The sequence below is a fragment of the Candidatus Dormiibacterota bacterium genome, from assembly GCA_035544955.1.
Lineage (GTDB): Bacteria > Chloroflexota > Dormibacteria > CF-121 > CF-121 > CF-13.
The window spans coordinates 56421-111879 of record DASZZN010000037.1; the positions used below are offsets into that span (position 1 = coordinate 56421).

Annotated in this window: 62 protein-coding genes and 4 pseudogenes (2 of these 66 only partly in view); 33 read left to right on the plus strand and 33 right to left on the minus strand. The window is 65.7% G+C overall.

Features of this window, described 5'->3' with window-relative positions; all coding sequences use genetic code 11:
• A protein-coding gene (locus VHK65_13905) for a hypothetical protein (GenBank protein ID HVS07241.1) crosses the window boundary here: on the minus strand, positions 1 to 81 show its 5' portion. Its footprint begins 102 nt before the window's first position; the window shows 81 of its 183 coding nt (coding positions 1-81); the start codon lies at positions 79 to 81; its stop codon lies off the left edge, out of view.
• Between the two features lie 14 nt (positions 82 to 95).
• On the opposite strand from VHK65_13905, the pseudogene VHK65_13910 reads away from it, so the two are divergent.
• Both VHK65_13910 and VHK65_13915 read left to right on the plus strand, forming a co-directional pair.
• A pseudogene (locus VHK65_13910) lies at positions 96 to 302 on the plus strand (single-stranded DNA-binding protein).
• 5 nt (positions 303 to 307) lie between these two features.
• On the plus strand, positions 308 to 445 hold the full coding sequence (locus tag VHK65_13915; GenBank protein HVS07242.1) for a hypothetical protein: 138 nt from the start codon (positions 308 to 310) through the stop codon (positions 443 to 445).
• Positions 446 to 569: 124 nt separating this feature from the next.
• Here VHK65_13915 and VHK65_13920 read toward each other — a convergent pair whose 3' ends face one another.
• Together VHK65_13920 and VHK65_13925 are read right to left on the minus strand one after the other, a co-directional pair.
• Positions 570 to 893: a hypothetical protein gene (locus VHK65_13920; protein ID HVS07243.1), complete on the minus strand. Its 324-nt coding sequence runs from the start codon at positions 891 to 893 to the stop codon at positions 570 to 572.
• A gap of 44 nt (positions 894 to 937) precedes the next feature.
• Positions 938 to 1120: a hypothetical protein gene (locus tag VHK65_13925; protein HVS07244.1), complete on the minus strand. Its 183-nt coding sequence runs from the start codon at positions 1118 to 1120 to the stop codon at positions 938 to 940.
• Between the two features lie 107 nt (positions 1121 to 1227).
• Here VHK65_13925 and VHK65_13930 point away from each other — a divergent pair, with 107 nt between their 5' ends.
• Positions 1228 to 1416 (plus strand): hypothetical protein, encoded by a 189-nt coding sequence (locus VHK65_13930; GenBank protein ID HVS07245.1) that lies wholly within the window; start codon positions 1228 to 1230, stop codon positions 1414 to 1416.
• A 157-nt stretch (positions 1417 to 1573) separates the two neighbouring features.
• Here the strand turns inward: VHK65_13930 and VHK65_13935 are convergent, their stop codons facing one another.
• Positions 1574 to 1942, minus strand: coding sequence for a hypothetical protein (locus VHK65_13935; GenBank protein ID HVS07246.1), 369 nt, complete (start codon positions 1940 to 1942; stop codon positions 1574 to 1576).
• Between the two features lie 965 nt (positions 1943 to 2907).
• Here VHK65_13935 and VHK65_13940 point away from each other — a divergent pair.
• Positions 2908 to 3684 (plus strand): hypothetical protein, encoded by a 777-nt coding sequence (locus VHK65_13940; GenBank protein HVS07247.1) that lies wholly within the window; start codon positions 2908 to 2910, stop codon positions 3682 to 3684.
• Between the two features lie 356 nt (positions 3685 to 4040).
• Here the strand turns inward: VHK65_13940 and VHK65_13945 are convergent, their stop codons facing one another.
• Positions 4041 to 4592, minus strand: coding sequence for a hypothetical protein (locus VHK65_13945; protein HVS07248.1), 552 nt, complete (start codon positions 4590 to 4592; stop codon positions 4041 to 4043).
• Between the two features lie 159 nt (positions 4593 to 4751).
• On the opposite strand from VHK65_13945, the gene VHK65_13950 reads away from it, so the two are divergent.
• Positions 4752 to 4958 (plus strand): hypothetical protein, encoded by a 207-nt coding sequence (locus tag VHK65_13950; GenBank protein HVS07249.1) that lies wholly within the window; start codon positions 4752 to 4754, stop codon positions 4956 to 4958.
• A 38-nt stretch (positions 4959 to 4996) separates the two neighbouring features.
• Here the strand turns inward: VHK65_13950 and VHK65_13955 are convergent, their stop codons facing one another.
• Together VHK65_13955 and VHK65_13960 are read right to left on the minus strand one after the other, a co-directional pair.
• A complete protein-coding gene (locus VHK65_13955; GenBank protein HVS07250.1) occupies positions 4997 to 5791 on the minus strand; it encodes an ABC transporter permease in 795 nt (264 codons plus the stop codon).
• A pseudogene (locus tag VHK65_13960) lies at positions 5788 to 6618 on the minus strand (ABC transporter ATP-binding protein). The gene VHK65_13955 and the pseudogene VHK65_13960 overlap by 4 nt, the downstream one beginning before the upstream one ends.
• Before the next feature lie 128 nt (positions 6619 to 6746).
• Here VHK65_13960 and VHK65_13965 point away from each other — a divergent pair.
• The 6 genes from VHK65_13965 to VHK65_13990 all read left to right on the plus strand — a co-directional run bounded on the left by VHK65_13965 (position 6747) and on the right by VHK65_13990 (position 11901).
• Positions 6747 to 7130: a VOC family protein gene (locus VHK65_13965; protein ID HVS07251.1), complete on the plus strand. Its 384-nt coding sequence runs from the start codon at positions 6747 to 6749 to the stop codon at positions 7128 to 7130.
• Positions 7131 to 7367: 237 nt separating this feature from the next.
• Positions 7368 to 9248 carry an alpha-galactosidase gene (locus VHK65_13970; protein HVS07252.1) on the plus strand — a complete coding sequence of 627 codons (1881 nt, stop codon included), beginning with the start codon at positions 7368 to 7370 and terminating at the stop codon, positions 9246 to 9248.
• 20 nt (positions 9249 to 9268) lie between these two features.
• Positions 9269 to 9865 (plus strand): hypothetical protein, encoded by a 597-nt coding sequence (locus VHK65_13975; GenBank protein HVS07253.1) that lies wholly within the window; start codon positions 9269 to 9271, stop codon positions 9863 to 9865.
• Entirely contained in the window at positions 9862 to 10728 is an 867-nt protein-coding gene (locus VHK65_13980) for a lysophospholipase (GenBank protein ID HVS07254.1), read from the plus strand. The genes VHK65_13975 and VHK65_13980 overlap by 4 nt, the downstream gene beginning before the upstream one ends.
• Positions 10728 to 11186: a D-aminoacyl-tRNA deacylase gene (dtd, locus tag VHK65_13985; GenBank protein ID HVS07255.1), complete on the plus strand. Its 459-nt coding sequence runs from the start codon at positions 10728 to 10730 to the stop codon at positions 11184 to 11186. The genes VHK65_13980 and dtd overlap by 1 nt, the downstream gene beginning before the upstream one ends.
• A gap of 172 nt (positions 11187 to 11358) precedes the next feature.
• Complete coding sequence (locus VHK65_13990) at positions 11359 to 11901, plus strand: hypothetical protein (GenBank protein ID HVS07256.1); 543 nt, start codon at positions 11359 to 11361, stop codon at positions 11899 to 11901.
• Positions 11902 to 12112: 211 nt separating this feature from the next.
• Here the strand turns inward: VHK65_13990 and VHK65_13995 are convergent, their stop codons facing one another.
• On the minus strand, positions 12113 to 12589 hold the full coding sequence (locus tag VHK65_13995; GenBank protein HVS07257.1) for a hypothetical protein: 477 nt from the start codon (positions 12587 to 12589) through the stop codon (positions 12113 to 12115).
• The gene (locus VHK65_14000; protein ID HVS07258.1) at positions 12586 to 12897 is read right to left on the minus strand and encodes a PadR family transcriptional regulator; all 312 of its coding nucleotides are present in this window, start codon (positions 12895 to 12897) and stop codon (positions 12586 to 12588) included. The genes VHK65_13995 and VHK65_14000 overlap by 4 nt, the downstream gene beginning before the upstream one ends.
• Before the next feature lie 133 nt (positions 12898 to 13030).
• On the opposite strand from VHK65_14000, the gene VHK65_14005 reads away from it, so the two are divergent.
• On the plus strand, positions 13031 to 14128 hold the full coding sequence (locus VHK65_14005) for a CapA family protein (protein ID HVS07259.1): 1098 nt from the start codon (positions 13031 to 13033) through the stop codon (positions 14126 to 14128).
• Here VHK65_14005 and VHK65_14010 read toward each other — a convergent pair.
• Positions 14097 to 15215, minus strand: coding sequence for a glycosyltransferase family 4 protein (locus VHK65_14010; protein ID HVS07260.1), 1119 nt, complete (start codon positions 15213 to 15215; stop codon positions 14097 to 14099). The two genes, VHK65_14005 and VHK65_14010, sit on opposite strands and share 32 nt — an antisense overlap.
• A 155-nt stretch (positions 15216 to 15370) precedes the next feature.
• On the opposite strand from VHK65_14010, the gene VHK65_14015 reads away from it, so the two are divergent.
• A complete protein-coding gene (locus VHK65_14015) occupies positions 15371 to 17263 on the plus strand; it encodes an ATP-binding protein (protein HVS07261.1) in 1893 nt (630 codons plus the stop codon).
• On the opposite strand, the gene VHK65_14020 is transcribed toward VHK65_14015, so the two are convergent.
• Together VHK65_14020 and dxs are read right to left on the minus strand one after the other, a co-directional pair.
• Complete coding sequence (locus tag VHK65_14020; protein HVS07262.1) at positions 17260 to 17685, minus strand: DinB family protein; 426 nt, start codon at positions 17683 to 17685, stop codon at positions 17260 to 17262. The two genes, VHK65_14015 and VHK65_14020, sit on opposite strands and share 4 nt — an antisense overlap.
• Before the next feature lie 119 nt (positions 17686 to 17804).
• Positions 17805 to 19724, minus strand: a complete 1920-nt coding sequence (gene dxs / locus VHK65_14025) for a 1-deoxy-D-xylulose-5-phosphate synthase (protein ID HVS07263.1) — start codon at positions 19722 to 19724, stop codon at positions 17805 to 17807.
• A 157-nt stretch (positions 19725 to 19881) separates the two neighbouring features.
• Between dxs and VHK65_14030 the strand changes: the two genes are divergently transcribed.
• Positions 19882 to 21456: a long-chain-fatty-acid--CoA ligase gene (locus tag VHK65_14030; GenBank protein HVS07264.1), complete on the plus strand. Its 1575-nt coding sequence runs from the start codon at positions 19882 to 19884 to the stop codon at positions 21454 to 21456.
• Positions 21457 to 21491: 35 nt separating this feature from the next.
• On the opposite strand, the gene VHK65_14035 is transcribed toward VHK65_14030, so the two are convergent.
• On the minus strand, positions 21492 to 23171 hold the full coding sequence (locus VHK65_14035) for a hypothetical protein (protein ID HVS07265.1): 1680 nt from the start codon (positions 23169 to 23171) through the stop codon (positions 21492 to 21494).
• A 97-nt stretch (positions 23172 to 23268) separates the two neighbouring features.
• Between VHK65_14035 and VHK65_14040 the strand changes: the two genes are divergently transcribed.
• The gene (locus tag VHK65_14040) at positions 23269 to 24234 is read left to right on the plus strand and encodes a hypothetical protein (GenBank protein HVS07266.1); all 966 of its coding nucleotides are present in this window, start codon (positions 23269 to 23271) and stop codon (positions 24232 to 24234) included.
• A 4-nt stretch (positions 24235 to 24238) separates the two neighbouring features.
• A complete protein-coding gene (locus VHK65_14045; protein HVS07267.1) occupies positions 24239 to 25063 on the plus strand; it encodes an SH3 domain-containing protein in 825 nt (274 codons plus the stop codon).
• 14 nt (positions 25064 to 25077) lie between these two features.
• On the opposite strand, the gene VHK65_14050 is transcribed toward VHK65_14045, so the two are convergent.
• The 3 genes and pseudogenes from VHK65_14050 to VHK65_14060 all read right to left on the minus strand — a co-directional run bounded on the left by VHK65_14050 (position 25078) and on the right by VHK65_14060 (position 26065).
• The gene (locus VHK65_14050) at positions 25078 to 25395 is read right to left on the minus strand and encodes a hypothetical protein (protein ID HVS07268.1); all 318 of its coding nucleotides are present in this window, start codon (positions 25393 to 25395) and stop codon (positions 25078 to 25080) included.
• A 27-nt stretch (positions 25396 to 25422) separates the two neighbouring features.
• On the minus strand, positions 25423 to 25671 hold the full coding sequence (locus VHK65_14055) for a hypothetical protein (GenBank protein HVS07269.1): 249 nt from the start codon (positions 25669 to 25671) through the stop codon (positions 25423 to 25425).
• A 40-nt stretch (positions 25672 to 25711) separates the two neighbouring features.
• Positions 25712 to 26065 (minus strand): annotated as a pseudogene (locus VHK65_14060) (DUF4389 domain-containing protein).
• A gap of 26 nt (positions 26066 to 26091) precedes the next feature.
• Between VHK65_14060 and VHK65_14065 the strand changes: the two are divergent.
• Together VHK65_14065 and VHK65_14070 are read left to right on the plus strand one after the other, a co-directional pair.
• Positions 26092 to 26265: pseudogene (locus VHK65_14065) on the plus strand (LuxR C-terminal-related transcriptional regulator).
• Positions 26266 to 26274: 9 nt separating this feature from the next.
• Positions 26275 to 26691, plus strand: a complete 417-nt coding sequence (locus VHK65_14070) for a GNAT family N-acetyltransferase (GenBank protein HVS07270.1) — start codon at positions 26275 to 26277, stop codon at positions 26689 to 26691.
• Between the two features lie 36 nt (positions 26692 to 26727).
• Here VHK65_14070 and VHK65_14075 read toward each other — a convergent pair whose 3' ends face one another.
• On the minus strand, positions 26728 to 26994 hold the full coding sequence (locus tag VHK65_14075; GenBank protein ID HVS07271.1) for a hypothetical protein: 267 nt from the start codon (positions 26992 to 26994) through the stop codon (positions 26728 to 26730).
• On the opposite strand from VHK65_14075, the gene VHK65_14080 reads away from it, so the two are divergent.
• On the plus strand, positions 26993 to 27115 hold the full coding sequence (locus VHK65_14080) for a hypothetical protein (protein ID HVS07272.1): 123 nt from the start codon (positions 26993 to 26995) through the stop codon (positions 27113 to 27115). The genes VHK65_14075 and VHK65_14080 overlap by 2 nt on opposite strands.
• Before the next feature lie 143 nt (positions 27116 to 27258).
• Here the strand turns inward: VHK65_14080 and VHK65_14085 are convergent, their stop codons facing one another.
• Together VHK65_14085 and VHK65_14090 are read right to left on the minus strand one after the other, a co-directional pair.
• The gene (locus VHK65_14085) at positions 27259 to 27927 is read right to left on the minus strand and encodes a Rieske (2Fe-2S) protein (protein HVS07273.1); all 669 of its coding nucleotides are present in this window, start codon (positions 27925 to 27927) and stop codon (positions 27259 to 27261) included.
• A complete protein-coding gene (locus VHK65_14090) occupies positions 27924 to 28487 on the minus strand; it encodes an RNA polymerase sigma factor (GenBank protein ID HVS07274.1) in 564 nt (187 codons plus the stop codon). Before VHK65_14090 ends, VHK65_14085 begins: the two co-directional genes overlap by 4 nt.
• Before the next feature lie 111 nt (positions 28488 to 28598).
• Here VHK65_14090 and trxB point away from each other — a divergent pair, with 111 nt between their 5' ends.
• The 5 genes from trxB (at position 28599) to VHK65_14115 (ending at position 33215) form a co-directional block, all read left to right on the plus strand.
• Positions 28599 to 29615, plus strand: coding sequence for a thioredoxin-disulfide reductase (gene trxB / locus VHK65_14095; GenBank protein HVS07275.1), 1017 nt, complete (start codon positions 28599 to 28601; stop codon positions 29613 to 29615).
• Between the two features lie 43 nt (positions 29616 to 29658).
• The gene (locus VHK65_14100; protein HVS07276.1) at positions 29659 to 31227 is read left to right on the plus strand and encodes a glycosyltransferase family 39 protein; all 1569 of its coding nucleotides are present in this window, start codon (positions 29659 to 29661) and stop codon (positions 31225 to 31227) included.
• Between the two features lie 55 nt (positions 31228 to 31282).
• Complete coding sequence (locus tag VHK65_14105) at positions 31283 to 31609, plus strand: hypothetical protein (GenBank protein HVS07277.1); 327 nt, start codon at positions 31283 to 31285, stop codon at positions 31607 to 31609.
• A 63-nt stretch (positions 31610 to 31672) separates the two neighbouring features.
• Complete coding sequence (locus VHK65_14110; GenBank protein HVS07278.1) at positions 31673 to 32836, plus strand: cysteine desulfurase family protein; 1164 nt, start codon at positions 31673 to 31675, stop codon at positions 32834 to 32836.
• 4 nt (positions 32837 to 32840) lie between these two features.
• On the plus strand, positions 32841 to 33215 hold the full coding sequence (locus tag VHK65_14115) for a DUF2203 domain-containing protein (protein ID HVS07279.1): 375 nt from the start codon (positions 32841 to 32843) through the stop codon (positions 33213 to 33215).
• Here the strand turns inward: VHK65_14115 and VHK65_14120 are convergent.
• Positions 33212 to 34294, minus strand: coding sequence for an RDD family protein (locus tag VHK65_14120; GenBank protein HVS07280.1), 1083 nt, complete (start codon positions 34292 to 34294; stop codon positions 33212 to 33214). The genes VHK65_14115 and VHK65_14120 overlap by 4 nt on opposite strands.
• Before the next feature lie 95 nt (positions 34295 to 34389).
• Here VHK65_14120 and VHK65_14125 point away from each other — a divergent pair, with 95 nt between their 5' ends.
• Positions 34390 to 35376: a stage II sporulation protein M gene (locus tag VHK65_14125; GenBank protein ID HVS07281.1), complete on the plus strand. Its 987-nt coding sequence runs from the start codon at positions 34390 to 34392 to the stop codon at positions 35374 to 35376.
• On the opposite strand, the gene VHK65_14130 is transcribed toward VHK65_14125, so the two are convergent.
• From VHK65_14130 to VHK65_14150, 5 genes are all read right to left on the minus strand, one after another.
• On the minus strand, positions 35354 to 36670 hold the full coding sequence (locus VHK65_14130; GenBank protein ID HVS07282.1) for a DUF58 domain-containing protein: 1317 nt from the start codon (positions 36668 to 36670) through the stop codon (positions 35354 to 35356). The two genes, VHK65_14125 and VHK65_14130, sit on opposite strands and share 23 nt — an antisense overlap.
• Before the next feature lie 7 nt (positions 36671 to 36677).
• Positions 36678 to 37625, minus strand: coding sequence for a MoxR family ATPase (locus VHK65_14135; protein HVS07283.1), 948 nt, complete (start codon positions 37623 to 37625; stop codon positions 36678 to 36680).
• Positions 37622 to 38761, minus strand: a complete 1140-nt coding sequence (locus VHK65_14140) for a DUF4350 domain-containing protein (protein ID HVS07284.1) — start codon at positions 38759 to 38761, stop codon at positions 37622 to 37624. Before VHK65_14140 ends, VHK65_14135 begins: the two co-directional genes overlap by 4 nt.
• Positions 38758 to 39780, minus strand: coding sequence for a hypothetical protein (locus tag VHK65_14145; GenBank protein ID HVS07285.1), 1023 nt, complete (start codon positions 39778 to 39780; stop codon positions 38758 to 38760). Before VHK65_14145 ends, VHK65_14140 begins: the two co-directional genes overlap by 4 nt.
• A gap of 813 nt (positions 39781 to 40593) precedes the next feature.
• Positions 40594 to 40812, minus strand: coding sequence for an FmdB family zinc ribbon protein (locus VHK65_14150; GenBank protein ID HVS07286.1), 219 nt, complete (start codon positions 40810 to 40812; stop codon positions 40594 to 40596).
• A gap of 17 nt (positions 40813 to 40829) precedes the next feature.
• On the opposite strand from VHK65_14150, the gene rsmG reads away from it, so the two are divergent.
• The 3 genes from rsmG to VHK65_14165 are packed head-to-tail and all read left to right on the plus strand — an operon-like array spanning position 40830 to position 43113.
• Entirely contained in the window at positions 40830 to 41459 is a 630-nt protein-coding gene (gene rsmG / locus VHK65_14155; protein HVS07287.1) for a 16S rRNA (guanine(527)-N(7))-methyltransferase RsmG, read from the plus strand.
• Between the two features lie 60 nt (positions 41460 to 41519).
• Positions 41520 to 42356 (plus strand): SH3 domain-containing protein, encoded by an 837-nt coding sequence (locus VHK65_14160; protein HVS07288.1) that lies wholly within the window; start codon positions 41520 to 41522, stop codon positions 42354 to 42356.
• A 4-nt stretch (positions 42357 to 42360) separates the two neighbouring features.
• Complete coding sequence (locus VHK65_14165; protein HVS07289.1) at positions 42361 to 43113, plus strand: class I SAM-dependent methyltransferase; 753 nt, start codon at positions 42361 to 42363, stop codon at positions 43111 to 43113.
• A 375-nt stretch (positions 43114 to 43488) separates the two neighbouring features.
• On the opposite strand, the gene VHK65_14170 is transcribed toward VHK65_14165, so the two are convergent.
• Genes VHK65_14170 through VHK65_14180 form a run of 3 tightly spaced genes read right to left on the minus strand, consistent with a single transcriptional unit; the run spans position 43489 to position 45894 of the window.
• Positions 43489 to 43935 (minus strand): VOC family protein, encoded by a 447-nt coding sequence (locus VHK65_14170; protein ID HVS07290.1) that lies wholly within the window; start codon positions 43933 to 43935, stop codon positions 43489 to 43491.
• Positions 43936 to 43978: 43 nt separating this feature from the next.
• Positions 43979 to 44401 (minus strand): AraC family transcriptional regulator, encoded by a 423-nt coding sequence (locus VHK65_14175; protein ID HVS07291.1) that lies wholly within the window; start codon positions 44399 to 44401, stop codon positions 43979 to 43981.
• Positions 44398 to 45894: a UDP-N-acetylmuramoyl-L-alanyl-D-glutamate--2,6-diaminopimelate ligase gene (locus VHK65_14180; protein ID HVS07292.1), complete on the minus strand. Its 1497-nt coding sequence runs from the start codon at positions 45892 to 45894 to the stop codon at positions 44398 to 44400. The genes VHK65_14175 and VHK65_14180 overlap by 4 nt, the downstream gene beginning before the upstream one ends.
• A 29-nt stretch (positions 45895 to 45923) precedes the next feature.
• Here VHK65_14180 and folP point away from each other — a divergent pair, with 29 nt between their 5' ends.
• The 3 genes from folP to VHK65_14195 are packed head-to-tail and all read left to right on the plus strand — an operon-like array spanning position 45924 to position 48318.
• On the plus strand, positions 45924 to 46757 hold the full coding sequence (folP, locus tag VHK65_14185) for a dihydropteroate synthase (GenBank protein ID HVS07293.1): 834 nt from the start codon (positions 45924 to 45926) through the stop codon (positions 46755 to 46757).
• Positions 46758 to 46762: 5 nt separating this feature from the next.
• Complete coding sequence (gene folK, locus VHK65_14190) at positions 46763 to 47185, plus strand: 2-amino-4-hydroxy-6-hydroxymethyldihydropteridine diphosphokinase (GenBank protein ID HVS07294.1); 423 nt, start codon at positions 46763 to 46765, stop codon at positions 47183 to 47185.
• Complete coding sequence (locus tag VHK65_14195) at positions 47182 to 48318, plus strand: glycosyltransferase family 4 protein (GenBank protein ID HVS07295.1); 1137 nt, start codon at positions 47182 to 47184, stop codon at positions 48316 to 48318. The genes folK and VHK65_14195 overlap by 4 nt, the downstream gene beginning before the upstream one ends.
• Positions 48319 to 48525: 207 nt before the next feature.
• On the opposite strand, the gene VHK65_14200 is transcribed toward VHK65_14195, so the two are convergent.
• From VHK65_14200 to VHK65_14220, 5 genes are read right to left on the minus strand one after another with little or no spacing between them, the layout of a single operon-like run.
• Positions 48526 to 48738 (minus strand): hypothetical protein, encoded by a 213-nt coding sequence (locus VHK65_14200; protein HVS07296.1) that lies wholly within the window; start codon positions 48736 to 48738, stop codon positions 48526 to 48528.
• 8 nt (positions 48739 to 48746) lie between these two features.
• Positions 48747 to 49457, minus strand: coding sequence for a response regulator transcription factor (locus VHK65_14205; GenBank protein ID HVS07297.1), 711 nt, complete (start codon positions 49455 to 49457; stop codon positions 48747 to 48749).
• Positions 49458 to 49460: 3 nt separating this feature from the next.
• The gene (locus VHK65_14210; GenBank protein HVS07298.1) at positions 49461 to 50573 is read right to left on the minus strand and encodes a PAS domain-containing sensor histidine kinase; all 1113 of its coding nucleotides are present in this window, start codon (positions 50571 to 50573) and stop codon (positions 49461 to 49463) included.
• Between the two features lies 1 nt (position 50574).
• On the minus strand, positions 50575 to 51606 hold the full coding sequence (locus VHK65_14215) for a peptidoglycan bridge formation glycyltransferase FemA/FemB family protein (protein HVS07299.1): 1032 nt from the start codon (positions 51604 to 51606) through the stop codon (positions 50575 to 50577).
• The gene (locus tag VHK65_14220) at positions 51599 to 52618 is read right to left on the minus strand and encodes a peptidoglycan bridge formation glycyltransferase FemA/FemB family protein (protein ID HVS07300.1); all 1020 of its coding nucleotides are present in this window, start codon (positions 52616 to 52618) and stop codon (positions 51599 to 51601) included. The genes VHK65_14215 and VHK65_14220 overlap by 8 nt, the downstream gene beginning before the upstream one ends.
• Positions 52619 to 52740: 122 nt before the next feature.
• On the opposite strand from VHK65_14220, the gene VHK65_14225 reads away from it, so the two are divergent.
• Both VHK65_14225 and VHK65_14230 read left to right on the plus strand, forming a co-directional pair.
• Positions 52741 to 54237, plus strand: coding sequence for a DUF4388 domain-containing protein (locus VHK65_14225; GenBank protein HVS07301.1), 1497 nt, complete (start codon positions 52741 to 52743; stop codon positions 54235 to 54237).
• A 54-nt stretch (positions 54238 to 54291) separates the two neighbouring features.
• A protein-coding gene (locus tag VHK65_14230; GenBank protein ID HVS07302.1) for an Ig-like domain-containing protein crosses the window boundary here: on the plus strand, positions 54292 to 55459 show its 5' portion. The gene runs 524 nt beyond the window's last position; only the first 1168 of its 1692 coding nucleotides appear in the window; the start codon lies at positions 54292 to 54294; the stop codon falls past the right edge of the window.

The window sequence follows — 55459 nt, forward strand, 5'->3', positions numbered from 1 at the left end:
ATCGCCAAGCTGCGACTTGCCACCACCACCCACGCAAAGGACGACGCCGGTGCGCGGGTCGAAGATGTCCAGTACCCTCATTTGTCGCATTCGGGAGACTGGCCGAGATCTGCCAGGAGTACCTGACGCGCGGCAAGTTGATTTACGCGGAAGGAAAGCTGCGAAGCCACGAGTGGGACGGCAAGGACGGCCTGCGCCGCTACACCACCGAAGTGATCGTCGATGTCATGCAGATGTTGAGTCCGAAAAGTGAGCCCGCCACGGAACCGGCGTCGCCGATCGCCGAGGCCGTGAGCGCCTAGGTCCAGTGATGCTTGGCGGCCCAACCCTGTACGACGACTACGACCCGGACGCCTTCGACGAGACCAGCGAGGAACTCGCCTACCGTCTGCCTGGCTCGTACATCTCTCCCGACATCGATCTCGACGATCCGATGATGCGCTGACCGCGCCGGCGGCGGCTAAGGGCGCCCGCCCCGGCGCCCTTAGCCCGCCGAACTCTTAACCTTTCTCCACGCCCTACTGCCTAGCGAACCCAACCAGCATCCGCTGAGGTCAGCTCATTCGAGCTCACTGGGGGTATGTCGATGTCACCATCCCGACAAAGCGGTTGTCGTCCGCATATCGCTCCAGCACGACCGTGGTTAGGTGGGCGTTGTCATATGCGCCCCCAAAACTGCAGTTCACGTACCCGATTTGGTCGCTGTCCAAATACAGCGGCTGCGTCCGAGCCGCCGCGGTGGGGTTGAAGAAGATGCGTTTGTTTAGCGAGGCGCCGTTCAATTGACTGACCCCCAAGCAATAGACAACTTGACGGAAGCCAGCAGCGAAGCTGATCTGCAGTCCGCCGTTGGACCCATCTCGTTCAAGGGTGACCAAGTCGGTCCTGGCCACAACGGTCCCAGCCTGTTGATTCGTGCTGACGACATGAAGGACCGTCAACCCCCCTGCCCCTCCTGCCGGTCCTTGTGGGCCTGCTGGTCCAGCGGGACCGGCTGGGCCGATTGCTCCCGCTGGGCCAGCGGGGCCGGCGGGCCCGGTTGCGCCATTTGATCCGGCAGGACCCGCAGGTCCGATTGCTCCGGCTGGGCCAGCGGGGCCGGCGGGCCCGGTTGCGCCATTTGATCCAGCGGGACCCGCAGGTCCGACCTGGTTCCAGTTGATCGCGGTCTCGTGATTGCGACAGCTCGCCGGGTCGTCAACAATCCGGACATTGCCGTTCGTATCGTTGAAGCAGGCATTGATCACCCCGTTCGCTGCTGGAATACTGGCAAGCGCGACCGAACCGGCCACGACGACCAACCCGGTGGTAACCGCCGCGACCGAAGAGAGTCGCCGAACGTTCTGGCGCAACAGGATCAACAGCTTATTCATCCCGGCCTCCTCAGAAATCGCGAATTTTGACGCGCAGAACTAATCCTCCAAGGTACCGCGTTCCTCCCTGTATTCCAAGGCAGGCTGTAATACCTCTCTGTTGGGGTGACTATGACGCTAAGTGAAGGGGCTTACAAGCCACCCCCTGCGGGAGCTTATCTCCCAACCGGGCCGCGCTACTTCTTACAACTGGCCTGGCTCTATTGCGGTCGGCCGGTAGCTAACCCGTATTGCGTGCACCGGGCGCATTTTGACCGCTTGCCATTGCCGAGCCGGTTGATCATCTCGTCGGCAGCGTTCTCGATTGCAGACTGCGGAATGCTGCTGGTGGACTCGACCACGTGCAGGCCCTCCTCAGCGCGTTGGCTGGCAGCGGCAAGGGCGGACTTCAGACGCTGAACATCGGCACCGGCGCCGGCCCGTGCATACAGGGAGCTAGCGTCGCTCAAGAGCGCGAGCTCGATGAGGCCGCCCTCAGCCACACGCTCCAGCGCCTCGGCCTCGTAACTCGCCGCCTGATCGAGCTGCAGGCTGCGAGCCCGGTCTATATGGCCGATAGCGCGCGCCACGGTCTCTGCGGCCTCGAGTAGGCCGCGCTCTCGAAGGCGCCGGCCCGCCGGTGCCTCCTTCGCTTCGGCCGTCGCCTCTACTCCGCCTCTACTCGTTGATGATCTCGAGTCGTAGCTGACCCAAGGTCCCAAGGCTGAGGGAGATGGTAGCCCGTAGCGGATTCGAACGCACGGTGGCCAGTTGCGGACCATGATGCCCCGAAGGGTCGTCGCGATGGGCGCAGTAGTCGCGGCCCGTCCTTCATGACTTGGCTGCCCCCACATGTGATGCACATGGTTCGAGCCGGGGATCATCCCGTCAAATGAGTGCTCCGGTGCGGTATGCTGCACCGACTAATAGCGATTGGAGGTGATAGATGATCTGATTGTTCGTCAGTTGGTCTAAGCGACGAGTCGTATTCGAAAAGCGATCACTTGACTCTTAATCAGTTGGTCCCGGACCGGTCCCCAGGGCGTCGACCAGGTGTGTTTCTACGTACGTCCGTTTGCCATTGGGTCGAGTTAGAGTTCACAGCTCCGGCTGGCCAGTGAGCTGCACTTCCGGGCAACGGCGTCTGCCCCGCCACCTGCGCCGAAGGCCATTGACCGTCCGCTGGGGCAGAGGTCTGATTACCGGGGCAGGAGCGGTTTCGCCACGCCATCAAACGGAGGATCGATTGCAGGCTCGCGAGAAAGAGTTCGGAGGATCCAAGCAATCGCGTAATTCCAATCGGTCCGGCGCCATCAAGCCCGATGCTCTTGCCGGCGAGGCTGTGGCGGGGGGACGCACCGACGTCCTCGGGCCGAGCGCCATCGAATATTTGCAGAAGGCCGCCGGCAATGCGAGTGTCAGCTCAGCGATTCAGCGATTCGCCCCCGCCGGAGCCCTGACCGCCGCCTGGGGCAGAGCTCAGCACGCCTCGACCAGTGCCAGCGTCCCGGTGACAACCGACCGCGCGGAGCTGATTCGACGAACGGGCGATCGGTTGAACCGTGCGCTCGATGCGTATCACTACGCCTGCGTCCAGGTCAAGGGCGGGATCAAGGCGGAACTTGCCGAGAAGACCGAGTGGCTCTCCCTCATGCTCGAAATCGGCTTCACGTTCGCCGGGCCGCTCATCGCTAAGGCGCTCCACCACAGCATCGATGCGGTTATCGAAGTCAAGGGTATTACCGAAGAATTCAAGGCGGGGGCAAAGACGATTCTCACCGAGCACTTCGTGGAAAGTACCGTTGACGCCTCGTTCAAGGGCGGGTTGAAGGCGGCGAAAGATAGCGTTGGGCGAAAGAATGAGACGCCGCAGGTGGCAGGGCAATCGGCATCCGAGGACTGGGTCGACACCCTCTACGACCACGCCCTGGTGGGCACGGATAAGGTCGACAACGAGCTGGCGAGCAAGAGCGATGCCCAAGTTGCCGCAATTTTCGTGGCCCTCGATCCTGAGACTCTCAGGGCGCACTACGTGGCCGAAATCAAAGAAAAAGTGGAAGAGTTTGAGAAAAACGTTCTCGCGGTCGACGATCCCACGAAGGGGTTCGGGGCCCGCAGGTTGACGTACATCAAGATCGACGGAAGGCGCGAGCCCAAACCAGCACTAGTCACCGTAACCGGCCTTTTTGTTCGCTGGGTCCCGGACGAGATGGTTGGGATGGCAAAGATCCAAACAGAGAAGTGGGGTGAAGTCCAGACACTGGACGAAGACGACGTTGCCCGCATGGGTACCGATGCCATGGAGGAATTCGACAAGGGGCTCGGCCGATGAAGGCCGCCCCCGGGTACTGATTCACTACCCTGCGTAGGTGTCGCCGCTAGCGTGCACGGTCGCTTGAATGGCAGCGGCCAGTTGGTCGGCATGCTTCGGCTCGAGAGCGGTTCTTGTAATGCGGATCCCCGGTGGAGTGTGAAAGCGGTAGCGCTCGCCGGGCTAACGGCCCAGCGGGGCTCGAGCAGCAGCTGGACGGTGGCCACCGCTTCGGGGAGTGGGACCCAACGCCGAGGCCGGAACGGCCATAGGCGTCGGTCCAGGGTGAGAGCGATGACGAGGACGTGGACACCTTCTCGCCATCGCCGCCGTTGGTGGTCCGGCAATCATTTGCCGGCTTCGTCGCGAATCTCGGCTCAGGCCGCCACTCGCCGGTTGAGTTCGTCCATGTATTTGATAAGCCTTTCTCCCAATGAAAATGGCTCAATCTCGTACTGTGCCCACTTACCGGTTTTTCCAGCCTGGAATGTGAACCGGGTACGACCATTCCTTAATGTTGTACTTGGCGCGAGGCGTCGAAAATCAGCGGCTGGAACCAACCACATGCGCGTGAGACTCATCGATTTGATATCCAAGAAGCCAAATACGTACAGGAGGCGAGGGTCAGCCATGACTTTGTGGTTGGCGTAATCCACGCAGACCTCAACCATGCCGTGTTTATGCAGATTGGCTGAACCTTTGACCTGAAGATAGATGCTTTGGAAGCCCCCTAGGAGATCAACGATGAAGTCCTTGTGATCTACATCGCTATCGGGCCTTGCGGTCGTGAGTCGGCCATGCGCGCCTAGAAGAATGTAAGCCTCGACTAGGCATTCGATCACGTAGCCCATGAGCTTGTTGGGCAACCGCCTGGAGCGACCGTAGCCGCCCGTTCGTTTCCCCTCGATCAGACTAAGCAGCAAGCCCATCAGCCGATAACGCTAGGCAACCATTGAGCATGCTCGGCAAGGCTCCTCATTGATTTTTGCCGTGCCACGCCCAATAATTAGCGGCTGAATTGCGCTTACCGTCACCTTAGGGCGGCTGGGCGCGTGTGGTTGGGGACGGCCACGCAAAGGGGAAAAGACGTGCAGGACCTCACTGAGCGTCGCAACGAGGAGGCCCGCGAGGTTCGCGATTTGCTGGCGGCCAAGCTCAAGATGCACCCGATCTGGCTGGGTGGCCTCGACACGCAGGCGGCCCGCCACATCTACCTCTATATCCAGGCGCTCGAGGGCCGGAAGCCGTTCGGCCGGGTCCGGCGGCAGCGGGCCCCGAATTTGACCCTCGACTGACGGTCAACTCGTGATCGAGGCCGAGGCCGCCGGCTGAGCTAGCTGAACTTCTTGTCCTGGTCGAGCCGGTAGAGGCGGATCGTAAGGGCGAAGAGCACGATCGACCAGCCCGCCAGCCAGGCGAGCGCCACCAGGGTCGACTCATCGTTCAGGCCGATCGTTTTCCAGGCGAGCTGCGCGTAGTGGTAGGTGGGTAGCACCGAGCCGATGTGCTGGATCGTGCTGGGGAGCTGCTTGAGCGGCACGAAGATCCCGGACAGGAACAGCATCGGCAGATACACCATGTTGGCAAGGGCGGGTGCCGCATTGGGGCTGGTCCCGTACCCGATCGCCATGCCCAACCCGATCATCGGGAAGGACCCGAGCATCAGGCGCCAGGTCAGGTCGAGCCAGGTCCCCGCATCGAGACGAACGCCGCCGATCACGGTCGCGACCACCCCGAGCAGGATGAGACTCAGCAGCGCGAAGATCAGCGCGCCGATGACGTAGGCCACGGTGGCAACGAAGGGGGGCAGCGGCGTTGCGCGCTGCAGGAGGTCCAGCTTTCGACCGCGGTCGTTCGCCAGGCCGATGCCAAAGTTGTAGACCATCACGTTGCCCACCCCATAGGTCGCGTAGGAGACGAGGATCAGCTTGGCCGTACTGACCCCGGGCGCCGCCTGCAGGCTGCCAAAGATGGCGTTGAAGAGAAGGAAGAACATCACGGGGAGGCCGAGCGACAGAACCGTGAAGGCTGGGTTGCGCAGCCGGGCCACGAACTTGGCGCGGGTCTCCATCCAGAGCATCCGGCCAATCGGGGCGACCGGCATCGGCTGCATGGTCGTGATACTCAAGGCGCCATCTGCTTCTCAGCTTGATGCGTTAGCGAAATGAACGCCTCTTCGAGGTCGGCTCCGACAACCTGTAGGTCGCTGATGTCGACGCCCCGGCGAAAGAGCTCCCGCAAGAGCGCTTCCGGAGCGTTGCTGAAGAGGCGGACCCGATGATCCTCGATCGTCAGGTTGGAGACCGGCAGGCCGCCGAAGTCCGACTCGGTCAGCGTCGCCGGCGTGGTAAAGCTGACCTGCTTGGCCACCACTCGCGACTTGATTTCCTGCGGACTCGCATCCGCGACCAGGACGCCGCGATCGATGACGATAATTCGTTCGGCGAGCTGGTCGGCCTCTTCGAGGTAGTGCGTGGTCAGCAGGATCGTCTTGCCCTGCTTGGAGAAGTCGCGAATGCTCTGTAGAAAGAGCCGTCGGGACTCGACGTCCATGCCAACGGTTGGCTCGTCGAAGAAGATGACCTCCGGATCGCCGGCGACGGCGAGCGCGAAGTAGAGCCGCTGGCGCTGGCCACCGGACAGCTTGCCCGCCTGCTGCTTGCTCTGCGGCTCGAGGCCGGCCAGGCCGATCGCGCGCTCCGGCGGCATAGGATGCGGGTAGTAGGAGCCGAAGAGCTCGACGAGCTCGCGCACGGTCAGCGTGTCCGGGACACCGGACTCCTGCAGCATCACGCCGCAGCGGCTGCGCGCGCGGCGATCGGTCGGCTCGAGACCGAAGAGCCGCGCCTGCCCAGCGGTCGCTTTGCGCAACCCGAGCAACACCGAGATGCAGGTGGTTTTGCCGGCGCCATTGGGACCGAGCATCGCCACCAGCTCGCCCGAGTTGATGACGAAGCTGACGCCGCGGACGGCCTCGACGGAGCCGAAGCGCTTGTGAACCTGGTTGAGCTCAACGACCGGCTGTCCTAGCGTTTGTCCACGCTAGCACAGCGCCACGTCGTCACCATCGATAGACTCAGCGGATGAAGGCCCTGATTTCGGGCGTGCACACGCTGATTTACAGCCACGATGCGGATGCCGACCGCGCGTTCTTCAGGGACGTGCTCGGCCTCGACTCCGTGGATTCGGGCGGCGGCTGGCTCATCTTCGCCCTTCCTCCCGCTGAGCTGGCGATCCACCCGACTGAGGGCGAGGACGATCACGAGCTCTACCTGCTGTGCGACGACATCGAGGCCGCGGCAAAGGAGCTGGAACGCAGAAAAGTCCTCATCACCCGGCCCTTCGACGAGGAGCGTTGGGGACGCGTCACCCGGATCACCCTGCCCGGCGGTGGACGGATCGGGCTCTACCAACCGAAGCATCGGCTGGCTCACGCAAAGACGGGGGCCGCTCAGAGCCGAACTTGACGTTAGACTGACGGCGATCTGGACCTGAAGCCCCTCGCCGACCAGCCGGCCGGCACGTTTTCCGTACTGGCCGGTGACCACACGCTGATTCGGCATGCCGCTTGCGCGGTCAAGCTGAACGGCGAGTGGTTCGCCAGCACCGCCACTCCTCTTACCCACACGGATCCCTTCGCCCTCCATTGGCAAGCCGGCCCGGCGCTGGCGACGGCCCGGCTGATCCCGCACGAGGGCGGCGTCGTGATCGAGTGCGAGCTCAATAACGGTGGCGATGCGCCGCTGACCTTCAACGGTTGGCGACCGATCGCGATCGAGGGTGGGGGCGCTGCTCTGCACGTCGGCGATGAGCCCTGGCGCGCCAGTGCGCTCATCAATGGCTACCAATCGTGGGATTACGCGGGAATCCACCCGCTCGACGAGGCGATCACGGAGGGCAACCGCAAACCGACCGCCGCGTCGTGGTGGACGGCCGCGATCTGCGACGGCCAGGCGATGTTTGTCAGCCAGGTCCTGAGGGCCAGTCGTTTCGCGACCGTGTTTCGCTGGCACTACCACCGAGACGAGCACGCCGGCGACGCGCTCCCCACCGACATCCCGACCTTTGTCGCCGAGCAGCACGGCTCGCCGCTCTCGGAGCCGGAGCAGCGCAGCGGCCTCCCACAGGAGCTTCGGCTGGTGGTGCCGCCACAGACGGGGCTCGTCTCCGATCCCATCCTTCTTCTCTATGGCGAGGATGGCACTGCCACGCTGCGCAAGGCGCTCACCGCCGCCGGTCACGCCGCAGGCGCGCGGAGCTTCCCGACGGTCCCGCGTGGTTGGTGCAGCTGGTATCACCTCGGCCTGGCGGTGACGGAAGGCGATGTCGCGCGTCACGCCGCCTTCGTCGCGAGGCGGATGCCGGAGCTGGTCAAGACGTCGGCCAACGGCTACCGGCCGGTGATCCAACTCGATGATGGCTGGATGCCGCGCTGGCAGCGCTGGGGCGACTGGGTCGCGAACGAGTTCTTTCCCGGGGGCCTTCACGCCCTCGCCACCCGCGTGCACCGGCACCGGTTGGAGATCGGCATCTGGCTCGCCCCCTTTCATGTTGCGGCCGACTCGAAGCTGGCGCAGGCCCATCCGGATTGGCTGCTCAAGGCGGACGGTGGCACGCCCCTGGTCGATCCACGCCTCAGCCGTGCCTACCACATCCTCGACCCGACGCATCCAGATGCGCAACGCTTCCTCGACGATCTCTTTCGGAGCCTGCGCAGGGACGGCTTCAGCTATTTCAAGCTCGACTTTCTCTATGGCGCTGCCTACGAAGCCGGCCGGCACGACCCTGACGTGACCGGGACCCAGGCACTTCGGTCGGGGCTGAAGCGCATCTTCGACGCGGTCAATCCGCCGGGTAAACCGGAGAAGGCCTTCGTGCTCGCCTGCGGCGCGCCATTGATGCCGATCGTCGGCCTGGTGCACGGCTCGCGCACCGGCGGCGACGTGGCCGCTCCCCAGATGGAAGACGGAAAGGCCATCGCCCCACAGATCGGATTTCCGTTGATCCTCTCCATGGCTCGCAACCAGGCGGCCCGGCTCTTCTTCGACCGCACCCTGTTCGCCGTCGACGCCGACGTCGCGATGGCGGCAGCGCCGCAGCTCACCCCAGACGAGGCGCGGGTGATGATCACGGTCGCGGCGCTTTCGGGTGGCGTCTTCATTCTCAGCGACGACCTCGAAACCCTGCCGGCGGAGCGGCTGGCGCTGCTGCGCAACGCCAACGTGCTTGGCCTCGTCGGCGGACCCGCGGCCGAGCCGGTACATCTCTTCAGCGCGCCCGAGCGCGAGGCGCAGGACCATTGGTTCGCGTCCCCCCAGGAGCTGCCACCGCTCTGGGTACGCCCCGACGCTGACGGGAGCACGATCGTCGCCGTCTACAACTGGAGCGACGCGGCACGGCCGTACCGCCTCCACTTCAGCGAGGTCACCGGCGCCGGAGGAACCTTCGCCGTCGCCGATCTCTGGTCGGCGCGGCGCGGCGGGCGCGCGCTGGGCGTCAAGACCGATACGCTCCGGCTGACCCTCCCACCGCACAGCGTGCGACTTCTTAAAATGAAACCCGCCGCCGCCCCCGCCCCGCCTTAGCGGACGGCCCTCAAACCACTATGCGCCGTGTGCTGTTCTACCGCCTGTACGATGTCGTCCCTGCCCGGCTTACCGAGCTGGAGAACGAGGCGCGCGCCTTCTCCCGCAGCCGCGCCTGGCGGGGCGATGCCTTCTGGCTCGCGACCGAGAACACCCCCGATCTGTTCGCCATGGAGTACTTCCGGCACGCGCGCAACGAGGAAGGCCCTGGCCTGTCGGCCGCCGGCTTTCTGCGTCTCCTCGGCGATGAGACCGATGCCATCGCGACACTCTATTTCATGAATGACGTCTCGCAACGCTTTCACGCACGGGCGGTCCTCAAGGACGACGAAAACCCGATCGCCAAGCTGCGCAACCTCGATATCCGCCAGGGACGCCTGCCGTCGGGAATGCCGATCGAGGATGTGCTCGCGGCCCGCCCGGTGATCAAGAAGATGGAGGGCGAGCCGATCACGTTCTATCCGCCGACCTACCGTCCCAATCCGTACTTCCGGCGCGACAAGCCGGGAATGTGGGGCTTCAGCCTGCGCGGCATCCGCGACTTCGCTCCCTCCTTCCTCGAGGCCGAGGCGGAGGCGATGCGCATTTATCGAGGCTTTCGCCGGCTCAACCCGTGAACGAGTCGACCGTCACGCTCAAGACCGCGGATGGGCTTGATCTGTTTGTCCGCCGCTGGCAGGCCGAGGAGATCCCGCACCGCTGGACCTTCGTCGTCGTGCATGGGTTGGGCGAGCACGGCGAGCGCTACCGGCATCTAGCGGAGTGGTTCGCACCCCTGGGCGCCACCGTTTATGCGATGGACCAACGCGGCCACGGGAAGAGTGGCGGCCCGCGAGGACACGCACCCAGCCTCAATGCGCTGCTCGACGACATCGACGCTGTCGTCATGCGCGCGCGAGCGGAAAGCGGTGAGCCGGTGGTGCTGATCGGCCACTCGTTTGGTGGGCTGATGGCGATCGCCTACACGCTAGTCCACCCGGATCGCATCGACAGGGCGGTCTTCTCGGCGCCGTTGTTGATACCCAAGGTCAAAGTGCCCGCCTGGAAGCGGCCGTTGACGAAGGTCCTCCCCAGGCTCGCGCCACGCCTCGCCGTCTCCAACGAAGTCGACGCCAACCTGCTGAGCCATGATCCCGAGATCGCCCGTCGCTACGCGTCGGATCCGCTCGTGCACGACCGCATCACCGGTGGCCTGTATGGGGACACGATCGCCCGCGGAGAGGAGTTCATCGCCCGAGCCGGCGAGATCCGCGTTCCCTTTCTCCTCATGCATGGCCGCGACGACCGTATCGTCGATCCAGTGGGCAGCCAGCGTTTCTTTGCCGGGGCGACAGCACCCGAGCGAGCCTTCTGCGTTTACCCCGGCATGTACCACGAGATCTTCAACGAGGTCGAGCGGGAGAAAGTCTTTCAGGACGTCGAGAGCTGGTTGACGCAGCGCACCGACGCCCACCTCACCGGCTGGAACCCCCCGCCCTGATGCGCACCGTGGTGCAGCGCGTCACCACGGCCTCGGTCCGATGGGACGGTGGGGAGGCGTCGATCGGCCCGGGCTATTGCCTGCTGGTGGGCGTCGCGGACACCGACCAGGAGCGCGACGCCGACTATCTCGCCGACAAGATCCTCAAGCTGCGCGTTTTCAGCGACGAGGCCGGCAAATTCAACCTGAGCGCGATCCAGGTCAAGGCGGCCCTCCTGGTCGTCTCGCAATTCACGCTCTTCGCCGACGCCCGCGGGCAGAACCGGCCGAGCTTCCTGCAGGCCGCCCGCCCGGAGCAAGGCCGGCCGCTGCTCGAGCGGTTCATCGCCCGGTTGCGCGAGAGTGGGCTGGCGGTGGAGACCGGCTCCTTCGGTGCGCAGATGGACGTGGAACTCGTCAACGACGGGCCAGTCACGATCGTTTTGAGCACCGACGCCTGGGACCCACGGATCGGCTGACCCGTCCTGCGTAGCGCGCCGTAGACATCTACGACGGGCAGCGTAGGGGCGTGTGAAGCGCCTGTGCGCAAGCGTTCATGACACGCGACAGCATGGCGGCAGCCGGTGACGTAACACCCGGCTTAATGTCGTGAACGTGTGGCGGCGGTAGCCTGAGGCCGAGGACATTGCCATGGTCATCAAGATGACGAACCGCCTGCTGAGCATCGTCCTTGCGATTGCCTTGACGAGCGGGATCGCCGCCCACGCGGCGCAGGCGCCGCAGCGGCCGCTGGCGCCGCTCTCGCTTCCCGCCACGCTGCAAACGGCCGCCAGCCATGTCGGCGAAACAGCCACCGGCGCGATCGATCCGACCGCCGCGATCCGAGCCGCGTATCAGCGGAACCGTGTGGCCCTCGAGCATCTGCGCCAGCAGGCCTCGCCGCTGAAAGGCAGCGCGCGTGCCGCCTTCGAGCAGTTCATCTCGGACCAGGAACTGGCCTTGACCCAAACCGAGAGGACGGCGCTGGCCACCAGCCGGCCGGCGGTGTCGAGCTCGATCGCGGCGATGGACAAGGTCGTAGCCGCCGCCGATGCGGAACTGAACCGTGAGCTCTCACAGAACAGCGGCGCCAACTCGAGCGACTCCAAGCAGGACGGCCGCGCGCAGTCGAAGGGTGAGTCCGACAAGTCCGGCGGGTCGCAGGGCAAGAACTCTCAGAGCGGCAACCACTAAGACTCGCCGCAACCCAACGCCTTAGGCGACAGCCTCTTGTCGGCGGCGACCCCAGCGGAGGCGAATGGCCAGGTAACCGGCGGTAATCAGAGGCAACACCCACAGGACGATTAGGAGAACCACCGACAAAACGACGCCGATGACCTGGAGTGCCGATGCGCTCGTACACGAAGTTTGGATATTGCCTGCGGAATCGGTGGAAGCCGTGCAGCTATTCCCGCCACCGCCGATTACCCCGACGTGGGCAGCGATGAGAGCGAAGTAGAAGATGCTGAGGTAGCCCCCCCGGCGGCAGCAGCGTGCCGATGACCTTGTCTCGCAGCTTCCAGGCGGGCGAGATCCAGAGAAGGATGACGCCAACCGGCCACAGAAACGGGAGGAGGACGATAGAGGCGATTTCCAAAATGCCAGGCTGGTAGGGTTCGGGTCGCGCACCCGGCTGAATCGAAGCGAAGACCTCGGGCCGCCGGCCGGCCTCGGACACGACCGCATCGGGTTCACCAAGGCGGTCGAGGATGTTGAGGATCGTCGCGTCCGTCTCCTGCGGCTCGCGGCTGCGCGCCTCGGCGACGTGGGCCCGCATATCCTCGATCAGCTCATCGCGGACGCTTGATGGGAGGTCGGCTGCCGCGGCGCGCAGCCGGGCGAGGTAGCCTTCGATCAGCTGGTCAGCATGGGGCGCGGTCATGATCTCGTGCCCTCCTGGAGGATTCCGTCGACGGCGCCACGAAAGCTCACCCATTCGTTCTTGAAGCCTGCCAACGCCCGACGACCTTCGCCTGTGAGCTCGTAGTAGCGTCGCGGCGGCCCGTCCGTCGACTCCCGCCATTCCGTTTTCACCAACCCGTCCCGCCGAAGCCGGCTGAGGAGCGGGTAGAGTGTGCCCTCGGTCGTGAGCAGGCCGGTCTTGCCCAGGGCCTCGATCATCTCGAAGGCGTAGCGCGGTGTCTTCACGATCAGCGCCATGACGCAGTACTCCAATGCCCCGCGGCGCATCTGGCTGACGAGTCCGTCCGCCGGCACCTCTGCAATGTAGCACAAGCTTCCTTGCTTCGCAAGGTACCCGTGACACAACCCGCCAACGCCGCTGGCTGGTGCGTTATCGGCGCGTGGTGTATCCTACCGGCGCTTGAAGCGTCGTTCCCTGGTCCCGCTGCTCATGTTGCCGCTGATGGCAGCCTGCTCCGCGCCCACCAGCGGCCCCACCGGAAGCTCACCAATCGCGGCGCACGCCACCACACCGACTGCGACTCCCACGCCGACGCCAACTCCCACGCCTCCGGCGCTGAGCCTCACCAGCATTTTTGGCGACAACAAGCCAGACCTGAGCCTGTACGACCCGTCTCAGCTCCGCGTGATCATCGCCACCGGTGACGTGATTCCGGCCCGCGAGGTGAATTACCAGACGGTCATCCATAAGGACTGGCTCTACCCCTGGCGGCAAACCGCCGACTATCTCAAGACCGGTGACTTGCTCTACATCAACCTCGAGGCACCGCTGATCAAGAACTGCCCGATCATCCACGGTGGCTTCAAGTTCTGCGGCGACGCGCGAGCGATCGCCGGACTCGACTACGCCGGTGTCAACGTGGCCAACCTGGCTAACAACCACCTGACGAATTTCGGACCGGCCGGCACCAACGAGACACAGATCCTGCTCTCGAAGCATGGCATCGGCATGTCGGGGCTCGGCCTCTACGAGATTCGCGATATCCGCGGCGTCAAGTTCGCCTTCCTCGGGTTCAACGGGGTCGGCACCCACATCGACCGGGCGGAGTTGAAACGCGAGATCGACCTGGTACGTCCCCAGGCGGACGTCGTCGTGGTCAGCTTTCACTGGGGCAAGGAGTACGAATTGCTACCGGTCGCGGGTGCCGGCATCGCACCCGACAACCCGCGGGAGATCGGCCACCTCGCCATCGACGACGGCGCCGACCTCGTCATCGGCAACCACCCGCACTGGGTGCAACCGGTCGAGATCTACAAGGACCGGCTGATCACCTATGCGCACGGCAACTTCATCTTCGATCAGATGTGGTCGCAGGAGACCCGCGAAGGGATGGTCGGCCGCTACACCTTTTACGGCACGCGACTGGTCCGGGTCGACTACCGACCGGTGGTGATCGACAACTACGCCGTGCCGCGCTGGCTGGACGAGACCACCGGCGAGGGGAAGGCGATCATCGACCGCGTCGCTAAGGCGTCGCAGCAGCTCGCTGCGGGGTGACCGCCGCGGCCTCCGCGCCGTCCGGTGAGGGGAAGGCCTCGACCTCGACCGACCCCTGCCGGTAGACGGCAAGGTACCGTTCCGCCATGTGGCGCGGGCTGAAGCGCTCGCGTGCGACAGTGGCGCAGCGCGCCCGGTCGATCTGGTCGAGGCGGTGGGCACCCTCCACCAGGTCGTCGACGTCTTCGGCCAGGAAGCCGGTGACGCCTTCCTCGATCAGCTCGGGCGTGGAGCCGACGCGCAGCGCCAGGATCGGTGTGCCAGCCACCATGCATTCGACCATGGCGAGCCCAAACGGCTCGGCCCACTGCAGGGGGAAGATCCCAGCGGCGGCTCGCGAGATGAGCCGCGCCTTCTGGGCGCCGGCGACATTGGGATAGTACTCGACCGTCGGGCTGAGGAAGGGCTCAACCTGCTCTTCGAAGTACCGCAGGCCTTCCCCGGAGCGCTCCACTTTCCCGGCCAGGATCAGCTTGCGGCCGGCCCGCTGCGCCACCTTGATGGCGAGGTGCTGGCCTTTGTCGGGTGTGATGCGAGCGACCTCGATCAGGTAGCGCTCGTGGGCGGCACTCGGTGGCGCCGCCGGGAGCTCGACGGCGTTGTGGACGATACCGGCCAGCTTGATGTCGGGGGCGCTCGCCGCCTGGGCCAGGCTGATGGCACATAGGCGAGCCCGCTCGTCCACCTCTTGGTAGAAGGTGCACATCGGTTCGGACAGCTCGCCGTGCATGGTGTGGACCACCACCGGCGCCAGCCCACTCTGGAGGGCCAGCAGCAGGCCCTCGAAACCGGTGTGATCGTGGATGACGTCGAAGTGGCGGATGCCCATCGCGTCGTAAACCCGGGCCAAATACGTCGCCTGCCGGGCGGCCTCCGCCGATCCTCCGAGATCGTGGCTCCAGGCGACGTCCGCCAGCATCGTCACCCCCGCCGCCGATCCTTCCGCGCCGAAGACGGTGACCTCGTGGCCCATGCGGCGCAGCTCGGTGTGGAGCAGATGCACCACCAGCTCAGTGCCTCCGTAGCCCTTCGGCGGCAGAGGGTACCAGGCTGGTGCGACGATCGCGATCCGAAGCGCGTCGTCCACCCGGTTCACCTCCTCCCACCCCGCGGGGGCCAGCCCGATGATAGCGGTCGGCTGAGACCCAACTGTTTATGGAAAAGGTGATAGCCGTCTGATGATCATGCGGGTGCGTCACCAGATGTCGCTTTTTCTGATGAGGGAGGCGTAAAGTTGTGTCAGTGGGCGAGCCGCTCCAGATCGTTCAGGCTGTCGTCAGCCTCTGCTTCCTGGCGCTGGGTGTGTTCACCGTCGTGGACTGGCTTCGCCATCGGGAGCGGAGCCGCGGCTACCTGGCGTTGGCGCTCGCAACTCTCGGCGTGACGGGTGTCGTCGGCCAGCTGAATACCCTCACCGGCCACCGACTTGACCCCGCCCTGGGTGATCTCGCCCTGGTCCTCTTCATGGCGTCGGGCTACGCCCTTCTCCTCTTCCGCGACAGCTTCATTCCGTTGAGCCGGCGCTTGCAGGTCGGGGCATTGGTGCTGACGCTGGCGGCGACGGCTTTTGCACTGGTGGTGGGGATTCCGTCTGATCTGCACCAGCGGCCGACCGCCCTGCAATCGATGGCCACCATCGTCGTGGTTCTCGTCTGGTCCACTTGCGTGGTCGAGCCGATCGTTCGCTTCTGGATCGCCTCCCGGCGCCGGCCGGCGGTGCAGCGCGCGCGGCTGCGGGCGATCGCCGGCGGCTACGGGGCGATCGTTCTCATCCTGCTGGTCGCCGGGTTTGGGGGAGCTGCGGCCACCAACCCCGGGGTGCAGTGGCTCTTCGAAGCGGTGGCGATCGTCGCGCTGCCCCTCCTCTACGTCAGCTTCGCAGCGCCCAGGTGGCTGCGGCGGCTCTGGCGCCAGGGCGAGGAAGACCAGTACCGCGATGCCGTCTACGACCTGGTGCTCTTCAGCCCGGATCGACCGACCCTGGCCAAGCGCGCCGCCGAGTGGGGACTCCGACTGGTCGGGGCTGACGGCATCGCCATCGTCGACGCCAACGGCGAGGTGCTGGCATTGCGAGGCCTGGACAAGGAGACCGCGCTCCGGCTGGCGGCCCACGTGAATCCAAGGGGCCAGCCGAGCCTCCTCGCTACCCCGGGCTCGAGCCGCGAGGACGCGATCGTCGTGCCGTTGCCGCTCGACCTCGGCGTAGGCGCGATGGTGGTCGTCTCCGGACCGTACACCCCATTCTTCGGCACCGACGAGATGAGCCGGCTGCGTGGCTACGCCGCGAACATCACCGCGGCGCTCGATCGGGCCCGGGTGACCGAGCGGCTGGCGGCCCTGGAGAAGACGAAGACCCAGTTCCTCAACCTCGCCTCGCACGAGCTGCGCAGCCCGCTGGGCGTGATCAACGGCTACCTCTCGATGCTCGAGCAGGGCTCACTCGGCCAGCTCCAGGAGTCCGGGCTGCGAGCGGTGGAGGTGCTGAAAGCGAAGACCGCCGAGCTGAGCCTGCTGGTCGCGCAGATGCTCGATTCGGCGCGACTCGAGGACGGCCGGCTGGCGTTGAAACGCGACCGCCTGGACGTTTGCGAAGTTGCGGCCGACGCGATGCAGGTTGCTCGACCCCTCGCCGGCCCGGATCACGTGCTGACGCTCGAAACGCCCCCCGTTGCTGTCACGGTGTTGGGCGACGCCGATCGGATCAAGACGATCGTCAGCAACCTGCTCGAGAATGCGATCAAGTACTCGCCCACCGGCGGGCGGGTCCAGTGCGTTGTTTCAGTGGCCGATGGGGTCGCGACGCTGCGGGTGGTGGACAGTGGCGTGGGCATCGCCCGCGAGGACCTCCCCCGGCTGTTCAACCGATTCGAGCGGATCGAACACCGCGCGACCAGCCACGTCGGGGGGACCGGTCTCGGCCTTTACCTCTCCCGCGAGCTGGCCCGCCAGCACGGTGGCGACATCCGGGTGGAATCACGCCCGGGCTCAGGCAGTACCTTCACCCTCACGCTTCCCCTGGTCGCCGCGGCGCCGTCCGAGAGCGTATCCGTCAAGAGCGAACCCCAACCGGCTGCGCCGCGCCTGCACGTCGTCGGCGCCGACGCTGACGCCGACTCTGAGTCCCGGCTGGCCTAGCGCCCGGGGCGCAACTGGCGAAGCGTGTCGCGCATCTGGTTAAGGTGGAAGCGATCGTGCCCGGCCAGCATGCGGAACATCAACTCGTAACTCTCGGGTCCCCGCTCCGCGTGCATCGCCAGTCGTTGGCGGTCGTCGGCTGACGACCGGCGCCAGAGTTGAAGGTTCGCGCTGCGCAGAGCAGAGAACACCGCCAGCAGCTCGTCCGGCTGGCCGTCGTTGTGGCGCAGGCGCGCCACCCACAGGTCCTGGTCGTATCCGAGCAGCGGCGGTTCATCCTGGCTGACCGTCCAGCGAAAGCGCCCGGACATCACCGTCTCGGCGTCGACCAGATGGCCGAGCAGCTCGAGCACGGACCATTCGGCGGGCGCCGGCCGCTTGCGCAGGTCGGAATCCGCATCGTTCAGTACCGACCGCAACATTGGTTCGGTACCTTCCATGACCCTGGCCGGGTCGTCATCACCCAGCAGCGCCAGAAGCTGCCTCTGGTAGGCGCGACCCGCGGCGAGAGCGTCGGCTGAGGTCGCCGTCGGCCGCCCGCCTAGCTGCCGGGCTGCGTCGCGGGCTGCGGCATCGAGTCAGTCTCGCCCACCGCCCGGCGCACGCGGGCGGCGACGCCTGGCGCGTCCAACCCGAGCTGTTTGAGCAGCTCCGCCTGGCCGCCCTGTTCGATGAACGTGTCGGGCACCGCCATCACCGTGACCGGAATACCGAGGGGCGCGAGGACTTCGGTGATGGCCGACCCGAAGCCACCGGTCACGACGTTGTCCTCGAGCGTGAGCACCGCCGGGTGACGTCGCGCCCAGCTCTCGAGCCTGGGATCGAGTGGCTTGATGTAGCGGCTGTTGACGACCGTGAGCGGCAGGCCCTCCTTGTCGAGCAGGGCGGCGGCTTCCACCGCGACCGCCACCAGCTTGCCGGTCGCCAGCAACAGCGCCGCACTGCCCTGCCGCAGCACCTCCCATTCGCCGACCGGGAGGAACTGCCCAGGTTGCGCCTCGCTCTCGCCGGCTGCGCCTTTGGGAAAACGAATCGCGAACGGGCCAGCGGGCTCGTGCGTGACGGCTGTATGCAACAGGTCGCGCAGCTCCTGCGGATCACTGGCCGCGGCCAGGGTGAGGCCCGGCATCGCTCGAAGGAACGTCAGGTCGAAGATGCCGTGGTGCGAGGGGCCGTCATCGCCGGTGATCCCCGCCCGGTCGAGCACGAAGGTGACCGGCAGCTTGTGCAGGCAGACGTCCATCATCACCTGGTCGAGGGCACGCTGCAGGAAGGTCGAGTAGATGACGACCACCGGGCGCAGGCCGGCCATGGCCAGGCCCGCCGAGAAGGTGACGGCGTGCTGTTCCGCGATCCCGACGTCGTAGAAGCGGTCGGGGAACCGCTCGGCGAATGGCCCGAGCCCGGCGCTGCTGCCCATCGCCGCGGTGATCGCAACCAACCGTGGCTCTCGTTCGGCTTCTTGCACCAGCGCCTCGCCGAAGACATCGGTGTAGGAGACTTTGCGGCTCAAGGGCTTGGCCGTCAGCACGTCGAAGGCGCTCACGCCGTGCAGATGGTCGATCTCGTCTTCTTCGGCCGGCCCGTAGCCGCGGCCTTTGGTCGTGATGACGTGCACCACCGACGGGCCACCCAGCCGGCTGACCTGGCGGAGTGTGCGCTCGATGTCTTCGATGTTGTGACCGTCGATCGGGCCCGAATACTTGATGCCCAGGTATTCGAAGAAGGTGCGCGGCGAAACCAGCTCTTTCAGGCCTTCCTTGATCCGGCGTCCGGCTTCGATCGCCTTGTCGCCGGCGGGGACGCGACGCAGGATCCGGTCGACGCGGCTCTTTGTCCGGTGGTACGTCGGATTGAGGACCGTGAGCTGCTGCGCGAGGTGTTGCGCCAGGCCGCCGACCGTCGGCGCATAGGACCGGCCGTTGTCGTTGACGACGATGATCACCGGGGTCTTGCGATGACCGATGTTGTTCAGCGCTTCATAGGCCATGCCGCCAGTCAGGGCGCCGTCGCCCACGACGACGACGACGTGTCCGCGATCGCCCTGCCGCCGCATCGCCTCGGCCATCCCGGAGGCGTAACTGAGCCCGGTGGACGCGTGGCTGTTCTCGATGAAGTCGTGCTGGCTCTCGGTTCGATTCGGATAGCCGCTCATGCCGCCCAGTTTGCGCAGCCGGGCAAACCCCTCACGGGGGCGGGTCAGCAGCTTGTGGACGTACGCCTGGTGGCCGGTGTCCCACAGGATCCGGTCCTTCGGGCTCTCGAACACACGGTGGAGGGCCAGGGTCAGCTCCACGACGCCGAGGTTGGGGCCGAGGTGGCCACCGGTCTTGGAGACCGTCGCCACCAGGAATTGGCGGATCTCCTCCGCCAGGGCGCGTAACTCCACATCGCTCAGGGCGCGAAGATCGGCCGGACTCGTGATCCGGTCGAGGACTGGCGTGCTGGAAACCTGGTCCATGTTCGCTGTTCGAGTCTAGCGAAGAGCCGGCAACGCCCCCGCCCGACAGGTAACGCAGCTGACCCCCGTTTGGTTTCTCCCGGCGTCTTACTATCTATGGAGTCGGCACCGGACTAGACTCGGCGGAAAGCCGGGCAGTGGGAGGAGGAAGGGCTCGATGGAGACGCCGCTCACGCCACTCGAGTTCATGCGGCGGACTCGCCGGTTGCATCCGCAACGCGAGGGGGTCGTCGACGGCGAGCTCCGGCTCACCTACGAGCAGTTCTTCGACCGCTGCGACCGCTGGTCCGCGGCGCTCCAACGGATGGGCGTTCGCCAGGGTGACCGGGTCGCCTACATCGCGCCGAACGTCCACCAGCAGCTCGAGTCCTTTTACGCCGTGCCGCAGATTGGCGCGGTGCTGGTTCCAGTCAACTACCGGCTGACGGCCGACGACTTCGCCTACATCATCGACCACTCTGGGGCGACGGTCGTATGCGCCACCGAGGAGTACCTCGAAAGCGTCGACAGCGTTCGCGACCGCCTGGGGGACGTCAAGCATTTCGTCGCGCTGACAGGCACACGAGCGGGGTGGACTGACTACCAGACGGCGCTCGCGACCCAATCACCCGACGTCAGCCGGCCGGACATCGGCGAGGGCGATCTCCTCACCATCAACTACACGAGCGGCACGACGGCGCGGCCCAAGGGCGTCATGATCACCCACCGCAACGCCTACCTGAACACGATCGGAACCCTGCTGCACCTCCGGTTGGGGATCGGCGACCGCTACCTCTGGACCCTGCCCATGTTCCACGCGAACGGATGGACGTTCGTTTGGACGGTGACGGCCGCCGCGAGCACGCACATCTGTCTGCCGAAGCCCGAGCCGGCGACGATCTTCCGGCTGATCCGCGAGCAGCATGTGAGCTGGCTGTGCGCGGCGCCGACGGTCTTGATCGGCCTCGCCAACGCCCCAGCCAGCCTCCGCGGCGAGGTACCGCGCGGCGTGCGCGTCGTGACAGCGGGCGCCCCACCGGCTGCCGCCACGATCGAGCGGCTCGAGGGTGAGCTGGGCTGGGAGGTGACGCAGGTCTATGGCCTGACCGAAACCTCACCGTTCATCTCGGTCTGCGATCCCCTGCCGGAGCACGCGGCGTTATCGGCCGCTGAACGTGCCACGGTCAAGGCACGGCAGGGCGTGGAGCTCATCACATCCGGCGACCTGCGCGTCGTTGACACGGAAACCGGTGAAGAAGTGCCACACGATGGGAGCACGATCGGCGAGATCGTGGTCCGCGGCAACGTGGTGCTGGAGGGTTACTACCGCGATCCCCAGGCAACGGACAAGGCGATCCGGGACGGGTGGTTCCACTCCGGCGATGCCGCCGTCGTGCACCCGGACGGCTACGCCGAGATCCGTGACCGACTGAAGGACGTGATCATCAGCGGAGGCGAAAACATCTCTTCGGTCGAGGTCGAAGGGTGCCTGCTGCGCCATCCGGCCGTCCAGGAGGTGGCGGTCGTCGGGCTGCCGCATGAGCGTTGGGGCGAGGCTCCCTGCGCGTTCATCGTCTTGAAAGCCGGTCAGACCGCGACCGCGGAGGAGCTTCGAGACTTTGCCCGCGCGAATTTGGCGCACTTCAAGGTGCCGCAATGGTTCAACTTCGTGGAGGAGCTACCGAAGACGGCCACCGGGAAGATCCAGAAGTTCGTCTTACGCGGGCGCGCGCCGGCCATCGTCCGTCAGTAGGCGCCGGCCGTTAGCGGCGGCCCGACGCCTCGGGATCAGGGGGCCGGGGCTAGATCCGTGTAGTCATTAATGATGACCTGGTGAGTCACGCCCGCCGCGGTGTCGATGCCCCAACTCTTCGAATAGGGCGTGCTGGTCTGCGAAAGCACGTTGCCGGAGACGTCACGTGTGATAAAGGTCGAGGTCCCCGTCAGGGTAACGCCGACGAGCCGCGACGCCTGGCTGCTGAACTTCGGAAGGAAGAGGTTGAGGCTGACCTTGTCGAAGCTGTAGGTCTTCTGGATGAGCTTTCCGGAACTGATGTCGTCCTTGATGACGTCGGTAAATTCCTTGAGGCCATCGCCCGTGGCTCCACTCTCAGCCAGCTTCAGGTCGTGGGCACGACGGGCCTCGGATTCGATGATGAGGTCGAGCACCGCGTCCTGGGCCATCTTCGCCGCGTTCCGCGGCGCCGACTGGTCGAAGGCGATGACATTCGACGCGACCGTTACCGTGGGAATCGGCGGCAAGATCCATAGCTGCGCCGATGCGGAGGCGGGTCCGGAATTTCCTGGCGGCGGCAGGGCGGCGCCAGCCGAACTCGAGACTGCGCTACCGATGGCGGGCGCGGCGCCGACGGTGAGCGCGAGCGACGGCGTCGACCCATCGGCGAGCCCCGCGGCCGGCTCCGGGCTGTGGGTCGATAGATCCGCGGCCACCGGAATGGTGCCAACCAATAGCAACGCGATGGCGAGCGCCGCCGGCAGCCGCCAGCTCGGGCGACGCCTCCCAGCCCTCTGCCTGTCCCGGGCTTCGAGTGGGGCCAGAAACCGCGCCAGCGCAAAGCGCAGCGCACAGGCGATGACCAGGCTGCCCAGGATCGCCGTCTTGGTCCAAAACTCAAGGGTCGTCGGGCCGATCAGCAGCACCGCCAGGATGGCCACGACAATGCCGAACGCTACGCGCGCCACCGGGCCGTCGGGCACTGTCCGCGGGTCGGGGATCATGAAGAGGCCGAAGACGAGGAGTTCGGGCGAGGACACCAGGATCTGCCAGAGTTCAACACCGCACATCGGAGCCACGTGCCAGCTGGCGACCATGCAATGGTCGGGTACGAGGGCAAGCGCCAGGGCGGTAAAGGCCGCAAAGCCAGCCATGAAGGCCAGCTCGAGGCCGAGCAACCGCAGTTCCCACGCGATCAACAGCCCACCGACGATCAGGACCGCGTACGTCACGATCAGCCACGGCCCAGGTGGGATCCACCACAGATCCTGCGGCTCCGTGAGCTTGGGGCCAAGCGCGACAAAGGCGATGACCAGGCCAAGGTTCGAGGGGTTGAAGATGTGCCGTCCCCGCCAGCGGATCAGGTACTTCGACGCCATCGAGACGGCGACCACGCCGACAAAGATCCAGATTCCATGCGTGCTCCACCATTGGCCATGAAGCGTGCCGGGAGTCCGTAGGATGAAGGCCGTGCTGTTGCCAGTCAACAATCCGCTGGCCGGCCACATGATGGCGCTGTCCTTGAAGAAGGCGACGCCGAACTCGATCAGAGCACCGGTCGCGAGACAGATGAGGATCTGCGCCACCGAGAGCCGAAACCCGAGGACGGTCTGGCCCAGCACCTGGAGCGTCACGAGCACCGCGGCAACATGCATCCGGGGATCGCGGAGGCTGGGGAGGATGACCGAGTATTCGTGGCCGAAGAGGCGAACCGCCCGGCGCTTGGCGCTCACCGTTGAGTAACGCTCAGAAGACCCAACGCGTTACAGGGCCAAGGCTGTGTTAGCATTTCGCCCCCCCTCGCAAGCGAGGCCCTGGGCCCGGCCAGGGTTGATCGGAGTCGTTGTCATTGCCGCGCTCTCCGGCTGCGATCTTCGGGTCGGTCTCGACCTGCCGACGACCCGCAGCCTGGAGACCGGCGCCACCGGCAGCCTGTCCGCGGCCGACAGCTTCGAGATCACCGGGTCGTACAGCGAGGGCAGCAACCAGTGGTCGATCGACCTGCAACTGAGCCGGCCCGACTCCGAGTACGTAACCGTCACGACGCCCGACCTCAAGCTCGAGGCGATCATCCTTGGCAACAACACCTATTTTCGTGGGCAACAGTTTCTGTCTGCGCACATGGGCAGCGATCTTGTCTCCCGAAGCTTCGTCAAGGCCGCGGGAGATGGGTGGTGGAAGGGCTCGGCCGGCCAGATCCCCCACCTGACGGACCTGACCGATGGAAATACCTTCAGGTCGACCTTCCTCGGCCAGGCGGTCACGCACCGCACTGACCACGTGTCGGTGGATGGAATCGATGCCGTCGACCTGTCCGGCGCACGGGGCGAGGTGTTCATCACCGCGCAGGCCCCTTATCGAGTGCTACGCGTGCGGTTGAAACACGGCGTTGTGGTTGACGGCATTCGCGACGCCGACCTCCGGTTCGTCAACTACAACCACGACTTCCAGATCTCTGTGCCTACGAATGTCATTGATTTCTCGAACCTCACGACGCTGCCGCCAATCTACACGGTCGTGTCGGTCGACACCTCGGGATGCGGCTCGCCGTGCGTGGTCTCGGCCTTGCTCAAGAATCTAGGCGGGCTGGTTGGTGCCCGGGCGCCGTCCACCATCACCTTCGCGATCACCGACGCGGCCTCTCGACAGGTGCTCGGAAGTTGCCAAGCGCGGGTCGTGCCGGACGTGGCGTACAACGCGACGACCACGGTGAGGTGCTCCATCGATAACGTGGCCGCCCAGCCCTCAAACGCGGCCACCGTGACGGCAACGCCCGACAACCCGGGACGCGGCTAGGATCGTGAAAAAGCTCGAGCTGGCCTTATGGGGCCTGGTCTTCACACTGCTAGGCGCTGAGGTTGGGCTCGCCGTGCTCCGGCCCTGGGACCATCACGTGGCGTTGTCGGTATCCGGCTCGCACACGTCGCCGGGGGCAAACAGGCTGGTCACCCCCTCCGCTGGTGGCCAGTGCCCCGACGTGGTGGTTCACCGCACCGAACAAGTCCAGACGATCCCACGGAGCGCCTGGATCCATGCCTCGGACGGGGTCAACGTTCGGGCCGCGCCGTCGTCTTCGGCGACCCGCGTCACGACGCTGGCCACCGGAACGCAATTGACCGTCCAGGAGGAACAGGGCAGTCCTGATGGCACCTGGTATCGGATTCGCCTGGGCGACGGGCGGGACGGTTGGCTGGTTGGGCGCTATACGACCAATTACCCGATTAGCCTGGCCTCGACCGACTCGCTGAAGATCTGGCTGCCGGTCGGTTATCAGTTCCAGTCGGTGGCACCGGGGAAGGCGGAGGCGCACTACAAGGGCGGGCCGCAGGCGTTGCTCTACCTGGAGAGTGGCGCGAAAGACCAGGCGCCGACGGAGACCAAGGTGTCGGCTCCCCTTCCCGGCCGGTCCACCTGGACGGCACGTTCCACCGAGCAGGTCCTCGTCGGCGACCTTCCCGCCACCGACCGCGTGTTCGGCGTCAAGCTGGCCGGCAGCGGCTGTCCCGCGCTCGTCCACGAGGTCAGGATCACCACGACCAGCCGTTACTACAACTTGCTCTTTCTGCTGGACGACCCGAGCTCGTCACTGGTTGCCCAGTTGCTCGACAGCGCCACGGTGCAGTAGGGGTCCGCTAAAGGTCAGGCCTGGTCGCGTTGGCTCAGAATCCCGGGAACGCCGGCGGCATCGTACGACGGGTCGGGATGGATGTCGAAGGCGTCGGCAAGGCGCACAAAGAGGTTGAAGAGCGCGCCGTCGTAGACCGCTTCAGCGATCTGCGCGTCGGTCCACCCGGCCTCGCGAAGCCGCTGCACTTGCTCATCCGTGATGCGATACGCGTGCCGGGTCAGCGTCTCGACGAATTCCAGGAGCAGTCGGTGTTTTGCCGACAGATTGGCGGCGTCGAGGTCCCCGTCGCGCAGCGCCGCCGCCGCTTTTGAGTATTGCTCTCCCTGCAACTGCAGGAACCAGGCGTGGCTGCTCAGTCAATAATGGCAGCGGTTCAGCGCCGAGACGTAGGAGGCGATCATTTCGTGTTCCGCTCGACTTAGCGCCCCGTCGCTGAAATGCAACCGGCTCGCCTGGTCGATGGCACGCAAGAAGTCAGGTCGCAGGCTCATGGTCCGCAGGATGTCGGGGACGTTCCCCTTCGCCGACGTTTTTTTCAGCTGACGGTAGAGTTCAGCGATCTCACCCGATGCGTCGTCGTCCTCGATCCATGCGATCCGAGCCATGATGCCCTTACCATACGTCCTTGCGCGTCCTGACTTGCGCTTAGCTCAGCCTGAAGGGTGGATACTGGTCGGTCACCAAGGTGAAGGCATAGCCGTTGACCCGGTTGCCCCATCGAATGACGCCAACGACGAAGTCGAACAGCGTTCGTGGATAGGTATCCGTGAAGAGAATAGCAAACCAGGCAACGATGACGGCCACCACGGCTGCGATCCCGAGAAAGAAGAGAACGACGTAGTGCGGGATGGCCAGAAACCACTTGATCAGGGGCAGCCAACGGCTCATCTGGCGAACATCCGGATACACGAAGTTGAGGTGGACCGCTTGCTCCTCGTCGGTTGACGGATAGCGATCATCGAGCAAGGCCAGATACGCGGTGACACGGTTGGAGAAGCGCGGTGCAGGCGGTGGGAGTACTCGGGAAGCGAGAGGTAGAGGTTGCGCGGCTCGTCGCCGACGGGCTGAGCAACAAGCAGATCGGAGCGCGCCTCTTCATCTCCGAGCGCACCGTCGAGAGCCACGTCCGCGGCATTCTGAACAAGCTGGGGTTTAACTCGCGAGCCCAGATCGCCGGCTGGATGGGGTCGTCGCAGTAGCCTCGTTGCATGGACATCAGAAGACTCGGCCCGGGTGATGAGCAGGCGCTCGAAAACGTCGGCCCTCAGTTCGACAAAGCTGTGCAGGCCGCGGCAGGAACGCGGTTTCTCAACTCCGACGGCCACCACATCCTGGTGGCCTACGAAGGCGAGGTGGTCCCCGGCTTCGTGACCGGCGTCGAGATGACCCACCCCGACAAAGGAACGGAGATGTTTCTTTACGAGCTGGGCGTCGATCCCAGTTTTCGTGGCCGAGGCTACGGCACGGCCCTGGTCAAGGCGCTTGCCGCGCTCGCCCGTGAGCGGAATTGCCACGGCATGTGGGTGCTGACCGACGACGACAACGCCGCGGCGCTGGCGACCTACGCCGCGGCCAGTGCGACCCGAGAGTCTACGAACGTCCTCCTGTCGTGGAAATTCATTTGACGGGTCTCTCCAATCAAGAACTCGACCCAGCGGGGGCTATGGCTTGACCAGGCTCCAGTTAGTGTATTTGCCCTTGATGTCGCCCGGCGCCGCGTCGCTGTGGAAGAAGTAGAGCGGCAAGCCGTTGTAGGTGACCTGAAGCGTGCCGTCATCGCGGGTGATCGTGCCCAGCTGACCGGTCACGCCGGAGCCGCCCGTCGGCGTCTGGCCGCTGGGGACGGTGAGCGCGGGCCAGTTTGTGATGCATGCACCTTTGCAGTTGCTGACGCCTGCCGTGTCCTTACTGAAGTTGTAGACGGTCATGCCGTTTGAGCCCGCCACCAAGATATTTCCTTCGGACCCAACCATCTTTGTCATCACGACGGGCGTGGCCGACGGCGAGGGTGTCGCTGTCGCGGAGTTCGAGCTCGATGAAGGCGATTGACTGCCACATGCCGCCATCACCGCCGAAACGAAAAGTCCTACTCCAACCCAACGAACCCGAGCGTACATCAGCATGCTGGCATCCCTCCACTGTGTATGGTCTGCCTCTTGATACGACCGCTTGTTACAGCGCGGAGCTTGCCGCTAGGCAGTGTAGACCTCGACCTGCCCGTTCTCGACCTTGACCTGCAGTGAAGGCAACGGGGAGAGTGGGCTTGAATAGTTGGTGGGCTGCCCATCCTTCTCGAAGGTCGCCCCGTGGCATGGGCACTCGAACCGATCCCTGAATTTGCTGTAGTTAAGGATACAGCCCATGTGGGTGCAGACCGCCGACAGGGCCGTGACCTTGTTGCCGGTGCGGGTGAGAAAGCCCTCGATGGCCCCGGAACGGAAGGCGATTGGAGTGCCCTCGGGCAGCTCCGCCAGCGCCTTGACCGGCTTCCAGCTGCCTTTCTCGACGAGCGGCCGCTTCGCAACTTTTGGTGCCGATTTGACGACTTGCTCGATTCCGATCACCGCCGCGACGCCGGCCGCGATCCCGGCAACTCCGGTCAGCAGGAGAGAGCGACGGCTGGGCCGCGCCGTCGGTTCCGGGCGCGCCGACCGCTCTCCAACCCATCCATGAATCGAGCCTTGCATCCGCTCCAGGAACTCCTTCGACGGAAGGCCGGCTCCCGGCTTGGCGGCTCGGAGCATCGCGGCGGTTTGCCGCGCCCGTAGCGCGGCTTCATCGCCGAGCGGCGTGCGCTCCGGCCGGCGGTCCTGCAGCAGGTCCTCGACGTGCTTGTCGAGCTGCTCGGGATCGTCGTTCACGTCGCCCTCCCGCGTTCCCGGCCCGCCCGGTTAAGGGCCCGGAATTGCAATACCTTGACGTTCGTCTCGCTGAGGTTGAGCTCCTGGGCGGTCTCACGCACGGAGTAGCCGCGCAAGAAGCGGAGCTCCAGGACCCGGCGGTAGCTTTCGGGAAGGGTGGCGAGCAGGGAGTCCACCCGTAGCACGGCTTCGGGATTCTCCCGCGGCGCCGGCGGTCGGGTTACGTCGTCCTCCAGCTCCCCCGCGTCCTCGGCGTAATACTCCCGCCAGTGGTCGGCGAGCGTCGTTTGGGCCACCCGGTACAGCCAGCTGCGCAGCTCGGGGACCGAGACGTCGTTACGCATGCCGGTGATGGCCTTCATAAACACCTGGGCGGTGAGGTCCTCGGCGTCCGGGCGGTTCCCGACTCGGCTGTAGATGTACTGATAGATCGCTGTGACATGTGTTTGATACGCCCAGGTGAGATGGTCATGATCCTGGGTGGCGCCGGCCTGAGGCAACGCCACGACCCTTCCGGAGGGAGCGAACACCGCGGCGCCGGTTGTAGGGTCCTCAGACATCCGCTTCCGCAGTTATATACCGCCCGGGGTTACGTTGCGCGACGCGGTGGCCAGGCTCGTTCAGGAGAGGCCAATTGGGGAATACTGGAGTTGGGATAAGGCTTAGATAACATGGGAGCTTCGCAAACGATGGAAAAAGACCGCCAGTACGACGTGGTCATCATCGGCGCCGGGCCGGCCGGCTTGACCGCCGCCCTGTACGCCGGACGAGCGCGGGTCAAAACCGTGGTGCTGGAGCGCGGCGCGCCGGGCGGCCAGCTGCTCAACACCGAGGCGATCGAAGACTACCCTGGCTTCGACCACATCACCGGGCCGGAGCTGGCCCAACGGATGGCCGACCAGGCTGTCAAGTTCGGCGTGGAGCTGGAGACGGCCCGTGTGACCGGCATCCACCGCCGCGGGGACAAGCAGGTCGTGCAGACCGAAGACGGTGAGTACACGGCGGATTTCGTGATCCTGACTGCGGGCGGTGAGCCGCTGAAGCTTGGTATTCCCGGCGAGAGCGAGTTCCAGGGTCGCGGCGTCTCGCAGTGCGCCGTCTGCGATGGCGCCTTCTTCAAAGAGGAGGAGGTCGCTGTGGTCGGAGGCGGTGATGCCGCGCTCGAGGAGGGCGTGTTTCTGACTCGCTTCGCGAAGAAGGTCTACATCATCCATCGGCGCGAGCAGTTCCGAGCGCAGGCCATTCTGGTCGAGGCGGCACGCAAGCATCCGAAGGTTGAGCTGATCACCAACACGATCGTCACCGAGGTCAAGGGTGAGGATGGCCAGGTCAAGGAGATCACGTTGAAGGACGTTGTGACCGGCCAGACCCGACCCTTGAAGGTCACCGGCCTTTTCGTCTTCATCGGCTTTCAACCCAACGTTCAGTTCTTCGATCACCGGGAGCACGTCGAGCACGACCCGCTCGGATTCCTGGTGACGGACTCGACGATGCAGACGAGCCTTCCCGGCGTCTACGCGGCGGGCGACGTCCGATCGCAGCTGACACGGCAGATCACGACGGCCGTCGGCGACGCGACCACCGCCGCTATCGACGCGGTCAAGAAGCTCGAAGCCAGGAAGCACGAGCCCACGCCCGTGCCGGTCGATCTCTACGGCCCCACCCGGCCGGACCTCGTCGGCGGCTAGCCCGGATCGGCCGCCTCGCTTTGCCGCTGGTGCGGTCGCCGGCGTGTTCGTCGTCGCCGCTGGGCTGCGGCTCTGGGGGATCAACTTCGGACTGCCGGCCCTTTACCGGCCGGATGAGGACGTCACCGTCGGTCGGGCCATGGGCGTCTTCCACGGAATCCTGAACCCGCACTTCGCCGACTGGCCTCATCTCTACTTCTATGTTGGGGCGGCCTGGCTGGCGCCGTTCCGTCTGCTGGGGCTGGTCTCCGACCCGGCGTCGGGCTACCTGGGGATCCGGGTCCTCGATGCGTTGCTGGGCAGTCTTACCGTCCTGGTCGTCTTCGAGTTCGGGCGCCGGGCGTATGGATGGCTCGCCGGGTTCTTCGGAGCCGCGGCGCTAGCGGTCGCCTTTCTCCATGTGCGCGATAGCCATTTCGCGACGCTCGACATCCCGTTGACCCTGGCCACCATCGCGACGCTATACGTCGCCTATCGCACGATCCAGTCGCGCGGTCTGGGACCGCTGTTGATCAACGGCATCAGCCTTGGGGTCGCGGCGAGCCTCAAGTACAACGGGGCGCTGGTTTTCGCCGGGATCGCCGCCGCCCAAACGCTTCGGTCCCACGCCGAGCTGACCCGGTGGCCGCGACTGCTGGCACGCCTCGCACTGATTGCCGCGGTTGGCGTCATCACGCTCGCCGTCACATCCCCCTTCCTGGTGCTCGACCCAGCGATGACGCAGCATGGCATCGGCTACATCTTTCAGCACCTGGGACGGGCGAGCGCACCGGCCATCGGGTGGGTCCAGCTGAGTGTTGCGCTGTGGTTTGGCATCGATCCGGTGCTCGTGCTGCTCGCGGGTATCGGTGTCGCCTACGCCGCCTGGCGCCGACAGCCGGCCGACTTGATCATCCTGACGTTCCTGGTCGTCTACTTCCTGTTGATCGGCGCCGGGCGCTCGGTTTTTCTTCGCTATGCCGATCCGATGATCCCGCCGCTGCTGCTGCTCGGCGGTCGTGCCCTGGCGGCGCTCGTCGAGCTCACCGCGCGAGGTAAGGCGCGCCGGCTGGCGCTGGCCGTGGCGTTCGTGTTGATCGCGGTGGCGCCGCTCGCTCACGACCTTCGCTACGACCTCTTGATCCAGCAGACCGACACGCGTACGCTCGCCTTCAACTGGTTGGCGCAGCACGTGCCTGCCGGCGGCAGGGCTGCGGTGCCCTACATGGCCGGTCCGGCTCACGACCAGGCGATGATCGACAGCGGCGAGCACAGCCACGGGGCGACGGATCTGTATGTCGCGTCCTTCCTCGACAGCCGGCTGGAAACCCAATACACCATCCGCGAGCTGACTCGCGACGATCTCCAGCTGACATCGCTCGACAGCTTTCGGAAAGAGGGGATTACCTACGTCGTCGTTGGCTACGAAACACCCGGCACCGGATGTCAGGCGCTCAGCCCGCTCGAGCGGACGTTGCGGGCACAGGGACCACCGCTGGCGAGCTTTTCGCCGACGAACGGATGTCCGGACAGTGTCTTCGACCCGATCGACACCTACTATGTCCCCCTCGCGGGATATGCGGACTGGGTCAGGCCTGGCCCGCAGATCCGGATCTACCGCCTCGCCGGCTGATCGTTCGAATCCGGCGCTTGGCCAAGCGCTGGAGCGCCATCTATAGTGGACATCAGTGAATCTGATAGCGCTGATCAAGGAGCGAGCCAAGTACTACAAGTGCCTGGCGTGCTCGCAAGCGCTGGCCGATTGCCAGGTCAAGTTGCTCAACGAGGCCGATGGGCACTGCACCGTCGAGGTGACCTGCGCCAACTGTGGGGTGAGCTTCGTCGCCGTCCTCCTGCTCAAGAAGGCCAAGCATCCGGATGGCCTCCCCAAGGCCGCCGAGGAAGGTCCGATCAGCACCGATGAGATGCTCGACGTCCACGAGTACATGAAGGCATTCAGTGGCTCACTGAAAGAGCTGGCCCGCGGCCGTCCGTTTCGCCCGACGTCCTCGTAGCCGCCCCCACCCTGCCATCCCGCGGAGGGGGAGGGAAAATTTGAATCCGCGAGCCATAGAATGATGCCGATGGTGTACCTCGACCATTCGGCGACCACGCCCCTCGATCCCGAGGTGCTCCAGGCAATGATGCCCTACCTCACGGATGAGTTCGGCAACGCCTCCAGCGTCTACGGCCTCGGACAGCGGGCCCGCCAGGCGATCGACCAGGCACGCGATGAGGTCGCTGCCTTCTACGGCGTGGCAGCCAAAGAAGTCATCTTCACCTCCGGCGGCACCGAGGGGGACAACTTCGCCTTCCAGGGGATCGCGCAGCGGAACGCGGACCGGGGCCGGCACGTGATCACCTCGACCATCGAGCACGACGCGGTGCTCCGCTCGGCGGACGCGCTCGAGCAGGGCGGTTTCGAGGTGACGCGGCTGCCCGTCGATCACCACGGCTTGGTCGATCCTGGCGACCTCGGCCGCGCGCTGCGGCCCGACACCATCCTGGTCAGCCTCATGCACGCCAACAATGAGATCGGCACGATCGAGCCGATCCGCGAACTGGTCGCCGTGACCCGCGAGCGGAGCACCGCCTACTTCCACACCGATGCGGTCCAGTCCACCGGAAAGATCCCAACCCGCGTCGATGACCTCGGCGTCGATCTGCTTTCGATGTCGGCCCACAAACTGCACGGTCCGAAGGGCGTGGGTTGCCTGGTGGTTCGCTCGGGCGTGCGGCTCTTGCCGCAGATGCTGGGGGGCGGGCACGAACGCAACCGCCGCGCCGGCACGGAGAACGTCGCAGGCATCGTGGGACTGGCGAAAGCTATCGGCATCGCGCAGCGCGACATGGCGAAGAACACGGCCCATCTCATCGGCTTGCGCGATCGCTTGATCGAGAGCGTGCTCGGCCGGATCCCGGGGGCCGAGCTCACCGGACACCCGGTGAGCCGTCTTCCGCACCACGCAAGCTTCCTCTTCGATGGCGTCGAGGGCGAGTCGCTCCTCCTCCAGCTCGACATGGACGGCATCGCCGCCTCCTCGGGATCGGCCTGCACCTCGGGCTCGCTCGAACCGAGTCATGTGATCCTCGCGCTCGGCTATCCGCGGGAGCGAGCGCTTGGCAGCCTGCGGCTGTCGGTCGGCAAAGGCAACACGGACAGCGAGATCGATCTCATCCTCGACCGGCTGCCGGGGATGGTTGCCCGGCTGCGCGCCATGACGCCCATCTCCGCCGCCTGAGCCGATGCCGGAGACGTTCTACCGCGTCGATGAAGCGAATGCGCTGGTCCCCAAGCTCAAGCCGCTGCTGGAGCGGATCCGATCCACCCAGGAGGCGCTGGCGAAGGACAAGACGGTGGCGGTCGTCAGGGAGAAGGCCTCACACAATGGCGGAGGCTTGCCGGCCCGGCATCTGGGCGAGCTGACGAAGACGCTCGAGCGTGACCTGCGTCAGCTGCAGGAGTGGGGCATCGTGCTGCGCGATCCCTCCATCGGCTTGATCGATTTTTTTCATCAGCGTGAGGGGGAGACCGTGTTTCTCTGCTGGAAGCTGGGCGAGGGCAAGGTTGAGTGGTGGCACCCGGTCGACACCGGTATCGCCGGGCGCCAGCGCCTCTAGCTCTGGTTCCCGAAGGCGATCGCGAGAATGATGATCACGAGCTCGATGCACGTCAGCGACAGCCCGATGATGCCGAGCAGCCGCCCCGTCCTCGCCTTGTCCTCGCCTTGATATTTCTGGGGCTCCGCTCGGATTGCTTTCAGCGCGTCGCTGCCAAACACGATGGAGAGGATGCCGGTCGGAATGGCAATCAGTGGCATCCAGCAAAAAATGAGGGCGGTCACGCCCCAGGTCTGCGCGCTCGATGCATTGCGGTGAACGGGGCGAAGCGGCGTGATTCCTTCGCGCTCCGCGAGCCGGTCGAGCGCCGCCAATGGACCGGAGGCCGCGACGACATCCGGCAGCGCGGCGGTGAGGGCCGCTTCCGCGCTCCCCGCCAGAGCCTTTCGCCGCTGCAGCGGAAGCAGCTCCCTGCGGGCCGCATAGGCAACCACCAGGCGTCGCAGGGCCGGGTCGAGCGGACGATCGATCGCCCCGGACGGCCCCGCGGACGCCGCCGCCGTGTCCGTGCTGGGTATCGACCAGATGGACGACGCGGGCTTGGACTCGGGTGCCGCCGCCGCGGGCGTGCTGGCCAAATCGTAGAGGCTGATGCGTTCCCGGTCGCGGACGACCAGCGTGCCGGCGGCGAAATCGCCGAGCCGCTTCGCCCGGCTGTTGCTGAACATGGTGACGATGCCGATCGCGTAGAAGAGCGGGAGGAAGTCGACGATCCGCACCAGGTTACGGATCGCCGCCTGCCCAACCGTGAGCGGCTCCCCGTGGTCGCCCACTGCGCGCAGGCGCACCGATCGTTTTCCCAGCGTCTGCCCGTTCATCGCGGCTTCGCTGATGAGGAAGTAGCCCGCGATCAGGACGAACGTCAGGATCAACTCCACCAGCGCAAAGACCTGGGCCGAACCGAAGAGACCGCCGAGCGCACCGGCTCCGATGGTGATGATGATCTGGATGAACGTAATGATCAGGACGTCGATGAACTGCGCCAGGAAACGGCTGCCGATGCCGGCGATCTCGTACTGGAACGCGACCCGTTCCGGGGTGGAGACAACCAGGTCGTCCGAGGAATCCGGCGGCTGCACGCCTGCAGTCTAGCGCCCAGTTTTGCGACCGGGCGTCGCGATCCTGCTACGGGAGGGGAGTGAGGTTCGAGGGCGCCGTCCGTCATCATGGATAGGTGCGCGCCGATGAGTTCGTGACCCGGCGGCGCCCCGAGTGGGACCGCCTGGAACAGCTGTTGACGCGGGCGGGGACGAGCCGCATCGGCGGTCTGCTACCCACCGAGGTTCTCTCGCTGGCAGCGCTCTATCGCCGCGCCACCGCGGACCTTGCCCGAGCCAAGCGCGACTGGCCGACCGAGCCCGTAGCCGGGTATCTGAATGGCCTGGTGGCGCGCGGGCACGCGGCCGTCTACCGCCAGGGCGGCAACCTCGGTGAGCGGATCGCGGTCTTCTACAAACGGACCCTGCCACAGACCTACCGCGAGGCCGCTCCCTACCTGATCGCCGCGGCGCTCCTGCTGTTCGGTCCGGCCCTGGTCGCCTTTGTCGCCGTCAGCCTCGACCCAACGCTGGCCTACTCACTGGTCCCGGCACAAATCGTGCAGGGCGTCCATAACCACCAGCTCTGGACCCAGATTTCCCCCGACACGCGCGCGCTGATGTCGGGCGTGATCATGACGAACAACATCAACGTCTCGATCCTCGCCTTCGCGTTTGGCGTGCTGCTCGGCCTGCCGACCATCTACGTGCTGATGACGAACGGGATCCAGCTGGGCGGCCTCCTCGGCCTGACGAACGCCTATGGCATTGCACCCGGCCTGCTCGATTTCATCGTCGCCCACGGCGTGATCGAGCTATCGGTCGTCGTGGCGGCCGGTGCCAGCGGATTGATGATGGGCTGGGCGATCCTCTCGCCGGGCGCCTACCGCCGCCGCGACGCGCTCGTCCTCGCCGCCCGCAAGGCCGTCATCATCCTGGCCGGCCTCGCGCCCTTGCTGATCATCGCCGGCATCATCGAAGGCAACCTCAGCCCGTCGGATGCGCCGACTGCGGTCAAGGTCGCCGTCGGTCTGTCGACCGGCGCCTTGCTTTACTGGTACCTGCTCTTCACGGGTCGCGCCAGTCGACAGCCACGTCGACCTAGAGCAGCGCCCGCTCCTTGAGTTCCAGGTAGCGTTCGACCAGCGAGGGGCTGAGCCGGCCGGCCTCGACATCGAGCCCGAGAACGCCGCCCTGCCGCAGCTGCTCGAAGCTCGCTCGGCGGGCGGCCAGCAGCTCCTCGGCCGCCGCCCACTCGTAGGCGCGAGAAACCCGTTCGATGGGCGCGTAGCGCGCCGCCAGCACCTCGGGGTCGGACATGGCCACGACCATCACCAGGTGGCGCCGGCTCAAGCGGATGGCGTGGGCGACCAGGTCACGCGAGGCCTCCGGGTCGAGCACGTCGGTGAGGACGACCACCAGCGAGCGACGGCTGACCCGCAATGCCAGCTGCGCGAAGGCCTCAGCGAAGTCGGGCTCCGCGTACTCAGCCTTCACGTCATAGAGCACCTTATTGAGCTGCGTCACCTGGGCGGGACCGCGCTGCGGCGCGACGAAGCGGCGCACGCCGTCGCTGAAGGTGAGCATGCCGACCTTGTCGCCCTGGCTCTGCGCCACCCAGGCCAGCAGCAGGGCGGCGTTGACGGCGTGATCCAGCTTGGTCAGGTATCCGGCCGGGGCGGTCATCAACCGTCCGCAGTCGATCGCGATGATCGCCTGCTGGCCGCGCTCGGCTTCGACTTCCATCACGACCGGGCTGTCGCGCCGCGCCGTCGCCTTCCAGTTGATGCGCCGGACGTCATCGCCGGCGAGATAGTCGCGCAACCCCGCGAATGCCGTGGTCGCCCCCGGCGGGCGGGCTCGTCTGAGTCCCATCATGATCCGCATGCCGCGGCGCAGCATCAGCTCGTAGCGCTTGATGGCAAGCACGTCGGGATAGACGGCAGCCGGCTCGTCGGCCTTGATGCGTACCTGCCGGACAAGCCAGCCTCCGCGTCGCCAGCAGCGGAGGTCAACCGGTCCGAACGCGTAGCGGCCGCGGTGCGGCGGCTGCACCGTGTACTCGACGCCCAGCAAGCCCTCCCGGTCGAAGGTCCCGGTCAGGGTCCGGCGATCCGGCTGGAGGTCCGCGGGCACGTGGTCGGCGACCTCCGCGGGAAGACCGGCCGCCTCGGAGTGGGCGACCAGCAGCTGCACCGACTGCACTTCGCCCAGCGAAAACGGTTGGGGCAGGACGCGGCTCGCCATGAACCCGGACTTTTTCGGCAGCCGCGCCGCGTCGGCGATGGCGAATCCCAGCAACGCCGCATAGTAGCCAAGAAACGCGATGAGAAATACCGGATGCACGATGATCAGCAAGATCGGGACCGTCCCCAGCAAGAGGGCGATAAGCAGGCGCGGCTGCGGTACCAGTGTCACGGGCGACCTAACGGGGCGGCGTAACCCGGGCGATGACAGAGTCGAGCAGGCTGTCGGCGGTCTGTCCGCCGACCTCGGCTTCGGGCCGAAGCAGCAGCCGGTGCCGGAAAGTGGGACGCAGCAACCCTTTCACATCATCCGGGGTGACGTAGTCACGGCCATCGAACGCTGCGGCGGCCTTGGCGGCGAGCATGAGGAGCACCTCGGCTCGCGGACTTGCCCCCAGCACCAGCTCTGCGGCCTGGCGGGTCGAGACCGCCAGTTCGATGATGTAGCGTCGGACCTTTTCCTCGACGGTCACCTTGCGCGCTTCCTCGCGGCATTCCATGATGGCCGCCGCATCGAGCACGGGCTCGACGCCGGCGCGCGCCGGATCCCTGAGCTCGATGCCGGCATCCCAGCGCCGCAACATCTCGAGCTCCTCCGTCGGACTGGGATAGGGCATCACCGCCTTGAAGAGGAAGCGATCCTGTTGCGCTTCGGGTAGCGGGTAGGTGCCCTCGTACTCGATCGGGTTCTGCGTGGCCAGCACCATGAAGGGATCGGGCAACGGCTGCTGCTGGCCCTCGAGGCTGACGCCGCGCTCCTCCATCGCTTCCAGCAGAGCCGCCTGGACCTTGGCCGGGGCGCGATTGATCTCGTCGGCCAGCAGGATGTTGGTGAACACCGGTCCCTGACGAACCCGGAACGACCGCGACTGCAGGTCGTAGACGGATGTGCCGACGATGTCGGCCGGCATCAGATCGGGCGTGAACTGCACCCGGCCATACTGCAGTGATAGCAGACGGGCGATGGTCTTGGCCAGCAGGGTTTTGCCAACTCCCGGCACGCCCTCGAGGAGGACATGGCTTTGTGCGATCAGGGCCAGGGCGCAAAGGCGGACGGCCTGGTCCTGACCCACGATCGCCTTCGACGCCTCGGAGCGAAAACGTGCGTAAAAGTCGGCAGCCTTCATGCGGACTCCTTCTGATTCTCGACGGTAGACACTGGATAGGCTAGGTCGTGCAGCCGCCGGGCCATGTCCAGCACCGCGGCCTCTGAGGCCACGGCCGACGGAAGCTCGGCCTCGGCCCGAGATAACTCGCTCGCGGCAGCGGGTGAGCGTTGCGCAATAGTTTCCAGGACCTGCGACGATGGCGTCGCACTGCCGACGCCGACGCGCTCCGCGACGGAACGGCGAGTCGCGGTGAGCAAGGTCTCCAACGTGACCCGACGAGCCCCGGTCCGATGCAGCAAGCTGCCGACCGCGGCCGCGTACTCGGCGCTGGAGCGATCCGCGGCCTGGCGCAGCGGAATGGGCGGCCCGAAGGCACGGCCACGCAGGGCAACGCCCGCCATGATGATGAGCACCGCCAGCGCGAGCGCGGCGCCCCAGGGCGTCAACACCCAGGCGGTCGCCGTCGGCACGCTGCCGGCGATCTGCCCGTGGTGAAACTCGTCGAAGAGCACGCGCCCGCCGTTGGGTGTCAGTGCGATCAGGTCGGCGGCAAAACGACCGTTGTCGGCCAACCGTAGGTAGCCATTGCAGAGCACGAGCGGATCCGACATCGCAATCAGCTGCCCGGACCCAACGGCGGTGCGGACGGCCAGCACGTCACCTTTCGCGTTTCGGAGCAACGGTACCTGTGACGCCGACGGCTTGAAAGCCATGGCCGAGGAGGCGCCCGACAGCGTACTGACGCCGCCGAAGATGGGCGCCGCGGCGTGGGCGGCGCCATCGACGCTCCCGTTCAACAGATTGAGGTTGAACTGGGTGTCGAGGTCAGGATCGCGTGCTTCGGTCGCATAGACGACGACGTTGCCGGCTCTCAGCCAGGTGTCCACCTGTTGAGCCTCGCCGCTGCTGAAACCGGTCGTCGGCCTGAAGATGAACATCAGGGCGGGCGCGGAAGGAAGGTTGTAGTCGCCTTCGACGGACCCTGTGCCATAGCCGAGGGCCTCCGCATAGAGGCGCAGCGCCGACGTCCCGTTGCCGGCGTCACTGGCCGAGCTGTGCCCGGGTGAGTCGCCCGTGGCGGTGCCCCGCAGCAGCACGACGATCGCGATCAGAGCGATCACGGTGCCAAACAGGATCCAGCGGCGGCGGCTCACGCGGCGGTCCGCCGGTATCGCTGTGCCGCCTCGAGGGCCTGCGCATACATCGGCCGATCGGGTGGGCGATGGCCATAGCTGGCTTCCTCGAACGAGCGCAGCAGCGGCCGTAGCAGCTCCGGTTGCTCGGTCCGTTGAAACAGCTCGCGGACGGTGTACGGGCTGCGGTCCCAGGCGCGCTCGCCGCTGATCCGGACCGTAACCCCTCCAGCTAGCGCCTGAATCGCGCCAAGGAAGTCGCCGGCCGCTGCCAACCGGTCGGCCTCGGCGAAGAAATCGAAGGATGGCCGGACGGCCGATGGCGTCCACCGCGGGACGGCGTCGCGCCCGCCGCGGCCCAAGGCGCTCCGAATCGGCCAGATGATGATGCCCAGGATGACCAGCGCGGCGAATCCCAACCAGAACCAGATCGGGATGTTGAGATGCAGGTTGTTGACGCCCAGCCAGCGAAGGAAATTCCCAATCGCCGTGGTCACCCCTCTGAGGATCCGCTCGAGTAGAGACGGTCCAGATGCCAGGCCCACGTAGCGCGGCATCGAGAGGACCGTGTTCAGCTGCTGGCTCGCGCGCTGGGGGTCGGGTGCATCGACGCGTGCCTGGAGCGCGGTGTACAACGCCTGCAGCCGCTGGTCGGCGTCGCTGAGGTTGGGTGGTTGCGCACCCAGGTCGTACAGAATTTCCGGCTGGCTCGGTCCGGGCGCGGTCGCAAGGACCTGGAGCGCCTGGAGGATCGACGGTGTGTCACCGCGCTCGGCGAACTGTACGAGCGTCAGCGCGCGGTGGATGGCGTTCGTGTAGTCATCGGCCTGGGTCGCCGATGCCGGGATCGCGGTTGCCAGCGCGAGGATGAGTGCCGCCAGCAGCGGCCCCCCGCGCGCAAGCGAGCAGCTGCTACGCGGGAGCAGGGCCCGGGGAGGTTTGCTGCGCGAGTTGGTCCAGGTCGAGGCCTTCTTTGCGAACCCGGAGATCGAAGTAGAGCAAGACGACGGCGATCGTCGTGATGGGAGAAACCAGCGCACTCAACAGCGTCGAGCCAACCTGGGCGAGCGCGGCCTGAAAGTCGCCAGTGGTGAAGATGGCCGCGATCAGGCCGAACATGATCAAGAGCGCGTACGAAATAATGGTCTGCAGGATCGCGACGATCAGCAGAATGCCGAACGTCCGCCACCATTGCCCCTTGACGAGGTTCCAGCTCCGTCCCAGACCACGGATCGGACCCATGTCCTCGGCCATCATCGCCGCCACCGTAAGCGACCAGCGCACCAGAAAGTAGACTGCGGCGCAAAACACCGCGAGCCCAGGCAGGATGAGCAGCACAAGTCCGATGAGCTCGGCAATGAGCCAGACCACGCCGAAGACAAACAACAGCCCGACGAGACCGAGAAGGGGCCAGTAGCGGGCCAGGGTCTCCCGCAGAACCACTCCGATCGTCGCCGGCCGGCCCAGGGCAACGTCAGTGACCGCGCGATAGACCGCGCCCAAACTGAAGGGCAGCAGGATAAGGGCGCCCAGTGCGCCGAGCAAGAGGGTCCCGAGAAGATTCGAGAACTCCTGGCTGTTGAAGGCGACCGTCGAGGTCCCGGTGGCCGTAAAGAGATTGGTGTACGAGGTGGAGTTCAGCCGGTAGACACCGGTAGCAAGCGACCACACCAGCCCGGGTAGGGCCACGAGTAGGGCCACGCCCACGATGAGCGAGAAGTGCCGCCGGTAGAGTCGGAACAGCTCATCGAGCAGCTCCGACAGCGCCATCGGCCGGAAACGGATTGGCGCAGGGGTGGATTCCACGGCCACATCATGCCGGAAAGCCGCGGCTGGTGTCTACTTGCTTGCGCTCAGTTCGAACAGGCGCAACTGCCGCCGCACGCACAACCACCCGAGGTCGACCCGCTCGACGCCTCGCTGGTGCCCACCACCGCGAAGGTGGAGAACATGGCCTTGGTGTTGGTGCTCTCGCACTCCGGGCATACCTGGCGATCGTCACGGCTGGCGTAACCGCCGAAGACGTCAAACGTGTGGCGACAGGCCAGGCAGGAGAACTCGTAGATCGGCACGTCAATATTGTAAGGTGGTGCGCCCCAAAGTTCAGCACTACGCCCAACTGTTGCTCGAGTGGAACCGGAGCATCAACCTCACCGGGGCGCGGACGCTCGACCAAGTCGAGGCGCTGATTGCCGACGCCGGCGCCCTGGCCGGGGCGTCGTGGACCGGCATCACCAGGGTGATCGACATCGGCAGCGGCGGGGGGCTGCCGGCCGTCCCTCTGGCAATCGCCATGCCGCAGGTGCAGTTCACCTTGCTCGAGGCGAACGCCCGCAAGTGCGCCTTCCTCGAGCACGTAGCCGCCACGCTGGGACTGTCGAACGTGGTGGTTGCCCCCGGGCGGGCGGAGGAACTCGGCCACCTGCCGGCGCTTCGAGAGCAATTCGATCGGGCGATCTCACGGGCGGCGGCTCGTCCGCAGGTGCTGCTGGAGCTTGCCCTCCCCTTCGTTAGAACCGGTGGAGATCTTGTTGCCCAGGTCAGCCCCCTCGACCCGGTCGTGCTCGAACCCGCTTCCCGCCTGCTGGGCGGGGGGACGCCGCACCTCGAGCTCGCGGACGCCAGTGGCCGCGTCCTCATGGTGGTGCCAAAGCTCGCCTCCACGCCATCTCGTTTTCCGCGAAGGACCGGACTGCCCGGACGCAAGCCGCTCGCGTAACGCCTCGTGGTTGGGCGGCGTTGCATGAGCATGAGGTCGGCTCTCCGCCTAATTCCCCTGATGGCAATCGGCGCCGTGGCGGCCTTCCTGCTGGCTGGGCCGCTGGCGTCTCTCTACAAGACCCACGCCGTGGCGAGCCGACCTCAACCATCCACCTCGCCCACCATCGATCCGCACGCCTCGCCGACGTCATGTCCGGCGTCGCTGCCGATACCAGGCCACGACTTTACGGTCATCGCCGGCCCGGTGCCAGCGCTGCCAACGCCCATCTGGGTCAACGATCCGCTCGGAGTCAACCTCCGCAGTGCACCCTCAGCTGCCAGCGCGTTGGTGGTGACGCTAGTCCAGGGGACTCAAGGGAACGCTGACGGCCGCGCTACAGATGCCTCCGGCAAGATCTGGTTCCATGTGACCACCGGAAACCGGTCGGGTTGGCTGCGCTCAGACTTTGTCGTCACGAATGCCATTCACCCGGCAAGCGGCGCCGGCTGGTCTCTGATGCTGCCCCAGGACTACCAGTTCGGCAACGGCAGCGATCCAGCCGTGAGCTCGGCAGCGAAGGCTGGTGACCCGCTCCCGTTTCTAGTTGTGCAAACCACTACGGCGTCGACTCTGACCGTCCAGCTTCCCGCCGCACTGCGGCCAGACATTGCACCCGTCGGCGATCAGGCGAAAACGATCCAGGTTTGGAACTACACGGTTGTCAAGCACACCTCGAGGGTAGCCCTAGACACCTGCAAGGTCGTCTCGGCCTGGGCCCGCCCTGACCAAGGGTGGCCGATCATGACCACGATCTTCGTCCACGCGCCACAGCGCAACTACCAGTTCACCTTCTTCACGAGTGCCCGCGACGACCTTGCTGTCGACCAGGTGCTCAACAGCATCGCATTAAGCTGACCGTGTGAGCAGCGGGACCCGCTGGGAGAAAGCCGCCGAGGCGTACGCCACCGGCGAACACAAGTCAGGGCGCGAGCTGCAGCTGGTGGTCGAGTTCGCCGCGCCCACGGGAACAGAACGGGTGCTCGACATCGGCACGGGGGCCGGCCACACAGCTCTCGCCCTTGCACCGCGCGTGTCGAAGGTCGTCCTCACCGACCCGGTCCCAACGATGCTGGCAACCGCGGAACGCCTCTTTACGGTCGCCGGTGTTCGGAACGCGGAGTTCGTCGAGGCGGTTGCCGAGCGGTTGCCCTTCCCGGACGCGAGCTTCGACATCGTTAGCACGAGGCTGGCCGCGCATCACTTCGATGATGTGCCGCTCGCGATGCGTGAGGTGGCGCGCGTCCTGCGGCCGGGCGGCGTCTTCATCTTCATCGATAGCCTCGCGCCCGACGACTCGGAGAGCGCCGCCTACCAGGATGAGGTCGAAAGGCTGCGCGATCCAACTCACCGGCACATCTACACCCAGCGGGAATGGATCGCGTTTTGCGAAGAGGCCGGCCTTCGCGTCCAGAAAACGGAAGTGGTGCGTAAGGCCCATCCGTTCGAGCCCTGGCTCGAGCGCGGCGGCGAGGACGACGCGACGCAGGAGCGAGTGCGCACCCGTTTCCTTGACGCTCCAGCTTCCGCCGTCCGCGACCTCCAAATCGTGGTAACTGACGGCAAGGTGGAGTCGTTTACCGACCGCAAGCTGGTGCTCGCGGCGCGGCGGTGACCTTTGCACCTCCGCGTCCGAATCTGATCGAGAGCGATTCAGGCTTCTCAGTGGAGGTGCTGGGTCGGACCGGGATGCGCTACGTCGAGGGCGATCGATCAATGTTCGTTGACTCCGAAGTCCTGGCCAAGCCCGGCGCGATAGCTCTCTGGCGCGAAAGCATAAAGCGATGGGACCCTCCGCACGACGCGGAGGCGGTTGGGCCAGTGGATCGCAGCCGGATTATCGCGAATATTCAGCGGGCATTCGAATCCCAAGGGCACGAACTCCAGGTCATCTAATCCTCGATTCGGCCCTCTCGCAAAGTGACGACCGCGGCCGGCACCTCTATGCCGGTCGCGGTCTTGCCTGAGAGCTCGATGCTGGCGCGAAATTTCATCGGTTCGCTTTGGTGGCGCTTGCAACTGGGGTGGCGACATGTAGCGGCTGCGAGAAACGGATGTGGTTTCCGAACGGGTCCCGCAAGCCGCAGTCGATGCCGTAGGGCCGCTCGGTTGGCTCCTCGGTGAACTCGACGCCCTTTGCGCGAAGCTCGCTGTAGGTCTTCCGGCAATCGGCTGTCGTGAAGAACAGGTGTCCGCCCGTGGCACCCTTCGACACCATCTCGCGGACCTGCTCGGCGGTCTTGATATCGAGCGCAGGCGCGCCGGGCTTCTCCAGCAGGATCTGGCGGGCATCCCCGGGAACGTTGACCGTTAGCCAGCGCATGAACCCTAGGTCCTGGTCGGTGTTGACCTCGAGACCGAGCTTGCCGACATAGAAATCGAGGGCCTTGTCCTGGTCGAGAACGTAGATCGATGAGATCAGAAGAGCATTGAACATTTTGTTAGACCTCCATGAATCGGGATTGATGTCGTATCTCAGGCTAGACGACGTCTTTCGCCTTGGCTTCTCCAAAACTGCTCGGTCGTGTCCAGGCCATCGCGAAGCAGTTCGGGACAGCCATGATCGGTCCCCGCTCCCGATAGGCCGTTGGCGGCTCACCGACGATTGCCTGAAAACTACGGCTGAAGGTGCCCAGGCTGTTGAAGCCGACGTCGAGGCAGATGTCGGTCACGCTGCGATCGGTCGCACGCAACAGGAACATTGCCCGCTCGACACGACGGCGCTGCAAGTACCGGTGTGGCGTCTCGCCAAATGTCGCACGGAAGGTGCGAATGAAGTGCGCCTCGGAAAGGTGGGCGATTCGAGCGAGCGTCGGAAGGTCGAGCGGCTCGGCGTAGGCCCGGTCCATCGCATCGCGGGCACGGAGCATCCGGCGGTTGGTTTCCTCGATGGCGCGGCTCACGTGGGGAGTCCCCGGATCGCTGCCTCGGCGGCGGCTCGTTCGTCCCACGGCTCCTTGCCACGACCGATGAGGATGCTTCGCTCGTGACCCTTGCCGGCGAGCAGGACGGTGTCCCCCGGGCGGGCGCGCCGAACCGCATGGGCGATGCCCTGGCGACGGTCCTCGATCCGCGCGTACTGGTCGCCCTCGGTCCACCCGACTTCCTCGGCCCCGGCCGCGATCTCGCTGAGGATGGTCATCGCGTCCTCTTCCCGCGGATCCTCGTTCGTGAAAACGGCGTAATCGCTCAGCCGGGCAGCGATCTCTCCCATCCAGGGCCGTTTCTCGCGATCGCGGTCACCGGCGCTGCCGAAGACGGCGATCAACTTGCCCCGTGTGATCGGTCGCAGCTCGCGAAGGACCTTCTCGAGGCTCTGGGGTGTGTGAGCGTAATCGATGATCACGCTGAACGGCTGGCCGAGGTCGACCCGCTCCATCCGGCCGCTGACGCCGCTATAGCTCTCCAGCCCCTGGCGGATCTCGTCGAGTGTCAGCCCCACGGCGACACCCGCGGCCGCGGCGGCCAGTGCGTTGGCGGCGTTCCAGCGGCCATTCAACTTCAAGCGCAGCGTCAGAGGCCCGAGCGGCGTCGAGGCTTCCACCAGCAACCCCTCTGGAGTCGCGTCGACGCGGTGAGCCTTGAGATCGGCATCGAGCTGAAGCCCGTAGGTGATCCGCCCGGCAATCGGCCGGTTCACCAGGTAGGCGTAGCTCGGGTCGTCGCGATTGAGCACTGCTGTTTTGTCTATGCCTTTCCGAGCGCTGCCGGCCGTCAAATCGATCAGCTGCGCCTTCGCCTCGCGGTAGGCCTCGATCGTCTTATGGAAGTCGAGGTGCTCGTGCGCGATGTTGGTGAAGACGGCGACGTCGTAGTCGACACCTACCACGCGTTGCAACGCGAGCCCGTGCGAGCTGGTCTCGATCACTGCATAGGCGAGCCCGGCGTCACGCATCCGAGCCAGCTGCTGTTGAACCTCGAGCGCCTCCAGGGTGGTCTGTCGCGAGTCGTTCGGATCGACGGCGTCGCCGAAGCGGATGTCGACCGTGCTCATCGAGCCGACGCGCCGACCGGCGTTCAGCACCATCTGGTGGATCATCGTCGTGGTCGTCGTCTTGCCATCGGTTCCGGTCACGCCGATGACCACCATGCCCTCGCTCGGCCGGCCGTAGAGGGTCCTCGACATGAGCGCCAGGGCGCGGCGCGTGTCCGGCACGACCACCTGCGGCCAGGCGGTACCCGCCCGGCGCTGCACGACAGCCGCCAAGGCGCCATCTCGCAGCGCCGTCTCGACGTAACGGTGCCCGTCGGTGTGCGTACCCGGGATGGCAACGAAGCAGTCGCCCGGCTTCAGCCGGCGGGAGTCGTAGCAGAGGCCAGTGACCTCGGGGTCGGTCGGGGGCGCTTCGAGCACCTCGACGCCCTCGAGGAGGCGGCTTAATTTGATGCCAGTCACCGAAACGACATGATGCTACGCTCAGGCCGATGGCCGCCACGATGCGATCGGCCCGCATCGGCGCGCGTGACTTCAACTGGGGCGCGCGGACCTACGTGATGGGCATCGTCAACGTCACCCCCGACTCGTTCTCGGGTGATGGCGTGACGGATCTCGAGACGGCGGTTGCCCAGGCCAGGCAGATGGAGCAGGATGGCGCCGACCTGATCGATATCGGCGGCGAGTCCACCCGTCCCGAGACCTGGGCCGGCCCCGGGCTCAGCGCCGAGGATGAGCTGGCCCGCGTGATTCCGGTGGTGGAGCGGGTGACGGCCGCGGTCGCAGTGCCGGTCTCGATCGACACCTACAAGGCGAGCGTCGCGAAGCGCGCGATCGAGGCGGGCGCGAGCCTCGTCAACGACGTCTGGGGGTTCCGGCGAGACTCCCAGATGCCGGCCGCCGTCTCTGCGGCCGGCGTGCCGGTGGTGCTGATGCACAACAAGCCCGGTGGCGGCTATCGCGATCTGATCGGAGAGATCGCCGCCAGCTTGCGCGAGAGCGTCGAGTTGGGCCGGGCCGCCGGTATCCAGGAGGATCGCATCGTGCTGGACCCAGGCATCGGATTCGGCAAGACGCGCGAGGAGAACCTCGAGATCATTCGGCGGCTGCCCGAGCTGCACCGGCTCGGCTTTCCGTTGCTGATCGGTCCCTCGCGGAAGTCCTTCATCGGCAAGACGCTCGACCTTCCCGCTGGCGAGCGCCTGGAAGGCACGGCGGCCGCCGTCGCGCTGAGCATCGCCGGCGGGGCCGACCTTATCCGTGTGCACGACGTCAAGGCGATGGTGCGGGTGGCGCGGATGGCCGACGCCATCCGGCACGCGTGACCCGGGTGTGGCTCGCCCTCGGTAGCAACCTCGGTGACCGCGAGGCCTTTCTCGCCGCGGCCCGGGCGGCCTTGAAGGAGTCGGGTGCTTCGCTGATCCGTAAATCCCGGGTAGCAGAAACGGAGCCGGTCGGCATCACCGATCAACCTCCCTTCTTGAACCAAGTCTTGGAAGTTGAGACGACGCTCGAGCCCAGAGCATTGCTAGAGAACGTCAAGAAAATCGAGCAGCAGCTGGGACGGCAGCACCGCCAGCGATGGGGCCCGCGCGAGATCGACATCGACATCCTTCGCTACGACAACCGTGTGGTCGATGAGCCCGGACTACGCATCCCTCACCCGGAGTTGCCCAATCGCCCATTTCTGCTTGAGCTGATCGGGGACCTGTATTCCATACGCGACCCTCGCCGCAAGGAAGAGACGTCATGAACGAGCCGCTGCGCGTCGCCTGGCTGGGGCATCAGAGTGGGCGCGCCGGCGACGGTCTGCTCACCTATTCACGCGAGACGGTCGCCGGGCTGCGCGCCCGTGGCGTCAAGGTGTTCTTCGTCCATCACGGCACGCTGGCAGCGGTGACCGACGACGGCCTCACGCTGCGATCCCTGACGGGCAGCCACCGCTACATCATTTCCTCGCCCAGGACAAAGCGCAGCATCACCGACCTCCTTCGCCGCGAGCGCGTCGACCTGGTCCACGTCTCGCTCAGCTTCTCGACGCTGATCGATTTCGGACTCCCGGAGCTCTGCCACGAGCTCGGCCTGCCGGCGGTCGCCACCTTCCATGTCCCCTACGATTCCCGCTTCGGCCTCTGGCAGGGGATCAGCACCGCGGTCTACCGGCTCTATGCCCAGTCGCTCGCGAACTTTGATCGCGTGATCATCTTTTCCGAGCAGCAAAAGAGCCTGCTCGAGCACTACGGAGTCCCTGCCGAGAACATTGCCGTGATCCCCAACGGCGTCGATGTCGAGAAGTACGCGCCCGGGGCATCGGACTTCAAGCAGATGCTGAAAGCCGGTGCGCTGGTCGGTTACCTCGGCCGGGTCGATCCCGAGAAGAACGTCGACATGCTGGTGCGCGCCTTCCAGGATGTCGATGCCGCGGATGAGGTCAAGCTGGTGATCATCGGCAGTGGCAGCGAGAAGCGTCGCCTGGACCGGCGCTATGGAAACCCACGCGTCGTTTTCACGGGCCAAGTCCTCGATGAGGCGGAGCGGATCTCCATGCTGCGCGCCATGGACATCTTCGTCCTGCCCTCGATGGTCGAAGGGTTATCGCTCTCGCTGCTCGAAGCGATGGCCTGCGGTGTGGCGCCGGTTGCCACCGACGTGGGCTCGGACGGTGAGGCCCTGCGCGGCGCGGGCATCGTCGTCGACACGAAGGATCTCGATGGGCAACTCCGGCTGGCGCTACGCACGCTGATCGAATTTCCGGACTTCCGTACCGAGCTCGGCCGGCGCGCCCGGGCGCGCGCCGTCGAGCGCTTCAGCCTTTCGGACAATCTCGACCGGCTGCTCTCTGTTTACCGCGAGCTGCGGCCGGCCGCCGGTGCTGCGGCGTCCTGACGGCCCTACGGAAACCTGTTACTTGCCTCGGCCGCCGCGACTGAGCCGTGCCAATTCGGGTGAGAAGAACATGATGCCAATGCCGACGATCATTAAACCCGCAGCGATCCTAGATAGGATGCTCGAGCTTTGAAGGGCGAGTCCGACGAAGAAGGGCAGGCCGGCAACCGCGTAAAGGACCGCCAGTCGCCTCGGATTACGAGCCGCTCATCCCTGATAGGCGCGCATCAATGGATGCCGACGCAGCAAGATGGCCAACGCGATCAGGCCTGCCAGCAGGCCCGCCCCGATGACAAAGAGACCGGTGAGCAGGACACGAATAACCCCGCTGCCCTGCGATATGGCGATGCCGGCGAATAGGCCGGTGCCGATAAGAAATGCGAGTCCGAGGAAGACGCCGAACCGTGGCGGACGGACCACACCCGTGCCTAGCCGAGCTTGCCGGCGCTGGTGAAGCGGTAGCCGATGCCCGGCACCGCCAGGATGAAGAACGGGTGTGAGGGGTCCTGCTCGATCTTCCGCCGCAGGTTGCGGATGTGGACGTCGATGACCCGCGTCTCGATCGGGTACTCGTAGCCCCAGACGTGGTTGAGGATCTTCTCGCGCGACAGGACCTTGCCCGCGTTTGACGCGAGGAAGGCCAGCAGGTCGAACTCGGTGTGGGTCAGCATCACCTCGCTCGAGTCGTGGAAGACGCGGCGCTCGTTGAGGTCGATGACCAGGTCCTTGAATTCCAGCCGCCCCTGGTTGACGGCCTCCTCCTCCTGGCGCGCCTTGCGCAGGTGGGCGGCGATGCGGGCGAGCAGCTCGCGGGTGCGGAACGGCTTGGTGATGTAGTCGTCGGCACCGATCTCCAGCCCGACGACCACGTCGATCTCTTCCGTCTTCGCGCTGAGGATGATGATCGGCACCCGCAGCCCCGCTTTGCGAATGTCGCGGCAAACGTCGAACCCGGAAACGTCGGGCAGCATGATGTCGAGCAGGATCAAATCGGGCTTACTCAGCTCGATGCGGCGAAGCGCCTCGCCGCCGGTCTCGGCTTCGACGACCTCGTATCCCTCTTTCTCCAGGGCGAGATGGATCGCCTTGCGGATCATGGCCTCGTCGTCGACGATCAGGATCTTCTTCGGTGGTGGCATTGGTTAGTGGGCGCCGACGGCAACCCGCGGTCGGGTCCGGGCGGCCGGCTCGGCGCGTGGCAGCGTGACCGTGAACACTGTGCCCTTCCCATGGCGGCTGCGCACGTGGACGTGACCACCAAGCATGGTCACCAGGCTCCGCACGATGTACAACCCCAATCCGGTTCCGGAGGTACGGCGCACGAACGGATCGTCGGCACGGTAAAACTTCTCGAAGAGCCGGGGCATATGTTCCTTGCGGATTCCGACCCCCTGGTCTGACACCTCAAACCTTACTTCCGACTGGTCGATGCGCGCGCTGAGGGTGATCTGGGTCCCGGGCTCGGAGTATTTTATGGCATTGGTCAGCAGGTTCACCAGGATCTGGTGGAGTTTGCGCGCCTCACCCATGACGGCGGGCAGGTTTTCGGGTGCCCGGCACTTGAGGGTGCGCCCCTTGAGCATGGGCCGCACCTCTTCGCAGACGTGCTGCACCACCGAGGCGACGTCGACGCGTGAGAAGTCGACGGAGATGCGACCAGAGTCGATGCGGCTGACCGCGAGGATGTCGCCGATGAGACGCTCCATCCGGTCGGCCTGGCCGTGCAGATCCTGTAACAGCTCCCGGCGCTGCGCCTCTGACAGGTCGAAGTCGAGCAGGAGCTCGCTCAGTCCCTTGAGCGTGGTCAGGGGCGTCTTCAGCTCGTGCGAGGCCGCCAGCATCAGGGCATCCCGGGCCTCGATCGTCTCGAGCTCCGGCGTGACATCGTGAATGATGATCACCGCCGCATCCGGCGTCTTCCCCTTGAGACGGATCGGCGAGACCGAGTAGGACACGCGCACCGGGTCGTCGGTGGTGCGCAGCCGGAACAGGTAGGCGAAGTGGGTGTTAATCCGGGTGCCGAGCCGAAGGGCACGACGCAACGCCCCGTTGGGCGCACACAGATTGACGCCCGTCTCCGTGCGCACTTCGAGGATGTCGGCCGCCGGCCGGCCGACCGCGTCCCTCAGGGCCCACCCGGTAAGGCGCTCGCCGACCGGGTTCACCGAAAGCACCGTCGCCTCGCGGTCGACGATGATCAGGGCCTGGGGGAACTGCTCAAACGCCTGCTCGGAGAGCGTTCGCTCCCTAGCCATGTCATCGCAGTATAGGCACGGCGGGGCGTACTTTCGCCTTCAGTTGTTGGAGCCGTCGCTCGAGCTTCAGCGGACCGGGGCGCAGAACGTGCTCGTAAAGGCCGATGTAACGGACGGTCTCGCCGCCGAACCCGGTCTTGAATCGGTAGAGACCGAACCACGGATGGTCTGGCGCGGGCTCCTCCGGGATCCCCCACCAGTCATAGGTATCGCAGCCGAGGGCCTTGAAGTCCAACATCGCCTGCCAGTGCAGCAGGTAGTTCGGCATCAACTCCCGCTTGCGGTCGCCCGAGCCACCGAGGAGGTAATAGGCGGTCTTGCCCAAGCGGAAGACCATGATCCCGCCAAGCGTGTCACCCTCGTGCTCCGCGAGGTAGAGCCGCACCTCGTCAGACGGGCCGAAGAGGTCGAGCGCCGCCTGGTAATACGCAACGCCCGGCAGGTGGATGCCCTGCCGTTTGCCGGTGTCGGCCGCCAACCGCGCGAAGGTCGCGACATCGCGCGAGGCGCGTACGGTGACGCCCTTCTTCTCCGCGAGGTTCAGGTTGTAGCGGGTCTTCGGCTTGAAGCCCGCCTTGAGTGAATCCGGGTCGAGGTCGATGCGCAGCAGCCGCGTCGCCTCCGGCTGGACGGCCTTACCTTTGGTAAATCCCCGACCCTCGAAGAAGGCCGGCCACTCGTCACCGACCCGCGCGTTCGGCTCGACGCGGAGGATCAGCCCCCGGCCGGCGGTCGCGCGTTGCTCCAGGGCATCGAGGACGAGCAAGCGGTCGCGCTCAGCCACGACGGGGCCGCGTGGCACGTAATATGTCGCGCCGCCCGGGTAGAGCGTGACGCTGCGCTGTAGCGAGCAAACGCCCGAGCGGCCCTCATGAACGAGGAGCCGCTCCACGCTCCATCCGAAGCGCGATTGCAGCTCTCCCCATTTCCAGCTCTGCAGCAGGTTCGCCTCGGGCTGGGCGAGCAGCAGTTCATCCCAGGCCTGCGCCCCCAGTCGCTCGCCAGGCGTGACAGCGAGGGCGGCCTCAGACAAACTCGGGCTGACCCGCGCGCGCAAACCGCTCCGCCAGACGAATGGTCAGCGCGGCGGCGCGGTTGACCGGGAGATCGTACAGCCCGATGAAGCGCACCATCCGCCCGTTGAAGCGTGACTTGAAGACGTAGTAGCCGTAGCCGCGCTGGCCGGGTTGTGGATCGAGCGGCACACCCCACATGTCGTAGGTGTTGCAGCCCCGTCGCTGGGCATCTTCGATCGCCCGCCAGTGCAGCAGGTAGCCAGGCTTGAGGTCCTTGGCGTCCTCCCGTGTCCCGCCGTAGAGGTAGACCAGCTTCGAGCCGAAAAATAGCATCACTGCCCCGGCCAGCAAGCGGTCCTGATGGCGGGCAAGGTAGACAGCAACCTGGCCCCGCTCGCGGAACAGGCTCAGTAGGTCCTGGTAGTAGGCGCGGCTGCGGATCGCGAACTGCTCCCGGGCGGCGGTCTCCTGGAGCAGCTCATAGAAGCTGTCCATCGCCGCCGACGCCTCGGAGGCCTCGACTGTGATGCCTTGTTTGATGCCGGATCGGATGTTGCGGCGCGTCGATTCCTTGAGCCGCATCATCGCCTCGTCGCCGCCACGGATGTCGACCAGCCAGGTGGCTTGATGCTGGATGGGATGGCGGCTTGGCAGCGCGCCGGACGCAGTGAGCACCGCCCGTTTCGCATCGGTCGTCCATTCCGGGTCCACCTTGAGGATGGTGCCGCCGTCCTGTGCGAGGCGATCGCGAAGCGCCTGCCAGAAGGCGGGCCACTGCTGAGTACGGTCGTCCAGGATGGGCCCACGGGGGGCATAGTTCAGGGTCAGGCCGCCGGGAAGACTCCTGCGGAGGACGGCGGCGGCCCCGATCGGCGCCCCACCCTCGGTCCAGAAGTAGCGCTGAACTCCCCAGCCGTAGCGCGATTTGAGGGTGCCCCACGCCCAGGCTTGCAGCACGGAGGCATCGGCAGCCTGGGAGACGAACGCGTCCCAGGCCGACGCGTCGTCGCAGGTCCTCAATTCGGGCATGCCTTCACAGCTTAGCGGGCGGCTTCGGGGGAGGTCGCCACAGCGCGTTGCCGACAGTTCGGGTATCGTATTTGGCCTGTGCTAGCATTGGTCAGGAAATCTCGGGGCGGTGGGAGGCTTTTGTGAGTACCATCGAGCAGGCGCCCGGGCTTCTCGACAATAGGGGCACGCTCAACCAGACGCCGCTGCTCACCCTGTTGCAGTCGAAACAAGCCCAGCGGGCTACCGGTACACTTCAGGTCCGAAATGGCGGTGAGGCGTACTCGCTGTTCTTTCTGTTCGGGCATCTGTTCCACGCCTATGGCAATGGAAGCCAGGGCGAGGAGGCCGTCTTCACGCCGCTCGCCTGGCGCCAGGGCGATTACTCCTTTGATCCAAAGTCCAAACTGCCAACCGAGGAAACCATCACGGCACCGACCGCCGATATCCTCGCCGAAGCCAAGCGGCGGGGCGTGCCGGGTGCCGATAACGGACCGGCGCCGGCGCGCGAAGCCCAGGCACCAACCCAGGCCGCTGCTCCCGCAGCGCCGCCACAAGCACAATCCCAGGTCAGTGAGCGCCCGGTGGTGAGTCAGCCGGCTGCAACCCAACCGGCGCCCACGCCGGAGGAAGGGCCGCCCGCGACGGAGCTGTACCCGCTGCCCGTGGGCAAGCTGGTGTATGAGTCGCTCAAGACCGCGTTCGTCGATTTCCCCAAACTGCTGCGCTCGCTGAGCAGCGACCGGCTCACCGGCTATCTGCGTCTGACCGGCGCCGCCTCGCGTGGCATGATCCTCTTCTACCAGGGCAGCCTGATCGAAAGCTTCTACGACGGTGGGGCGGTGGTCTCCACCGGACGGACGGCCTTCTCCCTGTTCAAGAACGACGTCGACCGGGGCGAAGGCAGCATGGACGTGATCGAACTGTCGGCGGAAGTGGTCACGGCGATCTATCAACTACTGACCGCGCCGACCATCCTCCAGGGGCTGCTGGCGCGCTTCGTCGACATCCGCGCCCTGCTCCAGTACCTGCAGGAGGAAAAGATCCACGGCAGCCTGCTGGTCCGCGCCCCTGAAGAGATGGGCATCATCCTGCTGCGCGACGGGCAGTTGCTGGGCGCGTTCACGCGGGGACAGCCGCTGTTGGTGCAGGACCCCGAGATCGTGACCCGCCTCTGCGCCGATTCGAAGACCAGGATCGAGGTCAAGGCCGTCGCCGACCTGGAAGAGCCCGCGTCGGTGAGCCTGGAAGAGATGCTCGCCATGACGCCCTCGGTCGCCTCCACCGTCTACCGGCCGGCCCCGCCACCGCAGCAAGCCGGCCCTGCCGCCCAGCCTGCGCCGGCACCGCAGCGTGCCCAGAACTATCAGCCCGCGCCTCAGCCCGTCCAGGGTCCGCCCGCCGGCGAGCCGGACGTCGATTGGCCCTCATTGATGAGCCAGCTGAACCAGATGGCGGACAACGCGCTGGCGAACCGATCGAAGAAGGTTAAGGAGATGCTCGCCTCGACCGAGCACACCGTTGACGCCCTGGACCGGACGATCGACCGGATTTCGCAGACCTCGATCATGTTCGTCGATCCAGCCCGCCTGACCAACCTGGCTAACGAGATGCGCCAGTTGCTCGAAGAGCAAAGGTAGACTCCCTCCGCTGGACCTCCTAAGGCGAACATCTCGCTAACCTTTTAAGCGGGCATGCGGCGCGCAGTCCTCTTGGTCCTGGCTTTGTTGACGCCTCTTGCTTCGGCATGTGCGCTCAACCCGCCGCGGATCGTCAGCATCTCTCCTGCCCGTGAGGCGACCAACGTCGCGACCAACGAGGTCATCACCATCAGCTTCGACCGGCCCATGAACCACCAGTCGGTCGAGACGCGCTTCGCACTCGCCCCCGCCCTGCCCGGTTGCAATGGATCCAAGACTTGCGGATTCGCCTGGACCGGGAACACCCTGACGTTCATCCACGCACAGTCCAATTTCGAGCTTTCCTCCATCTACCGGGTTTCAATGCACGCCGGCTACGCCGATGCCAGCGGCCAGCAGAATGGGCTCGAGCACTCCTGGCGCTTCACCACCGAGGGTCGACCGGCGTTGACAGCGGTCGACCCGCCCGATAACGCCACCGCGGTCGCGCCCGATCGCAATATCGTCCTCACTTTCAGCCGGCCGATGCAGGCCGATTCGATGCGCGCCGCCGTCCAGCTGACCCCGGAGGTCCCCTTCCTGCTGCGCTCGAAGCCGGGCGGTGACGGCTCCCAGTTCAACATCATCCCGACCGCGGTGCTCCAGCCCAACCAGAACTACACCGTCTCCCTCGACCAGCCGCTCGACGTTCACCACAACGCGATCTACGGGCGCGTCCAGACCCGCTTCAAGACCGGGTCGCTTTCCCTGTCTCGAAAGATCGGCTACCTGGTCGCGCAGCCCGGGCAACCGGCGTTCGCCGTGGGGATCGTCGATCCGCACGCCGATACCTTCCTCGGACGCTCGACGCCGAAGATGATTTACCAGCTCAGTGCGCAGAGCCAGGTCACCGACACCATCCTGTCCTTTGACTGGTCGCCGGGCGCGCAGCGCCTGGTCGTCGTCCAGGCGCCCCGCAACGCGGACAGCGGCCCGATCCAGATTGTCGACCTGGCGACTGGCACCGTGATCCGGCCCGGGATCAACGGGTCGGCGGTCTACTGGTCGCAGGACGGCACCATCGTCTACCTGCGCGATGGGACGCTGCGCCGGTTCCGTTCGACGACCCTGGAGGACGTTGCCCTCACCGATCCGGTCGACGGACGAGTCACAGACCCGGTGGCGCTGAGCCCCGATGGCAAATCGGTCGCCTACAGCACGACCGACCTGCAGGGGGTCCGCC

Bases quoted from the DNA above. Each gene is read 5' to 3' on its own strand.
- dxs (HVS07263.1), bottom strand. From the start codon at position 19,724: ATGGACCAGGTTTCCAGCACGCCAGTCCTCGACCGGATCACGAGTCCG.
- VHK65_14110 (HVS07278.1), top strand. From the start codon at position 31,673: ATGCCGATGGTGTACCTCGACCATTCGGCGACCACGCCCCTCGATCCC.
- VHK65_14090 (HVS07274.1), bottom strand. From the start codon at position 28,487: ATGTCTGAGGACCCTACAACCGGCGCCGCGGTGTTCGCTCCCTCCGGA.
- folP (HVS07293.1), top strand. From the start codon at position 45,924: ATGGCCGCCACGATGCGATCGGCCCGCATCGGCGCGCGTGACTTCAAC.
- VHK65_13965 (HVS07251.1), top strand. From the start codon at position 6,747: ATGAAGGCCCTGATTTCGGGCGTGCACACGCTGATTTACAGCCACGAT.
- VHK65_14030 (HVS07264.1), top strand. From the start codon at position 19,882: ATGGAGACGCCGCTCACGCCACTCGAGTTCATGCGGCGGACTCGCCGG.
- trxB (HVS07275.1), top strand. From the start codon at position 28,599: ATGGGAGCTTCGCAAACGATGGAAAAAGACCGCCAGTACGACGTGGTC.
- VHK65_14220 (HVS07300.1), bottom strand. From the start codon at position 52,618: ATGCCCGAATTGAGGACCTGCGACGACGCGTCGGCCTGGGACGCGTTC.
- VHK65_13925 (HVS07244.1), bottom strand. From the start codon at position 1,120: ATGGCGCAACCGGGCCCGCCGGCCCCGCTGGCCCAGCCGGAGCAATCG.
- VHK65_14020 (HVS07262.1), bottom strand. From the start codon at position 17,685: ATGTTGCGGTCGGTACTGAACGATGCGGATTCCGACCTGCGCAAGCGG.
- VHK65_13995 (HVS07257.1), bottom strand. From the start codon at position 12,589: ATGACCGCGCCCCATGCTGACCAGCTGATCGAAGGCTACCTCGCCCGG.
- VHK65_14210 (HVS07298.1), bottom strand. From the start codon at position 50,573: ATGGCTAGGGAGCGAACGCTCTCCGAGCAGGCGTTTGAGCAGTTCCCC.
- VHK65_14135 (HVS07283.1), bottom strand. From the start codon at position 37,625: ATGAAGGCTGCCGACTTTTACGCACGTTTTCGCTCCGAGGCGTCGAAG.
- dtd (HVS07255.1), top strand. From the start codon at position 10,728: ATGCGCACCGTGGTGCAGCGCGTCACCACGGCCTCGGTCCGATGGGAC.
- VHK65_14195 (HVS07295.1), top strand. From the start codon at position 47,182: ATGAACGAGCCGCTGCGCGTCGCCTGGCTGGGGCATCAGAGTGGGCGC.
- VHK65_13945 (HVS07248.1), bottom strand. From the start codon at position 4,592: ATGGGCTTGCTGCTTAGTCTGATCGAGGGGAAACGAACGGGCGGCTAC.
- VHK65_14055 (HVS07269.1), bottom strand. From the start codon at position 25,671: ATGGCTCGGATCGCATGGATCGAGGACGACGACGCATCGGGTGAGATC.
- VHK65_14170 (HVS07290.1), bottom strand. From the start codon at position 43,935: ATGTTCAATGCTCTTCTGATCTCATCGATCTACGTTCTCGACCAGGAC.
- VHK65_14160 (HVS07288.1), top strand. From the start codon at position 41,520: ATGGCAATCGGCGCCGTGGCGGCCTTCCTGCTGGCTGGGCCGCTGGCG.
- VHK65_14205 (HVS07297.1), bottom strand. From the start codon at position 49,457: ATGCCACCACCGAAGAAGATCCTGATCGTCGACGACGAGGCCATGATC.
- VHK65_14080 (HVS07272.1), top strand. From the start codon at position 26,993: ATGCCGTTTGAGCCCGCCACCAAGATATTTCCTTCGGACCCAACCATC.
- VHK65_14075 (HVS07271.1), bottom strand. From the start codon at position 26,994: ATGACCGTCTACAACTTCAGTAAGGACACGGCAGGCGTCAGCAACTGC.
- VHK65_14000 (HVS07258.1), bottom strand. From the start codon at position 12,897: ATGCGCCGCGGGGCATTGGAGTACTGCGTCATGGCGCTGATCGTGAAG.
- VHK65_13975 (HVS07253.1), top strand. From the start codon at position 9,269: ATGCGCCGTGTGCTGTTCTACCGCCTGTACGATGTCGTCCCTGCCCGG.
- VHK65_13990 (HVS07256.1), top strand. From the start codon at position 11,359: ATGGTCATCAAGATGACGAACCGCCTGCTGAGCATCGTCCTTGCGATT.
- VHK65_14115 (HVS07279.1), top strand. From the start codon at position 32,841: ATGCCGGAGACGTTCTACCGCGTCGATGAAGCGAATGCGCTGGTCCCC.
- VHK65_14070 (HVS07270.1), top strand. From the start codon at position 26,275: ATGGACATCAGAAGACTCGGCCCGGGTGATGAGCAGGCGCTCGAAAAC.